This is a genomic window from Acetobacterium sp., assembly GCF_041752335.1.
Lineage (GTDB): Bacteria > Bacillota > Clostridia > Eubacteriales > Eubacteriaceae > Acetobacterium.
Genome location: NZ_JBGSHG010000115.1, coordinates 1 through 49,622, shown reverse-complemented (window position 1 = coordinate 49,622; position 49,622 = coordinate 1). Strand labels below are relative to the sequence as shown.

Annotated in this window: 47 protein-coding genes and 2 pseudogenes; 36 read left to right on the top strand and 13 right to left on the bottom strand. The window is 43.3% G+C overall.

What is annotated here, in order from left to right; genetic code table 11:
- A pseudogene (locus ACEW8F_RS13985) lies at nt 1-196 on the bottom strand (resolvase); the annotation flags it as partial.
- 273 nt (nt 197-469) lie between these two features.
- On the opposite strand from ACEW8F_RS13985, the gene ACEW8F_RS13980 reads away from it, so the two are divergent.
- The 6 genes and pseudogenes from ACEW8F_RS13980 to ACEW8F_RS13955 all read left to right on the top strand — a co-directional run bounded on the left by ACEW8F_RS13980 (nt 470) and on the right by ACEW8F_RS13955 (nt 6,361).
- Nucleotides 470-664: a hypothetical protein gene (locus ACEW8F_RS13980; protein WP_373484081.1), complete on the top strand. Its 195-nt coding sequence runs from the start codon at nt 470-472 to the stop codon at nt 662-664.
- A 52-nt stretch (nt 665-716) separates the two neighbouring features.
- Nucleotides 717-971 carry a DUF2922 domain-containing protein gene (locus tag ACEW8F_RS13975; protein WP_373484080.1) on the top strand — a complete coding sequence of 85 codons (255 nt, stop codon included), beginning with the start codon at nt 717-719 and terminating at the stop codon, nt 969-971.
- Nucleotides 972-1,000: 29 nt separating this feature from the next.
- A pseudogene (locus tag ACEW8F_RS13970) lies at nt 1,001-1,465 on the top strand (holin family protein).
- Complete coding sequence (locus tag ACEW8F_RS13965; RefSeq protein WP_373484079.1) at nt 1,462-2,034, top strand: peptidoglycan-binding protein; 573 nt, start codon at nt 1,462-1,464, stop codon at nt 2,032-2,034. The pseudogene ACEW8F_RS13970 and the gene ACEW8F_RS13965 overlap by 4 nt, the downstream one beginning before the upstream one ends.
- Before the next feature lie 167 nt (nt 2,035-2,201).
- Nucleotides 2,202-4,808 carry a DUF4268 domain-containing protein gene (locus ACEW8F_RS13960; RefSeq protein ID WP_373484078.1) on the top strand — a complete coding sequence of 869 codons (2,607 nt, stop codon included), beginning with the start codon at nt 2,202-2,204 and terminating at the stop codon, nt 4,806-4,808.
- Entirely contained in the window at nt 4,796-6,361 is a 1,566-nt protein-coding gene (locus ACEW8F_RS13955) for a hypothetical protein (protein ID WP_373484077.1), read from the top strand. The genes ACEW8F_RS13960 and ACEW8F_RS13955 overlap by 13 nt, the downstream gene beginning before the upstream one ends.
- An 87-nt stretch (nt 6,362-6,448) precedes the next feature.
- On the opposite strand, the gene ACEW8F_RS13950 is transcribed toward ACEW8F_RS13955, so the two are convergent.
- Nucleotides 6,449-6,832, bottom strand: coding sequence for a hypothetical protein (locus tag ACEW8F_RS13950; protein ID WP_373484076.1), 384 nt, complete (start codon nt 6,830-6,832; stop codon nt 6,449-6,451).
- Between the two features lie 335 nt (nt 6,833-7,167).
- On the opposite strand from ACEW8F_RS13950, the gene ACEW8F_RS13945 reads away from it, so the two are divergent.
- The 11 genes from ACEW8F_RS13945 (at nt 7,168) to ACEW8F_RS13895 (ending at nt 21,160) form a co-directional block, all read left to right on the top strand.
- Nucleotides 7,168-7,440 (top strand): type II toxin-antitoxin system prevent-host-death family antitoxin, encoded by a 273-nt coding sequence (locus ACEW8F_RS13945; protein ID WP_373484075.1) that lies wholly within the window; start codon nt 7,168-7,170, stop codon nt 7,438-7,440.
- Nucleotides 7,427-7,741, top strand: a complete 315-nt coding sequence (locus ACEW8F_RS13940; protein ID WP_373484074.1) for a type II toxin-antitoxin system RelE/ParE family toxin — start codon at nt 7,427-7,429, stop codon at nt 7,739-7,741. The genes ACEW8F_RS13945 and ACEW8F_RS13940 overlap by 14 nt, the downstream gene beginning before the upstream one ends.
- A 544-nt stretch (nt 7,742-8,285) precedes the next feature.
- A complete protein-coding gene (locus tag ACEW8F_RS13935) occupies nt 8,286-10,937 on the top strand; it encodes a PAS domain S-box protein (protein ID WP_373484073.1) in 2,652 nt (883 codons plus the stop codon).
- Nucleotides 10,938-11,238: 301 nt separating this feature from the next.
- The gene (locus tag ACEW8F_RS13930) at nt 11,239-11,661 is read left to right on the top strand and encodes a flavodoxin domain-containing protein (protein WP_373484072.1); all 423 of its coding nucleotides are present in this window, start codon (nt 11,239-11,241) and stop codon (nt 11,659-11,661) included.
- 67 nt (nt 11,662-11,728) lie between these two features.
- Nucleotides 11,729-11,977, top strand: a complete 249-nt coding sequence (locus tag ACEW8F_RS13925; protein WP_373484071.1) for a hypothetical protein — start codon at nt 11,729-11,731, stop codon at nt 11,975-11,977.
- Between the two features lie 36 nt (nt 11,978-12,013).
- Entirely contained in the window at nt 12,014-12,631 is a 618-nt protein-coding gene (locus tag ACEW8F_RS13920) for a class I SAM-dependent methyltransferase (RefSeq protein WP_373484070.1), read from the top strand.
- A 494-nt stretch (nt 12,632-13,125) separates the two neighbouring features.
- Nucleotides 13,126-15,258: a chemotaxis protein CheW gene (locus ACEW8F_RS13915; RefSeq protein WP_373484069.1), complete on the top strand. Its 2,133-nt coding sequence runs from the start codon at nt 13,126-13,128 to the stop codon at nt 15,256-15,258.
- 41 nt (nt 15,259-15,299) lie between these two features.
- Nucleotides 15,300-15,800: a chemotaxis protein CheW gene (locus ACEW8F_RS13910; RefSeq protein WP_373484068.1), complete on the top strand. Its 501-nt coding sequence runs from the start codon at nt 15,300-15,302 to the stop codon at nt 15,798-15,800.
- A gap of 4 nt (nt 15,801-15,804) precedes the next feature.
- The gene (locus tag ACEW8F_RS13905) at nt 15,805-17,532 is read left to right on the top strand and encodes a methyl-accepting chemotaxis protein (RefSeq protein ID WP_373484067.1); all 1,728 of its coding nucleotides are present in this window, start codon (nt 15,805-15,807) and stop codon (nt 17,530-17,532) included.
- Nucleotides 17,533-17,583: 51 nt separating this feature from the next.
- Nucleotides 17,584-20,751, top strand: a complete 3,168-nt coding sequence (locus ACEW8F_RS13900; protein ID WP_373484066.1) for an ATP-binding protein — start codon at nt 17,584-17,586, stop codon at nt 20,749-20,751.
- A gap of 1 nt (nt 20,752) precedes the next feature.
- Nucleotides 20,753-21,160, top strand: coding sequence for a response regulator (locus ACEW8F_RS13895; RefSeq protein WP_373484065.1), 408 nt, complete (start codon nt 20,753-20,755; stop codon nt 21,158-21,160).
- Between the two features lie 74 nt (nt 21,161-21,234).
- On the opposite strand, the gene ACEW8F_RS13890 is transcribed toward ACEW8F_RS13895, so the two are convergent.
- Nucleotides 21,235-21,636, bottom strand: coding sequence for a bacteriohemerythrin (locus ACEW8F_RS13890; RefSeq protein ID WP_373484064.1), 402 nt, complete (start codon nt 21,634-21,636; stop codon nt 21,235-21,237).
- A gap of 219 nt (nt 21,637-21,855) precedes the next feature.
- On the opposite strand from ACEW8F_RS13890, the gene ACEW8F_RS13885 reads away from it, so the two are divergent.
- The 19 genes from ACEW8F_RS13885 (at nt 21,856) to ACEW8F_RS13795 (ending at nt 40,873) form a co-directional block, all read left to right on the top strand.
- Entirely contained in the window at nt 21,856-22,683 is an 828-nt protein-coding gene (locus tag ACEW8F_RS13885; protein WP_373484063.1) for a protein-glutamate O-methyltransferase CheR, read from the top strand.
- Between the two features lie 64 nt (nt 22,684-22,747).
- Nucleotides 22,748-24,646 (top strand): leucine-rich repeat protein, encoded by a 1,899-nt coding sequence (locus tag ACEW8F_RS13880; protein WP_373484062.1) that lies wholly within the window; start codon nt 22,748-22,750, stop codon nt 24,644-24,646.
- Nucleotides 24,647-24,868: 222 nt separating this feature from the next.
- Nucleotides 24,869-25,861: a diguanylate cyclase gene (locus ACEW8F_RS13875; protein WP_373484061.1), complete on the top strand. Its 993-nt coding sequence runs from the start codon at nt 24,869-24,871 to the stop codon at nt 25,859-25,861.
- Nucleotides 25,862-26,221: 360 nt separating this feature from the next.
- Entirely contained in the window at nt 26,222-27,508 is a 1,287-nt protein-coding gene (locus ACEW8F_RS13870) for a helix-turn-helix transcriptional regulator (RefSeq protein ID WP_373484060.1), read from the top strand.
- Between the two features lie 57 nt (nt 27,509-27,565).
- Nucleotides 27,566-28,111, top strand: coding sequence for a PadR family transcriptional regulator (locus ACEW8F_RS13865; protein WP_373484059.1), 546 nt, complete (start codon nt 27,566-27,568; stop codon nt 28,109-28,111).
- A 94-nt stretch (nt 28,112-28,205) separates the two neighbouring features.
- A complete protein-coding gene (locus ACEW8F_RS13860; RefSeq protein WP_373484058.1) occupies nt 28,206-28,904 on the top strand; it encodes an ABC transporter ATP-binding protein in 699 nt (232 codons plus the stop codon).
- An 11-nt stretch (nt 28,905-28,915) separates the two neighbouring features.
- A complete protein-coding gene (locus ACEW8F_RS13855; RefSeq protein ID WP_373484057.1) occupies nt 28,916-29,632 on the top strand; it encodes an ABC transporter permease in 717 nt (238 codons plus the stop codon).
- A gap of 92 nt (nt 29,633-29,724) precedes the next feature.
- Nucleotides 29,725-30,204 carry a glutathione peroxidase gene (locus ACEW8F_RS13850; protein ID WP_373484056.1) on the top strand — a complete coding sequence of 160 codons (480 nt, stop codon included), beginning with the start codon at nt 29,725-29,727 and terminating at the stop codon, nt 30,202-30,204.
- Nucleotides 30,205-30,282: 78 nt separating this feature from the next.
- Nucleotides 30,283-30,708 carry a MarR family winged helix-turn-helix transcriptional regulator gene (locus tag ACEW8F_RS13845; RefSeq protein ID WP_373484055.1) on the top strand — a complete coding sequence of 142 codons (426 nt, stop codon included), beginning with the start codon at nt 30,283-30,285 and terminating at the stop codon, nt 30,706-30,708.
- Between the two features lie 298 nt (nt 30,709-31,006).
- Entirely contained in the window at nt 31,007-31,525 is a 519-nt protein-coding gene (locus ACEW8F_RS13840; protein WP_373484054.1) for a hypothetical protein, read from the top strand.
- Between the two features lie 158 nt (nt 31,526-31,683).
- Entirely contained in the window at nt 31,684-31,974 is a 291-nt protein-coding gene (locus ACEW8F_RS13835) for an ArsR/SmtB family transcription factor (RefSeq protein WP_373484053.1), read from the top strand.
- Nucleotides 31,971-34,472: a CoA-disulfide reductase gene (locus tag ACEW8F_RS13830; protein WP_373484052.1), complete on the top strand. Its 2,502-nt coding sequence runs from the start codon at nt 31,971-31,973 to the stop codon at nt 34,470-34,472. The genes ACEW8F_RS13835 and ACEW8F_RS13830 overlap by 4 nt, the downstream gene beginning before the upstream one ends.
- Nucleotides 34,473-34,735: 263 nt before the next feature.
- On the top strand, nt 34,736-35,158 hold the full coding sequence (locus ACEW8F_RS13825) for a hypothetical protein (RefSeq protein ID WP_373484051.1): 423 nt from the start codon (nt 34,736-34,738) through the stop codon (nt 35,156-35,158).
- 232 nt (nt 35,159-35,390) lie between these two features.
- Nucleotides 35,391-35,804, top strand: a complete 414-nt coding sequence (locus ACEW8F_RS13820) for a Fur family transcriptional regulator (RefSeq protein WP_373484050.1) — start codon at nt 35,391-35,393, stop codon at nt 35,802-35,804.
- Nucleotides 35,805-36,052: 248 nt separating this feature from the next.
- On the top strand, nt 36,053-37,936 hold the full coding sequence (cooS, locus tag ACEW8F_RS13815; RefSeq protein WP_373484049.1) for an anaerobic carbon-monoxide dehydrogenase catalytic subunit: 1,884 nt from the start codon (nt 36,053-36,055) through the stop codon (nt 37,934-37,936).
- Nucleotides 37,937-37,948: 12 nt separating this feature from the next.
- A complete protein-coding gene (locus ACEW8F_RS13810) occupies nt 37,949-38,398 on the top strand; it encodes a 4Fe-4S dicluster domain-containing protein (RefSeq protein WP_373484048.1) in 450 nt (149 codons plus the stop codon).
- Nucleotides 38,395-39,627, top strand: coding sequence for an NAD(P)/FAD-dependent oxidoreductase (locus ACEW8F_RS13805; protein ID WP_373484047.1), 1,233 nt, complete (start codon nt 38,395-38,397; stop codon nt 39,625-39,627). Before ACEW8F_RS13810 ends, ACEW8F_RS13805 begins: the two co-directional genes overlap by 4 nt.
- A gap of 109 nt (nt 39,628-39,736) precedes the next feature.
- The gene (locus ACEW8F_RS13800; protein ID WP_373484046.1) at nt 39,737-40,231 is read left to right on the top strand and encodes a peptidylprolyl isomerase; all 495 of its coding nucleotides are present in this window, start codon (nt 39,737-39,739) and stop codon (nt 40,229-40,231) included.
- A gap of 60 nt (nt 40,232-40,291) precedes the next feature.
- Nucleotides 40,292-40,873, top strand: coding sequence for a zinc ribbon domain-containing protein (locus ACEW8F_RS13795; RefSeq protein WP_373484045.1), 582 nt, complete (start codon nt 40,292-40,294; stop codon nt 40,871-40,873).
- A gap of 70 nt (nt 40,874-40,943) precedes the next feature.
- Here the strand turns inward: ACEW8F_RS13795 and eutL are convergent, their stop codons facing one another.
- From eutL to ACEW8F_RS13745, 10 genes are all read right to left on the bottom strand, one after another.
- Nucleotides 40,944-41,588 (bottom strand): ethanolamine utilization microcompartment protein EutL, encoded by a 645-nt coding sequence (gene eutL / locus ACEW8F_RS13790; protein ID WP_373484044.1) that lies wholly within the window; start codon nt 41,586-41,588, stop codon nt 40,944-40,946.
- A gap of 144 nt (nt 41,589-41,732) precedes the next feature.
- Nucleotides 41,733-42,524, bottom strand: a complete 792-nt coding sequence (locus ACEW8F_RS13785; protein ID WP_373484043.1) for an acetyl-CoA carboxylase carboxyltransferase subunit alpha — start codon at nt 42,522-42,524, stop codon at nt 41,733-41,735.
- Nucleotides 42,511-43,398: an acetyl-CoA carboxylase, carboxyltransferase subunit beta gene (gene accD, locus ACEW8F_RS13780; protein WP_373484042.1), complete on the bottom strand. Its 888-nt coding sequence runs from the start codon at nt 43,396-43,398 to the stop codon at nt 42,511-42,513. The genes ACEW8F_RS13785 and accD overlap by 14 nt, the downstream gene beginning before the upstream one ends.
- A gap of 15 nt (nt 43,399-43,413) precedes the next feature.
- Complete coding sequence (accC, locus tag ACEW8F_RS13775) at nt 43,414-44,766, bottom strand: acetyl-CoA carboxylase biotin carboxylase subunit (protein ID WP_373484041.1); 1,353 nt, start codon at nt 44,764-44,766, stop codon at nt 43,414-43,416.
- An 11-nt stretch (nt 44,767-44,777) separates the two neighbouring features.
- Entirely contained in the window at nt 44,778-45,194 is a 417-nt protein-coding gene (fabZ, locus tag ACEW8F_RS13770; RefSeq protein ID WP_373484040.1) for a 3-hydroxyacyl-ACP dehydratase FabZ, read from the bottom strand.
- A gap of 114 nt (nt 45,195-45,308) precedes the next feature.
- Complete coding sequence (gene accB, locus ACEW8F_RS13765) at nt 45,309-45,782, bottom strand: acetyl-CoA carboxylase biotin carboxyl carrier protein (protein WP_373484039.1); 474 nt, start codon at nt 45,780-45,782, stop codon at nt 45,309-45,311.
- Between the two features lie 13 nt (nt 45,783-45,795).
- Nucleotides 45,796-47,034 carry a beta-ketoacyl-ACP synthase II gene (gene fabF, locus ACEW8F_RS13760; RefSeq protein ID WP_373484038.1) on the bottom strand — a complete coding sequence of 413 codons (1,239 nt, stop codon included), beginning with the start codon at nt 47,032-47,034 and terminating at the stop codon, nt 45,796-45,798.
- A gap of 9 nt (nt 47,035-47,043) precedes the next feature.
- Nucleotides 47,044-47,784, bottom strand: a complete 741-nt coding sequence (gene fabG, locus ACEW8F_RS13755; RefSeq protein ID WP_373484037.1) for a 3-oxoacyl-[acyl-carrier-protein] reductase — start codon at nt 47,782-47,784, stop codon at nt 47,044-47,046.
- Complete coding sequence (locus ACEW8F_RS13750; protein ID WP_373484036.1) at nt 47,778-48,719, bottom strand: ACP S-malonyltransferase; 942 nt, start codon at nt 48,717-48,719, stop codon at nt 47,778-47,780. Before ACEW8F_RS13750 ends, fabG begins: the two co-directional genes overlap by 7 nt.
- Nucleotides 48,707-49,621 (bottom strand): nitronate monooxygenase, encoded by a 915-nt coding sequence (locus ACEW8F_RS13745; RefSeq protein WP_373484035.1) that lies wholly within the window; start codon nt 49,619-49,621, stop codon nt 48,707-48,709. Before ACEW8F_RS13745 ends, ACEW8F_RS13750 begins: the two co-directional genes overlap by 13 nt.
- Between the last annotated feature and the right edge of the window lies 1 nt (nt 49,622).

The window sequence follows — 49,622 nt, the reverse complement described above, 5'->3', positions numbered from 1 at the left end:
CGTCGTCCGCATAAATACCAGCCAGTGTCCAGTCCGGATGGCCATTAATGTAGGATGTGTAGTGTTCAATTTGCGCTTCATAGCTGGTGGCTTGCTCATCACTGTCAGTGGAAACCCGGCAATAGGCTGCTACCCGTAACTCTGTGCTTATACCTGGGAGGAAATTGCCATCAAGATGGGCTTTAGCCTCCCGCACACCTACCGCATGCGGGACCGGGCTTTAAAGAAAATCGTGGTCAGGGCAAGTGGAGAGTAAAGGAGAGTTGATGTTAGTGGCCAATGTGCTATAATGGTAGTGTGAAAAAAGTAGGCGCAGGCCACCACGGGAGAAATCTCATGGTGGCTTTTTTGATGCCAAAATGAGGTCAACATCATGCCAGGTATCAGCCGGGAAAAAATTTAAAGCCTGGCGATGGAAAATCTCAGCACAAATAAAAAAAACAAATAAAAATCCATTTGGGAGGTCATTATGGAAAAACCCATTAAACCCTGTGAAATCTGTCAGGGCGACTGTCAATTGATAACGGTCTATGAACCTGGTAAAAAATACAAGGTGGTCTGCAAGGGCTGCGGTAATGAATCCGCAGTGAAAAGCACCCGGTCCGCCGCCATCAACGCCCACAACAAGTCCCGTTACCGGGTCCACAAAGTATTTTCTGTTTGAGCAACCGTCAGTTTTCTGACTTTGCTATAAAAAATTTTGAAAGGAGCAAGATATGGCAGAATTTAAATTAGCAATGGTTTTTAAAAATGCCGTGGATAAAAATGTATCCATGACGATCCCTGATGTTAAACCCACCGTCACCCAGGCGGAAGCCGTGGCCTTAATGGACACCATTCTAACAACGGGTATTTTACCCCTGATAATATCGCACTGGTGTCTAAGGTCGATTGTAAAATGGTGGAAACCACCACTTCTGACTTCTACAACGTCCCGTAAGGGTACGGTAGTTGTGTACCACAAAAGATAGCCCGTTACGGGCTTCTTTTTAATCCGTTTATGACTGAGTTTAAATTAACGGCGCTGACAGCGCTGGGTTTACTGGGAGGCTGCATCGCCGAATTGCTCGGCGGCTGGGATGCTGGCCTCCAGTCGTTGTTTTTGTTTATGTCCATCGATTATATCACCGGGTTAATCGTAGCCGGGGTCTTTAAGAAAAGCCGCAAATCACAGCAAGGGGCGCTGGAAAGCCTGGCGGCCTAGAAGGGCCTGTTCCGCAAGGGGGTAACCCTGGGGGTGGTGCTGATTGCCTGCCGGCTGGATCTGCTGCTGGGCGCCACCTTTATCCGGGATGCCACCATCATTGCCTATTGCGGCAATGAGCTTTTATCGATCACCGAGAATATCGGTCTGATGGGGGTGCCGCTGCCGGCCATCATTACCCAGGCACTGGAAGCCCTGCGGGAAAAAGAAGAAATAAAAGAAGAAGTAAAAGATGAAGTAAAAAAGGAGGAAGAAAAGTGAGTGACTATGTGAAGTGGATCCAGGAACATTTACAAGCCCTGGGCTATGATCCGGGCCCGGTCGATGGGGTGGTTGGCGACCGCACCGATGCTGCCATCCGGCTGTTTCAGAAAGAAAATGATTTGGTGGCCGATGGGCAAGTTGGTGAACTAACCCACAGTGCCCTGATCCAGGCCCGTAGTATGTTTGACTTGAAAGTGGATCAGGATGGTAAGCTGCTGCTGAAAGATTTTACCAATGATGAATTTACCTGCGAATGCGGCTGCGGTCTTGATATCTGCGACAAGCTCAAGGCTTTTGCCCAAAGGCTCCGGGATCAATTCGGCTGGCCCCTGGTGATTTCTTCCGGAGCCCGCTGTCCAACCGTCAATGAGGCGGTTGGCGGTGTGCCGGATTCCTGCCACCTCATCGGTCATGCCTTTGACGGTTATTTCCCCGGACATATGAATGAAGCGGTGATAAACCAGATGGCCGACTATGCCATCAGCCAGGAAATCGGCGTGATCCGCTATCCCAATCAATTGTTTTGTCATTTTCAAATTCCACCACGAAACCAGATTATTTATTGAAAGTTTCGTGTGAAAGTTCTTTCTTTGTTACCCCGGCCGTTGTGGCCGGGGGTTTTTTTATTTATTTACAAAATGAGTATTTATTGATAAAGTTAATCTACAAGAATATACTGAATGTATTTTGATTGAATAATCATAAGGAAAAGTGTCAAAGAGAGGTGTATGGATTGGCTAGTGAATTGCAACCATTGTCATTATTATTTCAGAATAAATTGTTTAGAATACCAGATTACCAGCGGGGATATGCATGGCAGCAATCACAACTTGTTGACTTCTGGGATGATTTAGCGAATTTACAGGATAACCGCTATCACTATACGGGTTTGCTATCATTAAAAAATCTTAAAAGTAGTGAAACAAAAACCTGGGGAAGTGATTTATGGATGGTGGATAAGGGATTTAAAGCGTGCCATATTGTTGATGGGCAACAACGGCTTACAACATTCATCATTCTAATAAACGAGATAGTCGAGTTTTCACGTTCTTTAGAAGAAAATACTGACAAATTAGATGAAGAAATAGTTCTCGGCTATGATACTCTTAAAGATATTCAGACAAAATATATCAGTCAGCACAGACCACCAAACAATCAGATTACTACATATCTGTTTGGCTATGAAGTCGATAACCCAAGTGCGGACTATCTTAGATACAGAGTGTTCAATGAACAGTATTCTGGTACGGTTAACGAAACTTATTATACAAAAAATTTGAAATATGCAAAATCTTTTTTTAGAGAAAATTTGTCAGCTCTTTATGCATCTGAAAAATTTGAAGGTATTAGTAATTTGTATCTAAAACTGACATTGAAGTTGATGTTTAATATTCATGAGATTGATGATGATTATGATGTTTTTGTGGCCTTTGAAACGATGAATAATCGCGGAAAAAAATTGACGAATTTGGAACTTCTAAAAAACAGATTAATATACCTGACTACACTTTATCCTGATGAAAAATTTGATGCAATAGATAAGGCAAACCTTAGAAAGCAAATAAATGATACATGGAAAGAGGTGTATTATCAACTTGGCAGAAATGAAAAGACACCTCTTTCGGATGATGAATTTTTAAGAGCCCATTGGATTAGTTATTTTGCTTATTCCCGTAAAAAAGGTGATGATTACATCCATTTTCTTTTAAACAAATTCTCTGCAAAGAACATTTTTGAAAAGAAAACCGTTGTTGTTGGAGAATCAATTCCAGTGATTTCAGATGATATTGAAGATGATGCTGAAATTGAAACTGAAGACAATTTTGAACCGGAAGTTGTGGAGATTTGCACATTAGAGCCAAGTGATATTTCTGACTATGTTAACAGCTTAAAAGAGATGGCAAAATACTGGTATGATACTTTCTTTCCCATGAACAGTGATAATTTGACTGAAAAAGAAAAAATATGGGTTGATCGTTTAAATCGTATTGGTATTGGTTATTTTAGACCTCTTGTTATGGTAATTATCAGCCGCAGGGACTTGAATGCAGATAAACGAATTGAAGCTTTTTCATCAATCGAAAGGTTCTTGTTCATTTGTTTTAGAATAGGGTATTTAAATGCAACATTTAGAAGTAGTGAATATAACCGTGCTGCGCGTGGTATCTATTTAAAAAAAATGGATATTGATGAATTAATTGACGATATTAACGAGACTACCAAGTCAAATATTGAATATGCAATACCTAACTTTGTTACAAAAATTGAAAAGCATTTCGCTGACATGGGTGGTTTCTATTTTTGGAATTCAGTAAAGTACTTTTTATATGAATATGAATTCCAATTAGCGAAGAAAAATAATATCGATAAGATAAGCTGGGAGATGTTCACAAAAACTGAAAAAGATAAAGTCTCTATCGAACACATTCTTCCACAGACCCCAACAAAATATTATTGGAAAAATCAATTTAGACAGTTTGATGTTGAGGAAATTCAGTTGTTGTCATGCGCTTTGGGAAATCTGCTGCCGCTGTCACAAAGCATTAATTCTGCTTTGCAGAATGACAGTTTCGAAGATAAAAAAACTTCTAAAACTAATGGTAGAAGAGGATACCAGAATGGATCCCATTCAGAAATTGAGGTAGCAAAAGAAACAGACTGGTCAGCTGAAGCTATTTATAATCGCAGTAAACAGCTCCTGCAATTTATGGAGAATCGATGGAAATTCAGCTTTACAGGGGAGCAGATAGATAAGTTGATTTATGTGTCGTTTGCAATGGATGGCAGAGAAATTCCAGAAGTATTGCCAAAAGAACAGAAAGACACTAAAGAAGACCCAAAAACAGAAAACTTGTTTGATACTGAGCAAAGAAAAGAAACAATACTTGAATCACATCAGATGAAGTTTTGGACAAGTTTTGTTAATTATTGCAAACAGAATGGTCGTGGAGAGGATATTGCAACGCGGAAACCTTATACTCAGAGTTGGTATCATATTCCAGTTTCAGATGCAGATTTTCACCTTGAATTCTCACTGACGAGAGGAAAATATCTCGCACTGATTATTTATGTTTATAGTGGCGAGACATTTTCACGATTGGAAAGTAAAAAAGCAGATATTGAAACAGTATTTGGGGATAAGTTGGACTGGTACTCCAGTAGAGAAAACAGTACAGCAAAGCGAATCATTTATAAGCGTGAATGTGAAATCTTCAATCCTCAAAAACAGGAAGATCTATTTGCATGGATGATCGAAAAATTTGATGAAATGTACATAGCATTGGTTAAGGTTGGAGAAATTGAGGATAAAAACGGTGGTAGATCACAGTGGCAGACATGAAACAAGTTTATGATTTCGCAGTAAAGTGGTGCGATAAATTTCGTGATGAAAAAGTCAATTACATAGAACTAGTAGACCACTATTTGGCAGATGATTGTGATGCACTTGGTTTTGAGATGGACTGTGGTAATTCTTTTGCAGAAGTTTATGGAGATGCCGAACATAATTATGAGGAGCTTAATAGGATAATCGATACTGTCACTGATATAAAATTGCTGGGTTCCGCTATATATTCACGGTGGCGATACTTTAATCATTGGGCATATAACGGTGAAGAAATTTTAGAATTTAAAAACCGCTCATGGTTTATTTTGGCACTTAGTAGACTGTCGCTACTTTCGGGTGAAAACCCTTTTATCTTTAAAGGAGTGCCCCAAAAGATACGAATTGTTTCCAACAGTATCGGTTTTGGACCTTGTCCGGAACCAAAGGATATAGTTGAACAACGGATAACAATCAATTCCAGTGGACGGGTATGGTTTTCTGCATACGCATTTGGAGATGGCTTTGGTAAGTATGAGAAGGCTCAAACTAGAAATTACAAAATTGAAAAAGCTGTAGCTGAAGATATCTTACAAGAGATCGCAACCTATTTTAGTGATGAATATGATGAAATATTTGCAACAGATATTGGTAATTGGGAAATGCAAATAACCAATACCGAAGGCAAGGTATATAAATTTAATGGATCATTGTGTGCCATTTTTGAGGTGGATGGGTTTTACCTCTCAGATCTCATTCGGGATGCATTAGAAATAGATGATTTATATGTTTTTGATGGCAGTTTTAAACCAGATAAGGTAAATCGAATTACTGTTGATTACCACAGAGTTACAAAAATCAAACCCAAGCTGCCTATTCGTGAAGAAGCCAGCTATCTAACTTGGGATTACACGGAGCAGCTGATAATTGATAGAAGATCAGAAAGCATTGAGCATATCCAAAATATTGGAACTGACTGTATCATTTCTCATAAATATCAGGTTCCAGATGGTGTGGTGGGGTTACTTGATGATTTAGATGCTGAGTATTTGTTTGAATATATCGAAGGCAATCCATCAGATGTAATTGATACACCAGACGAAACAAAAGAATATACCATAACCATTGATTTTAACAAAAATCCTCAGCGTGTTATAAAAGGTACTTATGATAAAAAAGGTTTGCCGGAGGACTTTGAAGAATTTGCTGAAACAGTATTTAGATTTATGAGCTTTTATGGTTTTGGGGAAATATTAGACCCATCAACCTATGGAAAAGTAAGACGTCAAAAAAATGATTATATCTTTTGCAGTATAACCTTTGATAAGGGGCAGAAAAGTTATTATTACATAACTGATGATGATAGCATTGAGGTCGGTGATTTTGTTTTAGTTCCTGCCGGAGGGGATAACCATATTGCTATGGTCGCAGTTGTAAATATTGAATACTTTTCTCAAGAGAATGTTCCAATGCCTGTAGATAAGACAAAACGAATTATTCGCAAATGCACTGAAGAGGATTTAGATTTGCCAGAAGAACAACATCATATTAAGAATAAGATATATTCATAATGGGGGTTAAAGACCATCAAAGTACCGGTGCCAGGCTCGACTTAACTTTGAAAAAAGCACCTCGGGTGAGATGCCTTGATCTAATAATTAGTGTGTACCTGTTTTTTTATTGGTATTACGGATATAGGCGGTGTTCTTACCAGCTCCAATTTTAATAATATAGCCTTCTTTTAATAAAGATGCCAACGCAACCTCAACGGTTGATGTGCTAATATCAGGACATTTTTCTAAAATCACTCGCTTTGACAGCTTTTGGAGGGTGTTGTCAAATAGTTTTCTGATCCGTTCTGGCTTGGTAAGGCTTCGATCCTGAAACAATTCAATACGGGTTGAAAACTCTTTATAAGCCCTCAAAATGACTTCAAGATAGTACTTAACAAAAGCAAAATAGTGGTTGTTTTCTTCCTGCCATCCCATCGAGCTGTCATATAACACCTCATAATAGGTTTCTTTTGTGTTTTCAATAATCATTTCGATACTCAAGTATTTCCCGACAATATATCCGGAGCGATATAAGATCAGTAAGGTCAACAATCGGCTTAATCTCGCGCATTTTCGATTCCTTTCTGCATAAACGAGTCTCTTTCTGCACAATACTATCAACTAATTGTGCAGAAGTCAATGATTCTAGGCAGAATAATCGAAACCACCTTGCAGGCATCCGGGGATAGCCGGGAATGGCAGTCCCTCCGGCAAATCCTGTCTACGCATCAGCGATTTGACTACCTCAACCGGCTATTTTTATTGTTAATCTAAAGATGATACTCTGCTATAATATCTTTAGATTAACAAAGGGGGACATTCAAATGCCTAATATCAAATCCAGTACGGATCTAAGAAATAATTACAACGAAATCTCTAAATTCTGTCACGAACACGAAGAACCCATCTTCATCACTAAGAATGGTCAGGGGGACCTGGCTGTCATGAGCATCGAAGCTTACGAAATGTTAAACGGGAAGCTTGAACTTTATCGCGCCCTTGATGAAGGTCGTGCCGCCATTAAGGCGGGGAAAAAACGTCCGCTGACTGATGTCATGAAGGACCTGCGACAAGAGATAACCGATGGCAACGGATAGTATTGAGATCTCAGAGCCAGCCCAAAATGACCTTCGTGATATGATCCGGTACATATCGTCACAGTTGTCCGCACCAATGACGGCCATGAATATGATGGATACGATTGAAGAAGCACTGCTGGGGTTATCCGAAATGCCCCAGAAATGTCCGGCTGTTCGTGATGACCGGCTGGCTTCAATGGGGTACCGAAAACTTTTGATTAAGAACGATGTCGCTTTCTTTACCATCGATGAACAATCCCACGTCGTCAACGTTGAACGAATCCTTTATGCCCGTCGTGATTGGCTTCGTATTTTGTAGTCTTTTAGGTACCGGTGCCAGGCTCAACTTATTGACTTAACTTATCAGTCTCAAAAACATGGTTATTAATTAGTGAAAAGCCCATTCGTGCGGCTTGTGGAGGCAAGGACCAAAGTATAATGTATGTTGTTTTTTTTGTTCATTTACAGAATGTGTGAATGTGAAATCTTTAATCCTCAAAAACAGGAAGATCTATTTGCATGGATGATCGAAAAATTTGATGAAATGTACATAGCATTGGTTAAGATTGGAGAAATTGGGGATAAAAAGGGTAAAGTGAAAAGCGAAAAGTTAAGATCATTCAAAGACGATTAGAATTATTTCGATAAAATCGAAGCTGTGTAAAACCTAAAGGCAACAATCAAATAAATGAGCGAAGAACGGCGGTGTATCACGGTGTGTCAATCCGGCCAGTCAGGGACATCACCCTACGCAAGCAGGCCGAAGAGGCTCTGCATGAATCGGAACACTTCATCAGATCCACGCTGGACGGACTGCCGTCCCACATCGTGGTAATCAACGAGGGTGTTATATTTAGGATAAAATGGTAGAGAATGAAATGAGGCGAGTAAACATGGACTTGCATAAATCAATCATAGAGAGATTTCCTGTTGGATATGCCTACCACAAAATAATACGGGATGAAAATAATAGACCTTGTGATTATGAGTTTATTGAAGTGAATAGTGCCTTCGAAAACTTAACTGGTCTGAAGCGTTCAGATATTTTAGGTAAAAATGTCTCTGAAGTTTTACCGGATATAAAAAAGAGTGCATTTAACTGGATAGAATTTTATGGGAACATTGCGATTAACGCTGGCGTTGAAGAATTTGAGCAGTTTTCTGAACCTTTAAGACGATGGTATCAAGTGAAAGTTTATTCTCCAGAAAAAGGGTATTTCATAACGATATTCTCTGATATATCAAATGAGCGCCGACAGATTAATGAACTTGAACTTCAAATCACCCAAAGGAAGCTGGCGGAGGACAAGCTGCGGGCTAACGAGGAGCTGCTAAATGCCAGTCAGCGCCTTAGCAAGGTTGGCGGCTGGGAGTGGAACGTTGAAACACAAGCCATGTATTGGACGGAAGAAACCTATCGGATCCATGATTTTTCCCCGGGTGAGATGGATCCGGGATCCGCAAAACATATCAAGCGGAGCGCGGAATGCTATGAACCAAAGGATCGCCCGGTAATCCTGGCTGTCTTTCAACGTTGCGTGGAGGAAGGGCAACCCTATGATTTGGAGCGCCCCTTCACGACTGCCAAAGGGCGCCGGCTTTGGATTCGCACGACCGCCATCCCGGTGGTTGAGAGTGGAAAAGTCATCAGGGTCATCGGCAACATCATGGACATCACCGATCGCAAGCAAGTAGAGCAAGCTTTGCGGGAGAGCGAAACGCGCTACAGAAAAGCGCAAGAACTGGGGAAGGTGGGCAATTGGGAATACAACCTGAAAACCACAGAATTCTGGGGTTCTGATGAAGCTAAAAAAATGTATGGATTTGACCCGACGAAAGACAATTTCAGCGTCGAAGAGGTGGAAAGCTGCATTATTGAGCGGGAAAGGGTCCACCAGTCGCTGGTGGATTTGATTGAGAATAGTAAGCCATACAATCTGGAATTTGATATCATCACAAAAGACACAGGCAAAATAAAAACATTTATTTCAATTGCCGAACTGGAAAAAGATAAAGCCGGAAAACCGCTGAAAGTTTCTGGTGTGGTCCAGGACATCACCGACCGGAAGAAAATGGAACAACTGCTTTTTAGAGAAAAAGATCAGTTCAAAACAACCTTGCTTTCTGTTGGCGACGGGATCATCTCAACAGATGTAAAAGGCAAGGTGTTGATTTTAAATCCAATTGCGGAACAATTAACTGGATGGCGTCAAGCAGAAGCAGTGGGCAGATCAAGTGATGAAGTGTTCCATATCATCGACGAATTCACCCGGGAAAGATGCGACAATCCAGCGCAAAAGGTGATTGAGACAGGTGAGATTATTGAACTCGCCAATCATACCCATCTGATATCAAAAGATGGGTTTGAAAGACCCATTGAAGATAGTGCTGCTCCCATCAAAGATGAGCAAGGAAACATTACCGGTGTGGTTTTGGTATTTAGAGATTTTACAGAAAAGAAAAAAATCCGGGACGAAATCACTTATCTCAGTTTTCACGATCATTTGACAGGTTTATATAACCGTGGGTTTTTTGAAGCAGAGATGGAACGTCTCGACACTGAAAGAAACCTACCGATCACCATTGTCATGGGAGATGTGAACGGGCTTAAATTGATCAATGATTCCTTCGGTCATGCTGCCGGAGATGAGTTATTGATAAGGATAGCGAAAATACTGAAAAAGAGTTTTAGAGCTGCTGATATTATCGCAAGAGTGGGTGGCGATGAATATGCTATTTTACTACCAAAAACGGATGGTTCCGAGGCTCAAAAACTAATTAATCGGACGCTGGAATTATTGCTGAAAGAGAAAGTAAGAGATTTAAATTTGTCTATTTCCTTTGGTTGGGCGACAAAAACTGATCTGTCGCAGACTACAGATCTGGTCACAAAAAAGGCCGAAGATGACATGTACAACAATAAGCTATTCGAAGGTCCAAGTGTTCGGGGAAGAGTGATTGACAGTATCGTTGCTACCATCAATGCGAAAAGCCCAAGGGAGCAAGCACATTCAGAAAGAGTTTCAGATTTGTGTATCGCCATTGGTGAAGCGTTGAAATTTGAAGAAGGCGAGATTAAGACCTTAAAAGTCTTTGGTTTACTTCATGATATTGGAAAAATTGCGATAGCCGACGACATACTCAATAAAGCAGACGGATTAACGGATAAAGAGTATAATGAAATAAAGCGACATTCTGAAATAGGCTTCCGAATTTTAAGCACTGCAAATGATATGTCTGAAATTGCCGATTATGTATTGTCTCATCATGAAAGATGGGATGGAAAAGGCTATCCCAAAGGTTTGGCAGGAGAATCCATTCCCTTACCTTCTCGCATCTGTGCCATAGCCGATGCTTACGACGCCATGACCAGCGACAGAAGTTATCGACCGGCACTGACACATGAATTTGCAGTGGCAGAATTGCTGAAAAACTCGGGGAAACAGTTCGATTCTGAACTAGTAGATATATTTGTAGAGAAGGTATTACCTACTTTGAGAAATCGATTTTGCTAAGCTAAAGGAAATTTGGGGAGATGTGAAGGTAAATACCGATCGAGATGTTCCCCATAACCGTAGGGGTTGAGAACACCGTTTAGATAGCTATCAATGCAACTCAAGCCTCGTTGAGACAGTCGTATTGATGTCAAGGGTGGAGAAATAAAACTAAAATAAATGTATAAAACTAGGGGTTCTACGCGTTTTGCTGATTTCCAAAACGTGCAGAACCCTTTATAAAATAGCACTTAGAAGAAACAACTCAAATGGTTTGAGCGAATCCAATAATAAGTCATTTTAATCTCAGGAGGTATTGAAAATGGAGAGAATTGCGGTCCTATATGCAACCAAAACAAAACACTCAAAAAAGCTTGCGGAAGTAATCGGCTCGGCTTTAAAGGTTAAAGCCAAAAACATAACGGAAAATCCGACCTTACATGATATCGACTTACTTTTCATCGTTGGTGGCATTTATGGCGGAGCCAGTATGCCGGAACTATTGACATTTATTAAGGAGATGGAAGCGCCCGCACTCACACACACAGTGCTGGTAACCAGCTGTGCCTCAGGAAAACAGCGGCAGGACGCAGTGCGAAGAATCCTCGAAGAAAAGGGGATTAGCGTACTGGACGAGTTTGTTTGTAAGGGAGCCATCTTATTTGTATCGTTAACTCACCCAAACGCTAAGGATTTACAAGCAGCAACCGACTTTGCTCTGGAAATTGTGAGACCGAACTCGTAATTTAACCAAAACTCGAGCAAGACTGATGGGGATCCAAATTAAAACATCAAAATAGCGGGGTGATCACATGGCTACAATCATCACAATTTATTCTCTACTGGTAGTAGGCTTGATTGCTTCGTTGATGAAAAACAAAGAAAAAACTAAAAAAGCATTCAAAATTGCTGGTAAAGCATTTCTCAAGTCCGCTCCCAGTTTGTTGACTGTGCTTGGCATCGTGGGCTTGACGCTAGGAATTTTGACACCCGAAACAATCACAAAAATTGTCGGTTCAGAAGCCGGATTTACAGCAACAATTTTTGCGTCCGTTATATGATTAAGATTAATAAGATTGGAAATGGGGTTATTATCCATGAGCAAAAATAGCAGTTTACTGTTTAATTTAATCGCACCCATCTATGGTTTGTTTTATGACATGCAAAAAAGCCGCTATGGTACAGTCATTGATAATGTTTCAGATGTGCTGGATCTGACTTTATATGATACTGTTCTCGATGTTGGTTGCGGAACAGGTGCCCTGTGTTCTGTCCTTAAAGAGAAAGGCTTAGCGGTTACAGGGATTGATCCAGCCGATAAAATGTTAAGGATTGCCAAAAGACAACCGGAAAACAAAGCAATCACATTCATTCAAGCGAATGTACTTGAGTCGCTGCCGTTTGAAAACAAAACATTTGATATATCGATCGCCTCCTATGTAGCCCATGGATTGCAAAATAATGAAAGAAAAAAGATGTATGCTGAAATGAGTCGGGTAAGCAAAAGCAAAGTAATAATCTATGACTACAATCAAAAACGAGGATTGCTGACTTCTATAATCGAATGGCTCGAACGTGGTGATTACTTCCACTTTATCAAGGTGGCTAAAGAAGAGATGGAGCAGTGCGTTTTTGAAATGAACGAGTGTTTTTCAGAGGTTAAGGTTGTTGACGTTGATGCCAAAGCTGCCTGGTATATATGCACTCCGATTTAAATTTTCGCTTTTAACACCTTCGATTTAGTTTCTTAATAAGCTTAATTTACTACATACAGCCCCTTTCTTTATATGATGGATATGTTTCCGGTGAGAAAGTAGCATGGGTTTAATTTATTAGAAGGGCGTTTTCCGGCTAATCCGTTTAAGTGGATTAACCGGAAAAACGCCCCTTTTTTGAGATTTGAATTAAAACTGATATTAGCGTACTAGCCAACGATGATTCAATATCATGATTTATGATTATATGAAACAAAAATACTGAATTGTACGAAATATTAACGACTAAATCATTTTTTTGTTTAAAATGAATAAATAAGTGTATAAAAAACAGGGAAAAGGCCCTTACTACGTTGACATGCAGGCTAGCGTTATCAGGTGAAGCTTCCGGTCTTTAAAATACTGAGCATATTTAATCAGAAAGGGCGTAAGAATTTATTTTACGGTAAACATAAAAATAGATTCAAAAATCCGATGGGCGTGAGGTGACGAATGTGACTAAAAATTTCGAAAACGAACCGATGATTGAAGTTTACATTTATGAAACAAATCAAAATCTGGAACAGCTGGAGCAGGTTATTATTTGCAGCGAAAAAAGCGGTGGCTTTAGCCCTGATGATATTAGTGAGATTTTCCGGTTTATGCATACGATCAAAGGGTCTTCGGCAATGATGCTGTTTGACAACATCGAAAAGGTGGCCCATGCGGTGGAGGATATTTTTTATTTTATCCGGGAGCAAAAACCCGAAGGTCTGGATTTTTCGGCGGTATCGGATCTGGTCTTGGAATGTGTGGATTTTATTAAAGCCGAAATCAATAAAATCACCAATGGAAATGATGCCGACGGTGACCCGGCTTTTCTGATGGACTCCTTAAAATATTTTCTCGATGAGTTGCGGCAGATCTTTGGCGATGAAGATAAGCAAAACCGCGTCCAGCAAAAAAAGCAGCAGTATTATATTCCCCAGGAAAAAAGACAAGACCTGTCAGCTGTTGATGCTCAGGACTGTCAAGAGCGCCGGTCTGAAGTGGCTGGTTCCTGCTATCAGGCGATTATTCGATATGAAGACGATTGCACGATGGAGAACATCCGGGCTTACACCCTGGTGTTTGGGTTGGCGGAGCTGGCGGAAGAGGTCTACTATCTGCCGGCGGATATTGCTGAAAATCCTGAAACCGCCGCTTATATCCGGGAAAACGGCTTTGAAATTTATTTTAGAACCGAGTTGGGCTATGAAGAAATCAAAGCTCATTTTGAAAACATTATCTATATCGAACAGCTGTTATTTCAGGAGGTTGAAGATGAACGACTGAATCCATTCCGCCGCGAACAGAATGTGGTTCAGCCAATCGAGACTTTCGCCCTGCCGGACCAGGAGCGCTGCACGCCAGTCACCCCCACCGCAGCCATAACTTTTTCTGATGAAACCCCCAAAAACAGCCCCACTGCGGCACAAAAAATGATCAGTGTCAACGTCGACAAGCTGGATAATCTGATGAACCTGGTGGGGGAACTGATGATTACCGAATCAATGGTCACCCAGTGCCCGGAAGTGGAAGCCATCCAGTCGGAAAACTTTCACAAGGCGTCCATCGAGCTCCATAAGATTACCGCCGAGCTCCAGGATATGGTGATGACCATCCGGATGGTCCCGCTATCTACCACCTTTGTCAAAATGAACCGGATTGTCCGGGATATGTGTAAAAAGCTGCACCGGGAAGTGGTGCTGGATCTTTATGGTGAAGAAACCGAAGTGGATAAGAATATCATTGAACATATCTCCGATCCGCTGATGCACATTATCCGCAATGCCATTGATCATGGTATTGAAAGTGAGGATGAACGGCTGGTCAAGGGTAAGGAAAAAGCCGGCCATATCGTTTTGGAGGCCAAAAATGTCGGCAGTGATGTGCTGATTGTCATCAAGGATGACGGCCGGGGACTCAACAAAGCCCGGATCCTCGAAAAAGCCCGAAAAAATGATCTGTTGACCAAACCAGAGGAAGAAATAAGCGATCGGGAAATTTTTAAATTGATCCTGCTGCCGGGGTTTTCCACCAAGGAAAGTATTACCGAATTTTCCGGCCGGGGGGTGGGTATGGATGTGGTTACCAAAAATCTGGAAGAAGTGGGTGGCACGGTGCTGGTTGACAGTGAAATAGACCGGGGTACCACCATTACTCTAAAAATACCGCTGACCCTGGCAATCGTGGAAGGGATGAATATCCGAGTGGGAAAATCCCGGTATACGATTCCGATCACCACCATTTCTGAATCTTTCCGACCAGCTCAAAAAGACTGCCTGATGGACCCGGACAATAACGAAATGGTAATGATCCGGGGACAATGTTTCCCGATCCTGAGACTCCACCAACACTACCACATCAAAAACGCCGAAACTGATCTGACCAAGGGCATTCTGATTATGGTGGAACAGGATGAAAAGGTGATTTGCGTTTTTGCCGACGAACTGCTGGGGCAACAGCAGGTGGTGGTCAAAGCCCTGCCCAATTATGTCAATGCGATGAAAAAAATCCTCGGACTGGCCGGCTGCACCCTCCTTCCCGATGGCAGCATCAGCCTGATCATGGATATCAGCGGCCTCACCGGCTTGCGGGTGCAGTAGCAGCATTATAACTAATTAATTGCATCGAAAGGAGTTGTACGATGATCAAAGAAGTGACCGAAGAAATTGATCAGGACGATGATCAGCAAGGGATGTATCTAACCTTTGAGCTGGCCAATGATTATTATGGCTTGTGGATCGGTTATGTCACCGAGATCATTGGCATCCTGCCCTTTACCGAAGTGCCCGAACTGCCGGCCTATGTCCGGGGAATCTTCAACCTTCGCGGTCGAATTATTCCGTTAATGGATATGCGGCTGCGGTTTCAAAAAAAATTTGTGGAGTATGATGAAAGGTCCTGTGTGATTGTCATCGATGTGGCCGAAAACACCGTGGGACTGATTGTGGACAGTGTTTCTGAGGTGATTACCTTTTCCGAAGCGGATATTATTGAACAGCCGATGCTCAGCTCCGGGGTCTCCAACCAGTTTATCAAAAGTATCGGTAAAGTGAATAATGAAATCAAACTGCTGCTCGACTGCGACAAGTTATTATCCAATCAGGAAATTCAGCTATTAATGAATGAGAAAGAAGAGAGGTAAAGGGATGAAATGGTTTTATAATTTAAAAATTGGAACAAAATTGATTCTCGGTTTTGTTGTAGTCGCCTTGATTGCCGGTGGAATTGGAGTGATGGGCGTCATCAATATCCAGGCGGTGGACCGGCAGGATACCTATCTCTATGAAAAAATGACCGTGCCCCTGGGCGAACTGATTTTTATCACCGACGCCTATAAGGAGATTACCAATGATCTGGATGCCATTATTTTATCCGGCAACGCCGATGAAATTTCTCGGCTGGAAGCCAATATTCAGGAACAGAATACAATCTTTGATACCAATATGCAAAGCTTTCAGACAACCCTGATCTCTGAAGAAGGGGTCACACTGGTGGCCAGCGCCATTGCCCAAAAAGACAAGATGAATCTGGCCGCAGCCGCGATTATTGCTCTGGTCAAACAGGGCAAACAGGTGGAGGCCATTGCCCTGATGAAAAACGGTGACTATTCCAGCGCCACCACCCAGATGGAAGGTGATATTGCCCGGATGATCGAAATCAAATTCCAGGTAGCCGAAGAAACCGCCGCCGGGAATACCGCCATTGCCAGTTCATCGACCTTTATGACGATTGTCTTAATTGTGATTGGGATGATCCTGTCGATTCTTTTAGGTGTCTTTATTGCGGCAACCATAAAAAAACCGGTGTACAAAATGGTGGACGCCTCCAAACGGATGGCTGACGGCGATCTTGATGTGGCTATCGATATCAGTACCCGGGATGAGATGGGCGAACTGGCCGGGGCCTTCAATCGCATGGCTGCCAATATCAACCAGGTGATGGTCAATATTAACGAAGCTACCGAACAGGTTGCCTCGGGTTCCCGACAGGTATCTGATTCCAGCATTTCCCTGTCCCAGGGCGCCACTGAACAAGCCAGTTCCATCGAAGAACTGACGGCCTCCATCGAAGAAATCGCCTCCCAGACCCGGCTTAATGCCGATAATGCCGATCAGGCCAATCAGCTGGCGGAAGATACCAAAGAGAATGCCAACCAGGGTAACAGCCGGATGCAGCAGATGCTGGGTTCGATGGAAGATATCAGCGAATCTTCTCATAACATCTCCAAGATCATCAAGGTGATTGATGAAATTGCCTTCCAAACCAATATCCTGGCTCTGAATGCCGCAGTTGAAGCGGCTAAAGCCGGTCAGAATGGCAAAGGTTTTGCCGTAGTTGCCGTGGAAGTCCGAAACCTGGCGGCCCGTTCCGCCAGCGCCGCCAAAGAAACCACTGCCTTGATCGAAGGCTCCATTAAAAAGGTCGAAGGCGGTACCAAAATTGCCAACGAAACTGCCGCAGCACTCGTCCGCATTGTCGATTCCATCGAAAAAGTTTATGGCCTGGTTACAAATATTTCAGTGGCCTCCAATGAACAGGCCATCGGGGTGGAACAGATCAACCAGGGCATTACTCAGATTGCCAATGTGGTCCAGGCCACCTCGGCCACCTCCGAGGAAACCGCCGCGGCCAGCGAACAACTGGCCAGCCAGGCAGAAATGCTGAAAGAACAGGTCTCCCGGTTTAAACTAAAACGGGGCGGCTTTATGGGCACCGAAAACTATGAAAATATGACCCCGGAAATGATGCGGATGTTTGAGAACATGAAGGAACAAAACCGTCAGGCCGTGAAGAAGCGAAGTGGTCAAAGCAGTCATGTGCCGGCCGCCAAAACCATCTTTCTCAGTGATGTGAGTATGGCAAGTATTAATTAGCTGATCAGTAATTTTTGAAATTACCTAAATTTATTTACCTGGAGAATTCTGATGGATGAAATGAGACAGCATATTGAAAATAAGGATAAAGCCTGGCTGGTGTCAACCCTGAATAGCGCCGGTGATGCGATCATGACCTGTGAGATCGATGATCGACTGGACTTTGCCAACGCCGAAGCCCTGAAGATTCTGGGTTTGAAATTATCTGACATTCTGGGTAAACCCTTTAGGGATGTCTTTAAACTATACCGGGACGGCCAGGAAGATCGGATCCAACTCTGGACCGATGGGAAAAAGGACGAACTTAAAAAAGGCGTGGGTTTGCCCCAACGATCCTACTACTTAAAACCAGATGGCAGTAAATGCTATCTTTCTGCCCATTTATCCCCGCTTTTATCAGAAAGCGGGGAATATATGGGCAAGGTGGTGGTTTTTAGGGATATTTCCAGAATCATTGAAGCAGAAAAAAACATCAAAAAAGAACGAAATAACTTAAAATTGATGTTTGATCTGCTGCCAACCAGTATGCTGGTTATTGATGACAGGCTGATCATCAATCGGGTTAACCGGGCTTTTCTCAAAACATTTAACCTCAAAGAAACCGGCGTTATCAGCAAGGTTTTTGGTGATGCCCTGGGATGTGTTTTTTGTGATAATGGGGGTTGCGGTTATTCTTTGGATTGTTCATTCTGCCAGTTTCGAAGAATTGTCACCGGCGTTCTGGAAAGCAAAAAAATGGTCCGGGACAGGTCCATCAAGGTATGTTTTAAAAATGGCCTCAGCGACGAAACCCGCTTTTTAAATCTCAGCGTTTTGCCGATCATCACCGCCAAACATTCCGAGTACATCATTACCATGGAAGATATCACTGAGCAGGTCTATTATGAAAAAGGCTTAAAAGAAGCCCGGGAATCCAGTCTTTTGATTTTAGACAGCTTACCGGTAATGATCTATCGCATCGACCGCGAACAGCAGTGTGATTTTATCAATCAGACTTTCAAAGCTTTTATGAATATCTCCCGGGAATCTTTTCTGGAAGACTTGCGCAGTCATATGAAAAAAGCAGATCACGATCGTTTTATTGAACTCCTGAACAGTTCCCTCAGTGAAAAATTCAACTTTAACATGGAATTGGAATTGTTGGCCCCGAACAATACCTACCGGATCTTCCGGGGGATGGGACGGCCTTACTATGGTAAAAATCAGGAATACGCCGGAATGATCGGTCTGTTTCTGGATATTCATGATGAGCGCTTTGCCGAAGAACTTTTTATCAAAAGCCAAAAAAAATATTTTTCCCTGTTCAAATATATGGACAGCAGTATTTCCTATTTCAAAGCTCTGTATGATGATAATTATAACCTGATTGATGCCGAATTGGTGGAAATGAATCGGGCCACCGAAAAATTATATGGGATTCAGCGGGATGAGGTGATTGGCCATAAATTATCAGAAATGGGCTTTCTCGAAACTGAAGAAAGCCAGGGGCTTTTCAATCGCTTCCAGGAAGTTCTCGCCCGGGGTGAAAACATTCATCTGGAGGAATATTATATGATCCGCTTGAAAAAATGGGTGGAAAGCTCCATTTACAGTCCGGAAACTGGTTATATTGCGGTACTGTCATCGGATATGGATATGAAGAAAAAAACCGAAATAAAGCTAAAAGAAGCCATTACCCGATCGGAAGAAGCCAATCGAGCTAAAAGTGAATTTCTGGCCAACATGAGCCATGAAATCCGCACCCCGCTAAACGGAATTGTCGGGATGATCGATCTGACTGCTCTGGAACCACTGTCTGAAGAACAGCAGGATAATCTGAGAACGGCCAAAGGCTGTGTCGCCTCGCTGATCGGGATCATCAATGATATTTTGGATTTTGCCAAAATTGAAGCCGGTAAACTGATGATTAATCCCATGAGTTTTAACCTTCTTGATCTTATCGAATCCACGATCAAAACCCATAAAAAACATGCTCTGGAAAAATACCTCGAGATGTCGGTTATTTATGAACCGCTGATTTCCAATTATGTCATTGGTGACAGCATGCGGCTTAAACAGATTATCAACAATCTGGTCAGTAATGCGATTAAATTTACCAATCAAGGCTCGGTTAAAATCACGATCAGTCAGGAATTACTGCCCGACAAAACCGATGAGGTGATCCAGAAGATTTCCATCACCGATACCGGGATTGGCATCGATGTAAAAAATCACTCGATGCTATTTAAAAGTTTTTCCCAGATTGATGGTTCTTATACCCGGGAATATGGAGGGACGGGCTTAGGTTTAGTGATTACCAAACAGCTTTTGGAAATGATGGGGGGCAGTGTGACCTTCACCAGTCAATTGGGGGTCGGGAGTACCTTTTCTATTTTTCTGCCCATGACGATCACGAAAAAACCCGGGGAAACGGCAGCAGATTCGAACGGAGAAGTCAATTTTTCCGGAAGTCAGGTGCTGCTGGTTGAAGATGACCGGGTCAATCAGATCGTCATCAGCAAAATGCTTGAAAGTTTTGGCGTCACGGTTGATATGGCCGGAAATGGCTTAGAAGGCGTTCAGGCAGCTTCAAAAAAAGTCTATGATATCATTCTCATGGATGTGCAGATGCCGGTGATGGATGGGATTAAAGCCACGCAGATGATCAAAGGAGTCGAGAGTCAAGAAGAGCCCGCTTTTAATCCTAAAGAACCGGAAATTTCGTTGAATCAGCTAACCCCGATAATCGCGTTGACAGCTTTTGCCCTCAAAGGCGATGAAGCCATTTTTAAGGCCAGCGGGATGGATGGTTATTTATCCAAGCCTCTGGATCGCCACCAGATGCAGATGTTTTTAAAAAAACATCTTGACCAGCGGGAAAAAAAAGAATCACAACTGTACCAGGAAATGATTCACATATTTTATGATCCTGATCAGAAAGCGAGCAAATCCGGATCGAGAGAAAATGCTGCGCTGGATGAAAAAGATAAATGCGAAGTCAATCAGAAAATTGACAGCCTGTACCGGCTTTTGGATCAGGAAAATCTCATTATGATGGAATTCATTGCCCATCAGCTGAAAGGGGTATTTGAAAAAATGAATGCCGAAGAATTAAAGAATCTGGTTTTCAAAATGGAACTGGAAATCAGAAAAGACCGGATCGAAAAGGTGCCTGAGTATTTAAAGCGCATCAAAGAAGTCTGGCTGCTGATGACTGCTGGTAATGATGGGGAGAATTGAGATGAAACGAATTTTAATTGTGGAAGACGATATGGTCAGCCGAAAATTTCTATCTAAATTCTTGAGCCGATACGGGGATTGCGATCTGGTGGTGGATGGTTTGGAAGCCATCGATGCCTATCTTCTGACACTCAAAGATGGGCTGCCCTATGATTTAATCTGTCTGGATGTAATGATGCCAAAAATCGACGGCATCCGGGTTTTAAAAACCGTCCGGGATCTGGAAAGGCAAAATGGTATCGCCGAAAATGAAGCATGTAAGATTATCATCACCACCGTTCTGGGAGAAACCCAGATTGTTCAGACGGCCTTTGACTATGGCTGTAATGCCTATGCATCAAAACCCATTGATATGACAAAACTGACGGCTGTGCTGGAAAAATTTGGTTTTATTGAAGCGATGGTTTAATCATAATGCGATAATTTTTAGAAAAAGAGCCGCGGAAAAAACCGCAATCTCAGTGGAGACTGCGGTTTAATTTTTTAGAGGGTTTTAGCATAGGTACCAATTTTTTTATCCATCGTTGAAATATGCTTGGTCAGCCAATCAACGATCATCTGATTGGCATTGATAATCAGGGTAATATTTCCGCCGGATTGTTGGTAGTCTGCTTTAAGTTTTGCCAGTTCTTCAATAAAATTTTTGTGTAATCGCTTTTGCTCGGCGATTTCGGGATAGTTAATTTTTGTCATATAAGCTTCTTCGTCTCTGAAATGTTGTTTGGTATAGTCGTCAAGAAAATCAAACATCTGAGCAATGACTTCCTTGGACTTTCCGCTTTTGCCGGCCTCAAAAAGTTGATCCGCTTTTTCAAACCAGATTTTATGTTGTGAATCAATGTTTTCAACACCGACTGATAAAGCTGGGGTCCATACAATTGCCATATTCATTCTCCATTCTAAATTAGATTTATTCTATTATAGACTTTTTTCAAGCCGCTGACAAGCAAATTATTGACTTAGCCCATAAAACCGGGCAATCCCCAGTAAAATTGAGTATTTACTTTAACCGCTGGCTGGGTTAAACTAATCTAAGAATTCACTTTTTTCTGCCATTTCAGGCGACGGGTGAAGTGTTGATAACTGGATTGAGGAAGTGGAAAAATGATTCAAATCACCGAAAAAGAATTTGCCATGTTGACGGAATATATCCACAGCGAATTTGGCATTGAATTAAAAAAAGAAAAGCAACTCCTGCTCATGGGCCGGCTGCATAAGCTGCTCGTGGAGCTGGGCTTTGATAGCTTTACCGACTATTATAAGTATCTGATTTCAGATAAAACCGGGGAAGCCAGTTCGGTGCTGATTGATAAGGTTTCAACTAACCATACATTTTTCATGCGCGAGCCGGAGCATTTTGAATTTTTCAAAAATACCGTCCTGCCCTATCTCAAGAAAAAAAAGGAAGCTGAGAACAATCGGGATATTCGACTATGGTGCGCGGCCAGCTCCACCGGAGAAGAACCTTATACCTTGGCAATGATTATGACGGAGTTTTTCGGATCGGACTCTCATCATTGGGACAAAAAGCTGTTGGCGACGGATATCTCGAATAAGGTTCTGGATACCGCCAAAAAAGGAATTTATGACAAGGACCGGATCCAGTCCCTGCCTCCCAACTGGAAACTGAGATATTTTCAGAATTACGACAGCAGCCAGGTGATGGTTGTGGATGAGATCAAAAAAGAAGTGATCTATCGGCGTTTTAATCTGATGACACCGACCTTTGTTTTCAAGAAAAAGTTTGATGTCATTTTCTGCCGAAATGTGATGATCTATTTTGATCAGGCGACTAAGGACCGGCTGGTGGAGAAGATGTATAATCATATGGTACCTGGCGGTTATCTGTTCATCGGTCATGCAGAATCCCTTAATTTAAAGCAGACCAAGTATAAATTTATTATGCCGGCTGTCTATCAAAAGCCATTTTAAGTTGCATACTCGTATGCATCGACACACATGCTGAAAGCGATACCAAGATAAGGAGGAATCGGTTATGGAACACAATAAAACAGCTACAGGGAATCAAACTAAAAAGAAGTATCGGATCGCCGATCGTTTTTTACCAACTTCAGGGGCGCTTGAGTGGCCGCTCTTTTTTACCATTGTCCGACGCGTCTTACCGAAGCCGAAGACCGTCAAAGAACTGACTGAAGAGGGGCTGTTAAGCGTTTATGCACCAGTCGGAGTGCTGGTTGATCAACTGGGAAATATTCGCTATGTTCATGGACATACCGGCTTGTTTCTTGAGCCGGCCCAGGGTTATACCGGGGTCAATAATGTCCTGAAAATGGCCCGCAAAAAATTGCGCCGCGATTTGAATACCACCCTGTATCATGCGGTGACCAGTCGATCCGCAGTGAATTCACCCATCGTCTCCATAAAACGTAACGGGGAAACCATGGGGCTTATGATTCGGGTGATTCCACTACTGAAACAAGCGTCCCTGGGACAGGTTGAAGATTTTTATCTGCTTATTTTTGAACCGCAACCGGGTCAGAAAGAAGCCCCGGCAATGGATGTCAACCGCAGTAAAACCCCTGAGCCGTTACCGGTCAGTCCTGAGCTGATAGCGCTCAATCAAGAAATTAATTCAAAAACTGCGGAACTCTCGAGTATCAATACCGAGCTGGAAAATACCCGAATGGAACTGGAGATTTCCAGAAATAAACTCCACGCGGTCAAAGCCACAATAAACGGATCCGAAACAGAATTACAAGTCCTGGTGGAAAAAATACAGGATTCAAAAGATGAACTGGAAATTATCGGCGAAGAATTGCTGGTCGCCAAAAATGAACTTGAAGCTAACCTGGCTGGATCGGAAACCATCACTCTGGATCGGCTGCCGATCCGTGAGGAACTGGACAACATTAAGAATGATTTGCTGATCGCTAATCAGGCCCTGGAAGAAAAAAGAGAAATGCTGGAAGAATTGGACTCGATTGATAAAACTCCTTCTTCGGAACGATCCATTTTTGATCAGAATGAAGTTTTAGAACTGGATACGGCAAAACCAATCGATGAAGAGACTACCTTTGAGATCAATGAAGCGGTAGCAGAGGAGCCAGAAAGCTGGGATTATCAACAAGAACAGGACCCCTTTAGTGCCGACCTTCCTGCTTCTGTAGTCAATGAAAACGAGATAGGGTATTTCTCAAAAACTGAACCAAAACCGTATGCCCCCCAAAGTCGGGTTCTCAGTTTTGGGAATGAACCCGATCCCGTTGATTTGATAGTGGATAAAACAGAATTGCTTTTTAAAGACGCCGCCGCATTTCAGGCCGCGGCAAGCCATGGATACCGTCATGACAATGAGATCAAAGCTGTTTATATCCCTGAGGGCGTCGAGGTCATCAAACGGAGTATGTTTTACAAATGCACCCAATTGGAGACCGCGACCTTTCCCAGCACCCTGAAAGCAATTGAAGATTTTGCCTTCTATGGCTGTGAAGCCTTGAAGACAATCGACCTGGATAAGTGCAAGGTGTTGGAAATCATTGGTACCTCCGCCTTTGAAGGCTGCAAATCAATGACTGGACTCGTTATTCCCGAAGCCGTGATCAACATCGAAGAAGCGGCATTTCTTGGCTGTCAGGAGCTCGAAGCGGTGGAATTTTATGGCAACAGTCAACTGGAAGTTTTAGGCAGCCATGTTTTTAAGGACTGCGTTCAGATAAAAAAAATCATTCTGCCGGATCAGCTAAAGCATATCGGGATCAGCTGTTTTTATGGCTGTCAAAACCTGATCGAGATTCACCTGCCCAAAGAATTAGAGACCGTGGGCGAATATGCCTTCTTTGGCTGTAATGCCCTGGAAGAAATCGGATTTTCTAATAAAAAAATACTCAAACAACCCGGTTTTTCAGTGGGGTTTCCTGAAGGCGTTAAACTCTAGTCTGCAAAAATCGATTTAAACGACGATCTTTTTTGACAAAGGTAAAAGATAACCGTAAATTATTAGACATTTTAATCGATAAGATATGATGTTTCAAAATTTACAGGTGAAAAAAGTAGAATCTTAACGATGGAAATGTTACAATGTATAAAGTGTTCCCAGAATATTTGGGAAAATTTTGATTGAATCTAAGATTAAAATAATTTTGGAGGTTGAGGCTTAGTGAGTAAAAATATGAGCGTCGTTAATATTGATACAATTAATGCAGATAATAGAAAAAAGCTTGAAGAACAGTCATTTGAAGAAGCCGTACTAGCTTTAACTGAAAAGCTGGAGTTGGCCAATAGTCTGCTGACGACCATTCTTGAGACAACCCATGAATTTCTGGTTTTTGGACTGGATCGGGAATACCGATACCTGAGCTTTAATAATCGCCATCAAGCCATGGCAAAAGAACATTGGGGCGCTAATATCGCCATCGGAACCCGAATCCTGGATATCATCGACAGCAATGAAGAACGTGAAAATTTAAAGGGTTTTTTTGACCGCGTCCTGGCCGGTGAGCAGTTTTCTTCCATCGAAGAGTATGAAAGTGAAAACGGAAATGTAGTGGTCGGAAAAAATCATTGGGCACCGATTCGGAAAAACGATGGTGAAATCATCGGCATCGTTTGTTTCATCCAGGATGTCACCGAAAATAAGAATTTTATCAAAGATATGCTTAAAGAAAAAAACAGCCTGGATCAGAACATGGAATCCTTATCTTTTTATGATCAACTGACCGGGGTATTTAATCGCCGATTCTATGAAAAAGAATTAGTCCGAATGGATGAAGAGCAGTATTATCCATTATCGATCATTTTCATGAATATTAATGGCATGTCCAAGATCAATAACGAGTATGGTCATGCGGTGGGTGATATTTTAATGCGAAAAGCCGTTCAGGTTATCAAATACGGGGTTCGGGGCGATGATGTGGTGGCCCGGTACGAAGGCGATGAATTTGTCGTTCTGATGCCAAGAACCGAAGGAGCCAAGGTTGAACGGGCCCTGGAACGATTTAAAAAGTGCATGGACGAGGTCAAGGTACAATCGATAAAACTATCGGTCTCTTTCGGTTTTTATACCAAGTATGACGAAACCGACAAAACAGAGGCTGTTATCAAAACAGCGCAAAGACAACTGGAGCGAAAAAAAGAAATAGATGATATTTAGACCGTTAAGCAATAGTCAGACGAAAATTTAACATCCCATTTAAAAAAGTAAACTCTTATACAACCGATTACTGTTCGTATTAATGCGTGCGTGGCCCTGGGCTATCGCACGCTTTTTTATTTCATAAGAACCGTGACTGTCAATTGATAAATACCAAAGTGAATTTCTAAGAATATTCTATGCAAAATAATATGCATTATAGTTGCTAGATATTGATTATTTTGCATCTTACTGTTAAAATAATAGCAACCAATTGAAAACGGCATGACAACCGGTCAGGATAACCATACAGGCTTGATAAAAAAATAGAGTCTGATCTCAGCAACAATGCGTAGCCGTAATATAAAGACGGAGGAAAAAATGAGCCAGGATATCGGTAATGTATTAAAAGACATGATCAAAGAAAAGAATATGACAAATTTTTCGCTCGCTAAAGAAGTTGGGGTGGACCGCTCAACTTTCCAGCATTTTTTGTCTGGCAAACGCCGGCTGAATCTGGAAGATCTGCAGAAAATTATGGTCGCTCTAAACCTGAGTAAAGATAAAAAAAAGCAGTTATACACCCTTTATGAAAATGAATATGATGACCGGGAAGTATTAAATAACAGTCAGGATATCTTTTCGCTTTATGGGGAAATCTGCAATCTTACAAGTCCAAAAAAAAATTGGGTCGAACCCGAAGAATATCTGGTAAAAAACCAACTAGTTTCGGAAAAAGCCCGGATTATCAAGGGTCAGGTAAAAATTGAGGGGATTATCCGCAGCTGTTTTATGGAAGAAATGGGCAGAAGTGAAAATGCTCACGTGATTATGTCGATCAATTTCAAGCATTATTTTCTCTATGAATTGATCATGCGGATCAATGACCAAAATCAGGGTGGAAAAATCCAAAATATCATTCCCTTAGTCAATAAGAAAAAACTGGGAAACAATCTGGATATTTTAAAAACAGTTCTAATTTTAAAAAGCTTGAATAATATTGATTACGAACCCTATTATTTTTATTCAGGTACCAAAATATATGACGATATCAGTATCATCGTTCCCAATTATTTCATCACTTCCAAACAGGTAATCACCATTGACAGGGATTTTGAGAGCGCTATTATTTATGAAGATCCGGAAATACTGGATTACTATCGCAACAAATCTCAATCCATTCTCAATAAATGCGCTCCATTTGTGGAAAAAGAACCGATGAAATGGGCAGATTACCCACTGCCGTCATTTGAAAAAATTAAAAAAAATAATATTGCTGAGAAATATATAGCCTTTGATCAGCTTGAAACTCTCCTCGACAGGACGACCGTTTCCGGTGAAAAAATTGGCACGTTAAGTGAGCTCCAGCTGCTGGAAAAAGGTAATGTTCGTATCGCCGATGTTTTTGTACTGAGAGATGGACTGATTATCGGAGCTAAAAATTTAAGTATCCGATATCTGGTCAATCAGGAACAAGTTGAATTTATCCTGGTTAATGAGATGAACCAGAGCATGCAGAAACTCACCATTAATGAAATAGGCATTGTGATCGTGTTCAGGGAGTTTTTTAATTACCTGCCGCGCAGTGTCCATGTTTGTTCACCTGAAGAAATAAAGAATAGCATGCGCAATATCCGCAGTGTTACCGACGGAATGGAAAATAATTAATTAGCGCTTGACAAAACAATATATTCAATATAAAATACTCAACGTAGAGTATTGGAGGTGTATGAATTGACACGAGTACTAGTTCTGGGACTACTTGATGTCCAACCCATGTCCGGCTATGATATCCAGCAGATGCTGCGAATATCTGATGCGGAACGATGGGGTGGAGTACTCATCGGTTCCATTTATCATGCATTAAAAAAAATGGAAAAAGAAGGTCTGGTCGTTATTGAAAGCATCGAACAAACCGGACACCGGCAAAAAGCGATTTATAAAATAACTGCGACGGGGAGAGAACATTTAACCCAATTAGTGGGGGATTCTCTGGAGAACTCATCGGTCAATTATCCCTCGACCCTGTACTCCGGCTTGTCTTTTATTGAAAAAGTATCCCCGGAAAAAGCTCTGGCGGCACTGAACAATCAACTCGTGGCACTGGATCAAGAATACGAAGCCCTCGAAAGCGGGTTTCGTCTTAAAGATATCGCCATGCATCAGAACATTCCGCCAATGACGAAGCTGATCTTTGACAATATGTACGCAATTGTCAATCAGCAAAGATCTTTTGTTGAAAATGCCATAAAATTGCTGGAAGCTCAGTAGTCAAACAATTATTTTTTTCTCCCTCATCCGTGAGGGAGAAAAAAATAATTGTATACTCAACAATGAATATACAAAGATAAACAAGGAGGCTAAAATGAATCTTATTGAAGGAAAAAAACTGGTCAAAAGTTTTAACAACAAAAAGGTGATTCAGGAGATTGATTTCGAAATTAAACAGGGTGAGATCCTGGCTCTTATTGGTCCCAATGGGGTGGGGAAATCCACCACTATCGCGATGCTACTTGGTATATTAGCGCCTGATGCCGGCTCCATTTCTTATTGGCGGGACGATTATAAAGCGCATATCGGCGCTCAGCTCCAGAGCACCCCTTTTTTTGAGGGGTATTCAGCCAAAGAAAACCTCAGATTATTCGGTGCCTTGTATCTCACCAATCTCAGCGATCAGGAAATTGATCAAAAGCTGGCCGATTGTCATTTGGAGTGCGCCGGAAAAACCCCGGCTTTTAAGCTGTCCATCGGTCAGCAAAAACGTCTGGCCATCGGAGTTACCACTGTTCATCACCCCGAATTGGTTGTTCTGGATGAACCAACCGCCGGATTGGATCCCCGTTCCCGACATGAAATCAAAGAAATGATTGGTAGCCTGGCTAAAAACAATCAGACCGTGCTGTTTTCTTCCCATGATATGGAGGAAGTGGAAAAACTGGCAGATCGGCTGATTTTCATGAACCATGGAAAAATAATGGATCAGGGACAACCGGGAGCACTGATAAAAAAATATCAGGTCGAAAATTTGGAAATGCTCTATTTAAAACTCACCGAAAAGAATTAAGGAGAAAAACAATGAATACAATCTTCAGCCTTTCACTCAAAGCTGCTGCCCGGGAACCGTTTTTGCTGTTCTGGTCCATTCTCATGCCGATGGGCGGAACTCTGATATTGGGGTCTCTGATTGGCAACCCTGATTATTCCATTAAAATTACAACCGGAATGATGGCCATGGGGATATTATTTTATGCCTTTACCACCACCGTTTTTTCGCTGCTGAGCCAAAGAAGGCGGGGTGTTTATCAATTATTAAAAGTAACACCGCTGTCGTTATCGCGTTATATCATCAGTGTATCTGGCGCCTGGACTCTGGTTTCGCTGATCTGTGCGATGTTGGTTCTGTCAGTTGGCTCGATCTTTTTCCATCTCGACCTGACCATTGCCAGCGTTGCGCGGATCGGAATTATCTGTGTTCTCGGTGCCATGGGATATGTTTTTTTAAGTTTCTTTATTTCCGGATTATGCAAAACTGAAGCGCAAACCAGTATTGCCACCAATCTGATTACCATGCCCTTATTGCTCGGCAGTGAGGCCTTCTATTCGCTGGATGCAGCGCCTTCGTGGGTTAAAACGATTGTTTTTGTAAATCCCTTTCAGTGGCTGCTTAATGGTCTGCGCAGTGGGATCAGCGGTAATATTCACAATTGGTCGATCAGTTTGGTGGCATTAGTCGTTTTTCTGGGCGCAACCTTAGTTCTGGCCATAGGCTCATTTAAATCAACTGATCAATAAAAATCTGCAAAAATCCAAAATAGTTCTTGACGTTATTAAATTGCGGTATATAATAATTGTATACAATCTAATAACGCAAAGGATATTATAAAATGAGTTTATATGATATTAACGTAAAAGATGCCAGCGGCCTGGATGTTTCCATGAAAGATTACCAAGACAAGGTGCTGCTGATTGTAAATACCGCCACCGGCTGCGGTCTAACCCCCCAATATGAAGGACTCCAGGATCTTTATGATAAATACCAGGATCAGGGGTTTGAAATCCTTGATTTCCCCAGTAATCAATTTGCCAACCAGGCCCCGGGAACCGATGGTGAAATAAAAAGCTTCTGCGAAACCCGTTTTGGCGTAACCTTTAAAATTTTTCATAAAATCGATGTCAATGGTGATAATGCTGATCCACTGTTTACCTACCTCAAGAAAGAAAAGGGTGGGATGCTGGGTTCCAACATCAAATGGAATTTCACTAAATTTTTAATTAACAATAAGGGGGATGTAATCAAACGATTTGCACCGACGGATGTTCCTGAAAAAATCGAAAATGCTATAAAAAAATTATTAAGCGAATAATCTTCCCAGTGAAAAAATTGCCTGCAATAAAATTGTGAGGTATAATGATTTATAAATTTTTTCAAAGGAGTGATTGACTTGAACAATGAACAACTAAAACTGGAAAACCAATTGTGTTTTCCCCTTTATGCCAGTGCCAAAGAGGTAGTTAAACGCTATAAACCCTATTTGGATGAAATCGGATTGACCTATACCCAATATATCGCCATGATGGTTTTGTGGGAACACAAAACCATCAACGTAAAAACATTGGGAGAATATCTGTATCTCGATTCTGGAACGCTGACCCCCTTATTGAAACGTCTGGAATCGGCTGGATTTATTGAACGAAATCGGGATTTAAATGATGAGCGCAATGTGATTATCAGACTGACTTCAGCAGGTGAGGCACTACAAGGTCCAGCTAGTCTGATACCTGACAAAATAAAGCAATGCCTGTCGATCACCCAAGAAGAAGCAATCACCCTGTATCGATTATTATATAAGATATTGGGTAAAAAGTAAGAGACACAGTGTTTAACTCCTGCTAATTTCATTCTTTGTGTCTGGTTTTATCCAATCATGTGGTTAAAGAAAGAGGTGGAAAAACGGAGTCCTTTTTACGGTATGATGCAATGGTAAGACAAATATTATGAATTGAGATGTCCAGTTAATCTAATTGGACATTTTTCTGTATTCACCTTTTGTACAAAATATGTTTGGCAAAACTAAAATAACGAAACTATTTCCTTGATTAATGAATTAGAATGTGGTAATGTGTACTTAACTAGCAATTAGAAACTAAATAGAGGAGGAAAATGCCTTGGCTCTTCAAGAGGTTAAGCGGTTTATGCAATATTTGAGTGAAAATCGCAAAGCGTTGGCTGACTATAATAAAAAACTGCAGGAAAGCAGTTGTTTTATATTCACAGAACCAACATTTGTATCAACGGGATACTATGTATCACCAATGATTCCGGAATCGATTGAGGATGAATTACTTCTTGAAATTATAGAATTAGACGAAAGATCCGCAAGAAAATTGGAACGGCTCCGTTCCGAGAAGGGAGAAGAATATAATCTCAAAGATTGTCTTGTTAGAAAGTTCAATACAATGACAACTGGTAAAAAAACTCAAAAAGAGCGGATCCTGACACATGAAGAAAACAAACGCCATCGGCTATTCCAGAAACTTGCTGCGTGGGCCCAGGAGGATGGGTTCGATATTTCACCGGATGATCTTCTTTATTTTATCGGGAAGGCGGTCTTAGCAGTGATCGCTGAACATCCGGATTATGATGAAAATCAAATCTTTGAGTCAATTGTCAATGACTTTTTTTAAGTTGTTTGAATTCAAGCAAGTCGGTGTCAGAATTATTAAGTGTATAAAAAACATCATATAAACAAAAGTTAAGTAAAAAATTACGCTTGACATATTAGAAAAGTCTAATATAATGATATGAGGCTGTTAATTTTATGTCAACACAAGGAGAATTTTTCATGGAAATGGATTTAAAAGATCATGAGGTTACGGCAGAAATTCTAAAAGCTCTTGGACATCCGGTTCGGCTTTGTATTACCAAAGGGCTGATCGCAAAAGGGCGATGTAATGTTTCCTATATGGAAGAGTGTCTTGAAGTTTCCCAGTCAGGCGTCTCTCAGCATTTATCCAAGCTAAAAAATGCGGGGATAGTTAAAGGCTTTCGGACAGGTAATGAAATTTATTATGAAGTGATCAGTAAACCGGCCAAAAATATTATTCAGGCATTGTACGGAGAGGATAATTTATGAAAAAGATATTAATTGTTGGCGGCGTCGCCGGTGGTGCGACAGCTGCGGCACGTTTGCGTCGTTTAAGTGAAGATGATGAGATCATCCTGTTTGAACGGGATGAGTACATTTCATTTGCCAATTGCGGATTGCCTTATTACATCGGTGATGTCATTAAGGATCGGCAAAAATTATTAGTACAGACAGTTGAGGGGATGTCCAAACGTTATAATCTGGATATTCGAAATTTCAGTGAAGTGATTGCCATTTATCCCGGTTCAAAAACGGTGGATGTCAAAAATCATCGAACTGGCGAAATCTATACCGAAACCTATGACAAGCTGATCTTATCACCCGGTGCAAAACCGATTACACCATCGATTCCCGGGTTATCAGAAGCAGATAATGTTCTGACATTACGAAATATTCCCGATACCGATAAAATCAAAGCGATTGTTGATAAGGGCAATGTCGGACGGGCAGTTGTTATTGGCGGTGGTTTTATTGGGATCGAAATGGCTGAGAATTTCCAGGAACTGGGAATTAATGTCACCCTGGTTGAAAAAATGAATCAGGTTTTAAAACCACTTGATTTCGAAATGGCGCAATTGGTTCATCAGGAAATTAATGCCAATTGTGTTAACCTGATTTTAGAAGATGGCGTTGATCATTTCCAGAAACAGGGCCGAGAAGTCGTTTTAGAAAGTGGCCTTGTTTTAGAAGCTGACCTGGTGATTCTTGCCATTGGCGTTGTACCAGAAAATGGTTTGGCGAAGAATGCCAAACTGAAATGTGGACCCCGGGGCCATATTATCACCACCGAGAATTATGAAGTCGTTTGCGCAGAAGAAGATGCAATCTGTCCCGATATCTTTGCCATTGGGGACGTGATTGAAGTCAAAGATTTTGTAACTGAAACCCCAACAGCAATTCCACTGGCATGGCCTGCCAATCGCCAAGGGGTGATTGTTGCTGATTATATCAATGGCGTCACAACCAAAAATTCTGGGATTCAGGGAACCGCAGTCGCTAAAGTTTTTAATAAAGTCATTGCTTCAACGGGCAATAATGCAGCGCAATTGGATATGAAAAAAATTGACTATCAAATTGTCGTTGCCCATCGTGCCAATCATGCGGGATATTATCCGAATTCAACCAATATCGCTTTAAAACTTCTTTATGATCCCAAAACGCTTAAAATTTTAGGCGCTCAGGCGGTTGGACAAGAAGGAACCGAAAAAAGAATTGATGTGATTTCCGCGGCAATGAAGATGGAAGCCACCGTTTTGGATCTGCGGGACTTTGAATTATGTTATGCGCCACCGTTTTCATCTGCCAAAGATCCGGTTAATATTTTAGGCTATATCGCCAATAACATTCAACAAGGGATTTATAGAACCGTTGAATGGTTTGAAATCGATGAAATTGTCGAAAAAGGCGGATTTTTACTGGATGTCCGAACACCCATGGAGTTCAGTGCCGGAGCCATTAAAGGTGCCGTTAATATTGAACTGGACACATTAAGAGATCATATTGATGATATTTCAATATCGAAGGATATGCCCATTTACGTAACCTGTCAAGTAGGACAGCGGGCTTACCTGGCCATCCGTATTTTGAAAGGTCACGGCTTTACAAATATTCACAATTTGTCTGGCGGTTACAGTACTTATAAATCATCCCAGTATCAGGTTTCTCAACCAGACTTTACAGTTGGTGTCTGCATTCCAGAAGTAAATGACACGAACTTTGATAACATTGACCAGGGTGGAGATTTAATTAATGCGATCCAAAAAGTAGTTGATGTGACGGGACTGCAATGTCCAGGCCCATTAATGGCAACATACAATGCGATCCAAGAGGCTAGTCCTGGAGATCTAGTCAAAATAATCGCTACTGACTTTGGTTTTGTCAGCGATATTAAAAACTGGTGTAAAACCAATGGCCATGTTTTAGTCTCTCAGGATAAAGAGGGTAATAGCTATATCAGCGTTATTCGAAAAGGAAAAACAGGCGAAACCTGCAGTCTGATGCCAGCTGTCTCGACTCAGAAAAATGCCACGCTGGTGGTCTTCAGCGGTGAACTGGACAAGGTATTGGCATCCATGATTATTGCCCAGGGCGCAGCTGCCCAGGGTAAAAACGTCACCCTGTTCTTCACTTTCTGGGGACTGAATGCGCTCAGAAAAAGGGACGGAAAAGGTCGCAACAAGACCTTTGTTGAAAAAATGTTTGGTGCGATGATGCCAAAAGGCGCTGAAAAACTGCCGCTATCGATGATGAATATGTTTGGCGCAGGCCCAGCAATGATTAAAGGCATTATGAAAAAGAAAAATGTCGATGATCTGGATACGATGATCAAAAAAGCACAAAAAGCCGGCGTTCATTTTATCGCCTGTACTATGAGTATGGAACTGATGGGAATTAAGGAAGAAGAACTGATCGACGGGGTCGAATTTGCCGGTGTAGGAAGCTATATTGCCAGCAATGAAAATGCCGGGACAACCCTATTTGTATAAAAAGGAATTGTATTAATCCAACCATTTTATAACTAAAAATAAGCAGGCTGTTGCAGAATTGTAGTTTCTGTCACAGCCTGTTTACATAGCTTAATCAAACCTTTATTTCATGACAATCATGACTGAGAAGCTTTGCTTTCATTTGTAAAAATCATGAATTTATGATAAAATACAGGTGGAAGGAAGTGAGTAAAATGCCAAGGTATTGTCCTAGATGTACTTACATTTTGAGTATTGACGATACAGAATGCAGATTTTGCGGCATGGTAATTGCAAAAGTAATCGATGTTGATAAGAAGACCGTCGATGATTTTCTTAAAGAAGAAGCCATGGAAAGCGGAAGCTTTTCGAGAGAATTCCTGGATGGCGGCAAAGAAATGATTCCTACCAAAGAAATAACAAGGTTTCAAAAAGATGATATATCTTTAACGGATGAACTAATCGCTGACGAAATTATTGGTGATAAATTATTCAGCCATGAAACTGAAAAAGGTTTTGAAATTGAAAGTTTATCAAAAGGTTTATTGGATCATGGTCGTGATATGACCCCTTCAACGGAAACCCGCATCTTAACCGATGATGATGAGTTTTTTGCAGAAGAAATGGTTGGCGATGAAATCATCGCAGATGGATTTTTGGCTCTCAAAAACAGACCCTACAATCTGCCCAAATCAATGCGGCTGTGATAAGTAAGAGATGACTAAATGATGAATAATCAAGAAAAACGTGATAAAAATGAGTCGAGTGTCCGATAGTGCACTTATCTGATTACAGGAGTTTTTTTAAGCAACTATGTAATTTTAAGATAATGGTATATCGGGCACTTTTTTTATTAGAAAAATCAAAAGAAGTTTGACAATATTGGATAATCGTACTATAATTGAAATACAAATTATTAGTTAGGAGTTATTCTTAATCATGAAAAGTAAAAAGATCCAACTTTATACCGACATGATCCGCGGTGCCGGATTAAAAGCTACGCCCCAACGGATCAGTGTTTTAAAAGTGTTGTCAGAAATGACATCTCATCCCAGCGCCGATATGCTGATGGAAGCCCTTGAAAATCAGGGATATGTGATGTCAGTGGGGACGATTTATAATATTCTGGAAACATTCTCTGAAAAAGGCCTGATTCTAAAACTGAAGGATAATCAGGAAGTGATGCGTTTTGACGCAAACACTCAGTTTCATGTGCATATTTACAACAAGGATAATAACGGCATCTGTGATTACTACGATCCTGAGCTGGAGGTTTTACTCTCCGATTATTTCAAGGATAAACTGCCTGAAGATGTTTCTTTGAATCGTATGGAAGTGTCTCTTTTTGCCTGATCGAAATTAAGAAAGCGGCTCTTGTATAACAGAATATTAATCTCTAAAAAGTCTGATGCTTTGGTATCAGGCTTTTATTATTTTGGGGATTGGTTAAAATGACAAATATTTACCAAGAATCATTCTTGACAAATATTTATTCCAGCTCTATAATTGAAACATGATTTTAATAGGAATGATTCTTTAAAAGAAACTAATAAATTTAAAATCAGTCGCGATTATTAAAGAATAAATTACTGGAGGGTTACATGAATTCAAATTTTAGTTGTAAAACCTGTGCAAGTGCGGATCAGAAACTGGAAACCTTTATTTCCAATCTCAGCGTCGATACATCCCATCACCGGATGGAAGGACAAAGTGTCAAATGTGGTTTCGGATTGCAGGGAATCTGCTGCCGGCTCTGTTCCAATGGGCCATGTCGGATCACCCCTGACGGACCCAAAGGGGTTTGCGGGGCCACTGCTGATACCATGGTGGCCAGGAACTTCCTGCGAGCCGTTTCAGCGGGGTCTGGATGTTATATCCATATTGTTGAAAACACTGCGCTGATGCTTAAGAAAACAGCAGCCAGCAAAGGAGTCTTAAAAGGCAAGGTAGCGCTGGCAAAACTGGCCGAAATCTTTGAAGTCAATGAAGCTGATGAACATGTCTGTGCTGAAAAAATTGCTGATATGGTTTTAGCTGATTTATATAAGCCCGACTATATTAAAATGGAACTGGTTGAAAAAATGGCCTATAAACCGCGTTTTGATCGTTGGAAAGAATTGGGGATTCTGCCAGGGGGAGCAAAATCTGAAGTTTTCGCAGGGGTTGTTAAAACATCCACCAATCTCAATTCTGATCCCGTTGATATGTATCTGAATTGTTTAAAACTGGGGATTTCCACCGGTCTTTATGGTTTAACACTAACCAATCTGTTAAACGACGTGATGTTGGGCGAACCATCGATCCGTCTGGCACCAGTGGGTTTACGGGTTATCGATACGGATTATATCAATATAATGATTACCGGCCATCAACATGCCATCTTTTCCTACTTACAGGATCGCCTGATTCAAGACGATGTTATCGAGAAAGCCAAAGCGGTCGGTGCCAAAGGATTTAAACTGGTCGGCTGTACCTGTGTCGGTCAGGACCTGCAGCTGCGCGGCGAACATTATAAAGAGGTATTCAACGGTCATGCCGGTAACAATTTTACCAGCGAAGCGATTCTGGCCACTGGCGCTATTGATGCAGTATTATCAGAGTTCAACTGTACCTTACCAGGGATCGAACCGATCTGTGATGAATTAAAAATCAAACAGATCTGTCTGGATGATGTTTCCAAAAAAGCCAATGCCGAAATGAAACCATTTGTATTTGAAGAAAGAGAAAGCCAGAGCGATGAAATTATCGAAGCGGTAATCGCAGCCTATCAGGCCCGACGGGGCGTTGTTGCGCTGAACATGGATGCTGATCACGGCAACGACGATACCTTAACCGGTGTCAGCGAGGGTTCGCTGAAATCATTTCTGGGAGGAACCTGGAAACCACTGATCGATCTCATTGTCAAAGGCGAAATCAAAGGGATTGCCGGCGTGGTCGGATGTTCCAGCTTAACAGCCGGCGGCCATGATGTGTTGACGGTTAATCTGGTCAAAGAATTGATTGCCAAAGATATTCTGGTTTTATCAGCCGGTTGTTCATCAGGCGGCCTCGAAAATGTCGGCCTGATGTCACCTTCAGCGGCAGCCCTGGCTGGACCAAAACTGCGGGCGGTTTGTGAAAGTCTGGGGATTCCACCGGTCTTAAACTTTGGCCCCTGTCTGGCGATTGGCCGGCTGGAGCTGGTAGCTACCGAACTGGCTGAAGCCCTCGGCGTCGATTTACCGCAGTTACCGCTGGTTTTATCGGCACCACAATGGCTGGAAGAACAAGCCCTGGCTGATGGGGCCTTTGGTTTAGCGCTGGGACTGCCGCTTCATTTAGGATTACCACCGTTTGTTACCGGAAGCCCCGTGGCTGTTCAGGTATTCACCCAGGATATGTTAAATCTAACCGGTGGACAACTGATCATTGATGACAATGCTAAATCAGCAGCCGCAACTTTGGATGCGATCATTGAAAAGAAACGCCAGGAATTAAACATCTAAGGAGGTGTAATCATGAAACGAATCATCATTGATCGTGAAAAATGCGATGGCTGTCTGAATTGCAACATCGCCTGTATCAGTGCCCATGAAGCCGGTAGTAATTTTTACACCGTCAATCTGCAGAGTCCTGCTGCGGAAACCCGCAACTTTATTAAATTTGATGCTCAAAAGGGCTATCTGCCGATTTTCTGCCGTCACTGTGACGAACCGGAATGCGTGCTGTCCTGTATGAGCGGCGCCCTGGAAAAAGACCCGTTAACCGGGCATGTGCAGTATGATGAAAGCAAATGTGCCGCCTGCTATATGTGCGTGATGAACTGCCCTTATGGGGTTTTAAAACCAGATAAACAAACCCGGACCAAGGTCATTAAATGTGATTTCTGCGATGATAAGCCGGATGGACCCAGCTGTGTCAAAGCCTGTCCCAAGAAAGCCATCGAAGTGAAAGAGGTAAGCTTATGAAAATCGTTATTATCGGCGCCAGCGCGGCCGGAATCAGTGCGGCCAAAACAATCAAAGCCTCAGAACCGGATACCGAAGTGGTGATTATTTCCAAAGAAAACAGCGTTCACTCCCGTTGTATGCTCCATAAGTTTTTGGGTCATCAGCGGGATGCCAAGGGGATTAGTTTTATTGCTGAGGACTTCTTTGAAACGAGTGGGATCACCTGGCTTAGTAACACCACCGTGATTAGCCTGGATGCTCAGAAAAAGACGGTAAAAACCCATGACAATCAGGATATCAGCTATGACAAGCTGTTGATTGCCAGCGGCGCTGCCTATTTCATCCCACCAATCCCGGGACTCCGGGAGTCAAAAAATGTTTACGGGTTCCGCGACTTAAAAGATGCCCAGTTGCTGGATAGTGAATGTAACACCGCTAAAAATGCTGTCGTTATCGGTGCTGGCCTAGTTGGTATGGACGCCGCGGTGGCGATGCTAGAGCGGGGATTAAAGGTAACCGTGATTGAAATGACCCCGGCGGTGATGAGTTTACAGCTGGATCAAAAATCAGCCCAAGCCTACCAGCAACGCTTTGAAGAGCATGGCGCGGAGTTTATTTTAAATGATAAGGTCGTTTCTGTTGACGTCGATGAAGTCGGGCGGGGAAAAACCATCCATCTGGCCAGTGGCAAAGCGATTCCGACTGATGTGATTGTCATAGCGGCCGGAGTTCGACCTGCCTTTAACTTTACTGAGGGATCCGGGATTGATACCAACCATGCTATTCTGGTCGGGGATGATCTTAAAACAAATGTTGACGATATCTATGCCGCTGGCGATGCTACCGGAATCGCCGGAATCTGGCCCAATGCCATGAAACAGGGACGGATTGCCGCGATTAACATGCTGGGCGAAAAACTCTTGTATGATGATCGTTATGCCCTTAAAAATACCGTTAATTTCTTTGGACTCACCACTTTGTCGCTGGGGAACATTAACCCGGAACCTGAAGAAAATTGCGATATCTTTATTCGCGAAGACCGCCAGAATTACCAGAAAGTTGTCCTGAAAAAGGGCGTCGTCCAGGGCGTCATATTCCAGGGCAATATCGGCGGCACCGGATTCTGGCAATACCTGATCAAGAATAAAATTGATGTTTCCGAAAAAAACAAGGATGTCTTCAATCTGAGCTATGCCGATTTTTATGATTTAAATCAGGACACTGGAGAATATAACTACGCTGTTTAAACGATAAAGTCTCAAAAATCTTAAGACTCTGGCGAACCTCTTTTCATTTCATTTCATTTGGTGTATACTACATTGAAGTAAAAATTATCAGAAAAATTTGGAGGAAATAATGTCAGAAACAACAAATCCAATTGTAAAAATTGAAATGGAAAATGGCCAGACAATAGAAGTGGAGTTATATCCGGAAGTTGCCCCGATCACCGTAGAAAACTTTTTAACCCTGGTTAATGATGGCTTCTATAACGGCTTAATCTTTCATCGGGTCATTCCCGGTTTTATGATTCAAGGCGGATGCCCCCAAGGTAGCGGAATGGGCGGCCCGGGACACACCATTAAAGGCGAATTCTCAGGCAACGGTGTGGTTAATGATCTGAAGCACGTTAAGGGTGTCATTTCCATGGCTCGTTCCGGGATGCCGGATTCTGCCGGTTCCCAGTTTTTTATCATGGTCGATGATGCGCCATTTTTAGATGGCCAATATGCGGCTTTTGGCAAGGTGATTTCAGGAATCGAAACAGCGGATGCAATTGTTGCCGTGGCTCGGGATCGATCAGACAAACCTCGCGAAGATCAGGTTATAAAAAAAATTGAAGCTGTATCCTGAATTATATTTTGAAATCATCATGTTTTTATGATAAAATAAAATAAAAAGGATGTGAGCGCAATGGCAAAGTATTGTCCCAAATGTTACGCCGGTATCGGTCCAGATGATGCGGTTTGTGGTAATTGTGGAAATGTGTTGAAGGAAAATGCCGGTGGGGTAGAAGATTTTACGGCAGGCGTTTTCGACAACGAAAATATCTCTCATGATGTTTCCGGTAAAGAGATTCCTGGTGAAATTCCAAATGAAGAAATTTTATCTCACGAAATTGTCGAGGATGAAATCATTGCAGATGGTATTGTTGAGGAGGAAATCCTTGTCTCCGAAGCCATCACAATAACCCCAGATCCTTATCAGACCTCTTCTCAATATCAGGCCCCAACCCAACGTCAGACTGCTGCAGAAAATGCCGAAGTCCCCATGACCCTGGGTGACTGGATGCTGACCCTGTTGCTGTTGTACTTACCGATAGTTAATATTGTGATGTTGATTATCTGGAGTGTTGATTCTAAAACCAGCACCACCAAAAAGCACTTTGCCTGGGCAACATTGATCTTTATGGGAATCGGCATTGTTCTTTCCATCATCTTCTCCAGCATTGTGATGGCCATTGTCGCATCAATGATGCAATCTATGTATTATTAAAAACTTCAGTTATAAATAAAAGAACCGTCTAACGACGGTTCTTTTTGTAAGTGTTAAGATAAATCAAAGATCAATAATCTAGCGGATCTTCCACGCAGCTGATAATGGCATTTTTAAAAGCTTCGCAGGCGGTTCGGCAATTGGATTGGGTACCGGTAAGGATGGCGCCGCTCAGATTTGAGTTGGTCGGGGGACCGAAGAATTTAACCACTTCCACATCGGCAACCGTTAAGGCTTCGTCGATCCCAACCACCCCTTCAAGAGCTGGGGCAAACAGGAAAGCGATCGATGAACCAATCGGCAGGCCATAGGTTTTTGAAAAATACTTGCCGATTTTAGGAACCAGCTGGGCATAAATCAGGTTGCTGTCATCATCATTGACACTGTAGATGCTCGATTTGTTTTCAGCATAGTCCCGGATATAACGGAGTCCGCTTTCAACGTCAGATACAGTCGGCCCAGTAATGACACCAAAAACCTGACCGTCGTTGAGCCCGGCACCGGCTCCATACAGGGTTTTAATGTAGACAACCTCGACATTTGAAGCTTTGGTGGCTTCATCGGCAGCACAATAACCCACACCATCGTATTGGGTGGTGAAAATGCCAATATCAATACAGCCCTCCGGCAAATCAAACTCTTCCAACATGATGTCTTCAACAGCGGTTAGCATTTTACTATAAACAAGTTCGCATTTAATTCTATCTCCAGTCATGGCATCATCTCCTTTTCTGAATTTTATCCAAATTTCTACTTATGTTTCATAATATCATTATTTCGGTCCCGGGACAATAAAAAAAAAGCAGCACTACGGGTAGTTATCTGCTTTTTTTCTGGTTTAGTCCGGCTAACATGAAAGTTATTCGGAAATGGTTTCGATCGCCCCGTATTTACGAAAGCGTTGGTAACGGTGTTCCGTCAATTGTTCATGATCCAGGGCCTGGTTTTTTTGAAAGCTTTTATAGAGACCGATTTTCAGTTCCCGATAGACGTTCTTAAAATCACGATGGTTTTCGGAAATAATCTTATCGACGACCTGGAGTTCCAATAAATCCTGGGCCGTCAGCTTGAGACAATTGGCGGCTTCTTTGGTTTTGGAGGCATCCTTCCAGAGAATACTGGCGCAGCCTTCGGGCGAGATCACCGAGTAAATGGCATTTTCCAGCATCCACACCTCATCGGCTACCCCCAGAGCCAGCGCGCCGCCGCTGCCGCCTTCGCCAATGACAATGGCCAGGATCGGCACCTTAAGGCTCATCATTTCCATCAGATTGTTGGCAATGGCATGACCCTGGCCCCGTTCTTCGGCCCCGATACCGCAAAATGCCCCGGAGGTATCAATCAGACAGACAATCGGACGATTGAATTTTTCGGCCAGTTTCATCTGCCGCAGGGCTTTTCGATAGCCTTCGGGATGGGCAGAGCCGAAGTTACGTTTGACCCGGGTCTTCGTATTTTTACCCCGTTCCTGGGCAATCACCGTTACTGGCATGTCCATTAACATGGCCAATCCGGTAATCATCGCCGGATCGTCACCAAAGCAACGGTCGCCATGGAGTTCGATAAAATCGGTAAACAGATTATCAATAAAATCCTGTCCCGTCGGGCGGGTCTTTTTACGAGCCAGGGCGACCCGTTTATATGCTTCCATCTTGATCACCGCCTTTGGGAATCTGGTGCAGGGTTAATAGCCGCTTGACCGTTTCTTTTTGGATACTGCGGGGCACAATCGCATCCACAAATCCTTTTTCCAGTAAAAATTCAGCCCGTTGAAAGCCCTTCGGCAATCGCTGCCGAATGGTTTGTTCAATCACCCGGGGACCGGCAAAGGCAATTAAAGCTTCGGGTTCGGCCAGAATAATATCGCCTTCCATGGCAAAACTGGCAGTGACACCGCCGGTAGTGGGGTCGGTCAGAATCGTCAGATAGAGCAAACCGGCATCACTGTGACGTTTGACGGCGCCACTGGTTTTGGCCATCTGCATCAGGGCCAGCATCCCTTCCTGCATCCGGGCGCCGCCGGAGACGGTGTAGCCGATCACCGGCAGCCGATGCTTAAGGGCATATTCAAAGATCAGGGTGATTTTTTCACCCACCACCTGACCCATACTGCCCATCATAAAGGTAGCCTCCATGACGAATAGCGCCACCTTGTGACTGTCAATTTTTCCAGTGCCAATGATGACCCCTTCGTTTTCGTGGCTGAACAGGGTGGCCTGCTCCAGCTTTTCATCGTAGCCGGGAAAGTCCAGGCGATTGGTTGAAGACAGCTCGTGATACTGCTCCACAAAGGTATCCTGATCAATAATCATATTCAGGCGTTGTCGGGCGTTAATGCGAAAATGGTGACCACATTTGGGACAGACATGGAAGTTATTTTCTAAATCTGAAGTGAAGCTCAATTGTTTGCAGGATGGACAGCTCCGGCACAGTTCCGAGGGAATGGCCGGATCCGTTTTACGTTTAATCCGATGCTGGGCTTCCAGTTCATTTTTTGGTTTTTTAAATAGACCTTTATTTAGCATTTAAAACCTCCATTTCTATTCAGACAAGGGTTTGCCGAATTCATTTTCCATAAAATCGGTATAATAATCTCCCGCAATAAATAAGGGATGACTGAGAATATCCAATTGCACCTGACTGGTGTGGTCGATGCCTTCAATTACCAGCTCGCACAAAGCCGCTTTCATTTTGCGGATCGTCAGCTCCCGGGTTTTAGAATGGACAATCAGCTTGCCGACCATCGAGTCGTAATAGGGGGGGATCGAATAACCCTGATAGAGCAGGGTATCAAAACGCACCCAGGGACCACCGGGAACATGCAAAAAACTGATGGTGCCGCAGTTGGGCCGAAAATCCAGCAGCGGGTTTTCGGCATTGATCCGGCATTCGATGGCGTGACCTTGAATATGGACATCTTCCTGACCAAAGGTCAGGGGCAGACCGGCGGCAATCCGGATCTGCCATTTGACAATATCCACCCCGGTGACCATTTCGGTAATCGGATGCTCAACCTGCAGCCGGGTGTTCATTTCCATAAAATAAAAATGACCCTGGGCATCCATTAAAAACTCTATCGTACCGGCATTTTCATAGCCAATGGTTAGCGCTGCCTGACGGGATACTGCCATCATGGCCTGACGGATTTCCGGGGTCAGGGATGGGGAAGGGCTTTCTTCCAGCAGCTTCTGATTTTTACGTTGAACTGAACACTCCCGTTCACCCAGCGCCACCACATGCTGATGCGAATCGCACAGCAGTTGAATTTCGATATGTTTGACCCGGGTTAAAAACTTTTCCAGATAAACGCCATCGTCATTGAAGGCATTTTGCGCTTCCTGACGGGCCAGGGCATATTCGTTGAGAAAATCCTCGGATCGTTCGACCAGCCGGATGCCCTTGCCACCACCGCCGGAGCGGGCTTTGACTAACAGCGGATAGCCGATTTCATCGGCTCTTTGATGAGCCATGGCCGGATCGTTTAAAATATCGGTGCCGGGAACAATCGGGACGCCGGCCGCCGCCATGGTGGCCCGGGCCTGGTCCTTATCGCCCATTTTCTGGATGATTTCCCAGCTCGGTCCAATAAAGGCGATGCCGCATTGGGCGCACAGCCGGGCGAACTTGGGGTTTTCCGAAAGCAGTCCGTAGCCGGGATGGATGGCTTCGGCTCCGGTTAATACCGCCGCCGATAAGATCGCCGAAATGTTCAGATAAGAGTCAGAGACAGCTGCCGGTCCAATACAAATACTTTCATCAGCCAGGCTGACATGGAGGCTGTTTTCGTCGGCGGTGGAGAAGACGGCAACGGTGGCCACGCCCATTTCTTTACAGGCACGGATAATCCGCAGGGCAATTTCGCCCCGGTTGGCGATTAGTATTTTAGAAAACACGGCCTTCCTCCTTACTCAATCAGGGCAAAAGAGAATTCTCCCACCACGGCAACCTTGCCATTGACCGAACCGGAGCCGCTGGCAAAATAAAAAGGCGCCTTGGACCGGGTAATGCTGCAGGTGATTTCAATGGTATCACCGGGGAAAACCTTTTCTTTAAATTTAACCTTATTTAGGCCGGTAAAATAGGGCGTCTTGTTGGCACCATCCAGATCGGCCATTAAGACGCAGCTGGTCTGAGCCATAATTTCACAAAGAATCACACCGGGCACGACCGGGTTACCGGGAAAATGTCCCTGTAAAAAAAACTCGTCGCCGGTTACGGTGTAGCGTCCGGTGGCGGTGGTATCATCTATTTTTTCAGCCTCGTCAATCAGGAGCATCGGCTCCCGGTGAGGCAGGATCTTCTTTAATTCATCACGTTTCATTCTGATTTCCTTCTGAATTTTATATAAAATTCCGTTTAGTAATTTTTCAGACCGTTAACAAGCTTTAGCCGTACCGATCAGGATCGGTACGGGGCTAGTAACGCTGTCTAAAATTTAGTCTTCAACGATGCGATAAAGCACCTGACCGAATTCGACGACCTGGCCGTTGCCGACGCAGACTTCCATAATGGTTCCGGGAGTCTCGGCGGTAATTTCGTTCATCAGCTTCATCGCCTCGATGATACACAGGGTGTCGCCTTCGGAAAAGTGCTGCCCCTTGGTGACATAGGCGGGATTGCCGGGCTGACTGCTTTGATAGAAAACACCCACCATCGGCGATTTTATTTCTTTCCAGTGGGCAGTTTCAGTGATCTCAATGGCTTCCGCTGCCACCGGCTGGGTATGATGGGGAAGGGGTGCAGTTGCCGCCATCGGGGGTTCCTGATAAGTAATTCCGCCGGGATGCGTCGATCCGCTTTCCCGTTTCATTTCGATCTTCAGATTACCCTGATCAAGGGCCAGACTGGTGAGTTTTTCTTCAGACATGATCTTGGCCAGGGCCTGGATGGTTTCGGTATTTAATTCCATAGTATCTTCTCCTCTATCTAACAAATGCCAGACAAGCGTTGTGACCACCAAATCCAAGCGAAATGGACAGGGCAACGTCACTTTGGACGGCCCGTTTCTGATTGGGGACATAATCCAGATCACAGTCCGGATCAGCTTCCTGATAACCAATGGTGGGGGGGACAATGCCGTCTTTTAAGGCCAACACTGAGGCGATTGCTTCGATGGCGCCGGCGGCTCCCAACATATGACCTGTCATTGATTTGGTGGAGCTGACCAGGGTGCGGCTGATATGTTCACCCAGGGCATTTTTAATGGCAATGGTTTCTGATTTATCGTTAAGGGGGGTGCTGGTGCCGTGGGCGTTGACATAAATCTGAGCTTCCTCAAATTTGACCCCCGCACTGACGGCTTCGGCCATGGCCAGGCTGATGGCCCGGGTTCCGCCGATGGCATCAGGATGGGGGGCGGTGATATGGTAGGCATCACAGGTATTGCCGTAGCCGACAACTTCGCCATAGATTTTAGCGCCGCGGTTCAGGGCCGATTCCCGTTCTTCCAGGACCAGAGCGCCGGCGCCTTCACCCATCACAAAACCGCTGCGGTTTTTGTCAAAGGGGATGGAGGCCCGGGCCGGATCATTCACGGTGGTCAGGGCCGTTAGATTAGTAAAGCCGGCCACCGACAGCGGTGAAATACTGGCCTCGGTGCCGCCGGCAATAATGGCATCGGCATAACCGTGCTTAATACTCCGGAAGGCTTCCCCAATTGAATGGGTACCAGTGGCGCAAGCCGTGACAATCGGCAGACAGGGACCCTGGGCATTATAACGAATGGCAATGGTGCCGGCGGCGATATTTGAAATCATCATCGGGATGAAAAAAGGCGAAATCCGGCCGGGGCCTTTGGTATCCATTTTATGGCATTCATCAATAAAGGTATGAATGCCGCCAATGCCGGAACCCATAAAAACACCCAGTCGGGTGGGGTCCACATGGGCTTGCACACCGCTGTCTTCCATCGCCTGGACAGCTGCGCCGATCCCGTATTGGGTAAACATATCAGTTTTTCGGATTTCATTTTTTTTAATATAGTCAAGGGGTTCAAAATCATGAACCTCACCTGCAATTTTCACTTTTAAGTCGGTGGTATCAAATTTCTTAATAAAGTCGATGCCGCATTTTCCATTTTTGAGATTTTCCCAAAAACGTTCTACCGTGCTACCCACTGGAGAAACGGTGCCACATCCTGTTATAACAACTCGTCGATTCATTGATTACTCCTAAATATAGAGACCGCCATCAATTTTAATGACTTCTCCTGTAATATAGCCTGATAAATCGCTACTTAAATAAACGCAGAGATTGGCGATGTCGTCGGCCTGTCCTAAACGTTTTAAGGGAATTTGTTTGAGAATTTCAGCTTTAATTTCGGGTTTTAGTTCTTTGGTCATATCGGTATCAATAAAACCTGGGGCAATGGCATTACAGGTGACTCCCCGCAGGGCCATTTCTTTGGCCGCTGACTTGGTCAGACCGATCAGTCCTGCTTTAGCAGCAGCATAGTTACATTGGCCGATGTTGCCCATCAGGCCGGAAACCGAGGAAATATTGATAATTCGGCCTTTACGCTGCTTAAGCAGGTAGGCACCGACGTGTTTGGTCATGTTGAAGGCGCCCTTTAAATTGGTGTTAATGACGCTGTCAAAATCTTCTTCCTTCATGGCGATTAACAATTTGTCATTGGTAATCCCGGCATTATTCACCAGGATATCCAAGCCGTCAAAATCTTTGATAACCTGGGCCACCAGTTCTTTGGTGGCGTTAAAGTCAGCGACATCACATTGATAACTTTTGGCCTGGACACCCAGCGCCAGCAGTTCTTCGATGGTTTGTTCAGCATTTTTCTGGCTGCCGCGGTAGATAATGGCCACATTTCCATGGGCCTGGGCAATTTTAAGAGCGATCGCCCGGCCAATTCCTTTGGCGCCGCCGGTGATCAGTGCGGTTTTTCCTGTTAACATACAAAAGACCATTCCTTTCCTGCATTTTTTGCTTCAAGATAATCAGTTAACACGGTTTCAACATGATAACAGGTGACTGATTTATCGATTTTTTTAATAAAGCCGCTCAGGGTTTTACCGGGGCCGCATTCAATAAAGGTGGTAAATCCGTCGGCAATCATATTGCGGATGGTTTGTTCCCATAGCACCGGATGATTGATCTGATGCAGAATGTAATCACGGATATCCACCGGAGCTTCGGGGTAGGGTTTTGCATAAGCATTGGAATAGAGGGGGATGGATCCCGCCGCAAATGTCAGTTCATAAATTTTCTGCTCCAGCAGCTTGGTTGCATAAGTCATAAACGGTGAATGGAAGCCGCCGGACAATGTCAGGGGAATACCCCGTCCGCCCTGCTCTTTGACCCGCGTCAAAAATGCTTCCTGATCGTCCTTCAGCAACGCCACAACCAGCTGCCCGGGACAATTATAATTGACCGGATAGCATTGATTGAATTCTTTGCAGAGTGCTTCCACCGTGGCGTTGTCCAGTTTTAAAACCGCCACCATGGCTGCCGGCGTCATCTGCGACGCTTCTTCCATGGCGCGACCACGTTTTTTAACAAATTTTAGGCCGTCGTCCATCGAAAGGATGCCGGATGCCACCAGACCGGTTACCTCTCCCAGCGAGAAGCCGGCGATCCCCTGAGCTTCGACGCCAACGCATTTTAAGGCTGCCAGCGCCGCCAGCTCCACGGCAAAAATGCAGGGTTGGGTATTCTGGGTTTGGTTGAGTGCTTCAGCCGGCCCCTCAAAACAGAGGGTTGAGGTGCCGGGATGAACGGCATCAACCTGGTCGAAAATTTCCCGGGAGCATTGACTAAGTTCGTAAAGGGGTTTGCCCATCCCCACATACTGTGAGCCCTGACCGGGGAAAAGCAGTGCTATTTTACCCATTGTGTTCCTCCTTTTAAAACTGTTTCGGTTTCTTCAGCCAGTGTTAAAATGATTTCCTTCACGCTTTGTTTTTCTTTAATCATGCCGGCAATCTGACCAGCCATGAAGCAACCTTTTTGAGAATCACCTTCCTGAGCGGCAATGCGAAGCGCACCCCGACCGTATTCTTCCAGGACTTCTGGCGGTGTAGTAGGGTCATTTTCTGCTTTAATAAAGTCTTTGGAAAAGGTTGTTTTTAAGGAACGAACCGGATGACCCAGTGACCGGCCGCTGAGGGTGGTATCAATATCTTTGGCTTTGATAATTTTATCTTTATAATTTTCATGGATGTTGGTTTCGTGGGCAACTAAAAAGCGGGTGCCCAGTTGAACGCCCACCGCGCCCAGCATTAGAGCGGCGGCAATGCCCCGGCCATCGCCAATTCCGCCGGCAGCAATGACCGGAATCGAAACCGCGTCACAGACCTGGGGAATTAACGGCAGGGTGGATATTTCACCAACGTGTCCGCCGGATTCGCCGCCTTCGGCAATCACTGCTGTGGCGCCGGCCCGTTCCGAAAACCGCGCCAATCCGGTCGAAGGGACCACGGGAATAACCTTGATACCGGCTTCAATCCACAGCTTCATGAATTTACCAGGATTACCGGCACCGGTTGTGACAACCGGGACCTTTTCATCAATCAGCACCTGAGCAATTTTATCCACATGGGGATTCATCAGCATCACGTTGACTCCAAAGGGTTTGTCGGTCAGGCTCTTGGCTTTATGAATTTCATTGCGCAGCCAATTTTCATCGGCGTTCATTGACGAAATAATCCCTAAACCACCTGCATTTGACACGGCAGCTGCAAGCTGAGCATCGGATATCCACGCCATTCCTCCTTGAAGAATGGGAAATTCAATG

Bases quoted from the DNA above. Each gene is read 5' to 3' on its own strand.
- ACEW8F_RS13980 (WP_373484081.1), top strand. From the start codon at position 470: ATGGAAAAACCCATTAAACCCTGTGAAATCTGTCAGGGCGACTGTCAA.
- ACEW8F_RS13975 (WP_373484080.1), top strand. From the start codon at position 717: ATGGCAGAATTTAAATTAGCAATGGTTTTTAAAAATGCCGTGGATAAA.
- ACEW8F_RS13950 (WP_373484076.1), bottom strand. From the start codon at position 6,832: ATGATTATTGAAAACACAAAAGAAACCTATTATGAGGTGTTATATGAC.
- ACEW8F_RS13945 (WP_373484075.1), top strand. From the start codon at position 7,168: ATGCCTAATATCAAATCCAGTACGGATCTAAGAAATAATTACAACGAA.
- ACEW8F_RS13940 (WP_373484074.1), top strand. From the start codon at position 7,427: ATGGCAACGGATAGTATTGAGATCTCAGAGCCAGCCCAAAATGACCTT.
- ACEW8F_RS13935 (WP_373484073.1), top strand. From the start codon at position 8,286: ATGGTAGAGAATGAAATGAGGCGAGTAAACATGGACTTGCATAAATCA.
- ACEW8F_RS13930 (WP_373484072.1), top strand. From the start codon at position 11,239: ATGGAGAGAATTGCGGTCCTATATGCAACCAAAACAAAACACTCAAAA.
- ACEW8F_RS13925 (WP_373484071.1), top strand. From the start codon at position 11,729: ATGGCTACAATCATCACAATTTATTCTCTACTGGTAGTAGGCTTGATT.
- ACEW8F_RS13920 (WP_373484070.1), top strand. From the start codon at position 12,014: ATGAGCAAAAATAGCAGTTTACTGTTTAATTTAATCGCACCCATCTAT.
- ACEW8F_RS13910 (WP_373484068.1), top strand. From the start codon at position 15,300: ATGATCAAAGAAGTGACCGAAGAAATTGATCAGGACGATGATCAGCAA.
- ACEW8F_RS13905 (WP_373484067.1), top strand. From the start codon at position 15,805: ATGAAATGGTTTTATAATTTAAAAATTGGAACAAAATTGATTCTCGGT.
- ACEW8F_RS13900 (WP_373484066.1), top strand. From the start codon at position 17,584: ATGGATGAAATGAGACAGCATATTGAAAATAAGGATAAAGCCTGGCTG.
- ACEW8F_RS13895 (WP_373484065.1), top strand. From the start codon at position 20,753: ATGAAACGAATTTTAATTGTGGAAGACGATATGGTCAGCCGAAAATTT.
- ACEW8F_RS13890 (WP_373484064.1), bottom strand. From the start codon at position 21,636: ATGGCAATTGTATGGACCCCAGCTTTATCAGTCGGTGTTGAAAACATT.
- ACEW8F_RS13885 (WP_373484063.1), top strand. From the start codon at position 21,856: ATGATTCAAATCACCGAAAAAGAATTTGCCATGTTGACGGAATATATC.
- ACEW8F_RS13880 (WP_373484062.1), top strand. From the start codon at position 22,748: ATGGAACACAATAAAACAGCTACAGGGAATCAAACTAAAAAGAAGTAT.
- ACEW8F_RS13870 (WP_373484060.1), top strand. From the start codon at position 26,222: ATGAGCCAGGATATCGGTAATGTATTAAAAGACATGATCAAAGAAAAG.
- ACEW8F_RS13860 (WP_373484058.1), top strand. From the start codon at position 28,206: ATGAATCTTATTGAAGGAAAAAAACTGGTCAAAAGTTTTAACAACAAA.
- ACEW8F_RS13855 (WP_373484057.1), top strand. From the start codon at position 28,916: ATGAATACAATCTTCAGCCTTTCACTCAAAGCTGCTGCCCGGGAACCG.
- ACEW8F_RS13850 (WP_373484056.1), top strand. From the start codon at position 29,725: ATGAGTTTATATGATATTAACGTAAAAGATGCCAGCGGCCTGGATGTT.
- ACEW8F_RS13835 (WP_373484053.1), top strand. From the start codon at position 31,684: ATGGAAATGGATTTAAAAGATCATGAGGTTACGGCAGAAATTCTAAAA.
- ACEW8F_RS13830 (WP_373484052.1), top strand. From the start codon at position 31,971: ATGAAAAAGATATTAATTGTTGGCGGCGTCGCCGGTGGTGCGACAGCT.
- ACEW8F_RS13825 (WP_373484051.1), top strand. From the start codon at position 34,736: ATGGTAATTGCAAAAGTAATCGATGTTGATAAGAAGACCGTCGATGAT.
- ACEW8F_RS13820 (WP_373484050.1), top strand. From the start codon at position 35,391: ATGAAAAGTAAAAAGATCCAACTTTATACCGACATGATCCGCGGTGCC.
- cooS (WP_373484049.1), top strand. From the start codon at position 36,053: ATGAATTCAAATTTTAGTTGTAAAACCTGTGCAAGTGCGGATCAGAAA.
- ACEW8F_RS13810 (WP_373484048.1), top strand. From the start codon at position 37,949: ATGAAACGAATCATCATTGATCGTGAAAAATGCGATGGCTGTCTGAAT.
- ACEW8F_RS13805 (WP_373484047.1), top strand. From the start codon at position 38,395: ATGAAAATCGTTATTATCGGCGCCAGCGCGGCCGGAATCAGTGCGGCC.
- ACEW8F_RS13800 (WP_373484046.1), top strand. From the start codon at position 39,737: ATGTCAGAAACAACAAATCCAATTGTAAAAATTGAAATGGAAAATGGC.
- ACEW8F_RS13795 (WP_373484045.1), top strand. From the start codon at position 40,292: ATGGCAAAGTATTGTCCCAAATGTTACGCCGGTATCGGTCCAGATGAT.
- eutL (WP_373484044.1), bottom strand. From the start codon at position 41,588: ATGACTGGAGATAGAATTAAATGCGAACTTGTTTATAGTAAAATGCTA.
- ACEW8F_RS13785 (WP_373484043.1), bottom strand. From the start codon at position 42,524: ATGGAAGCATATAAACGGGTCGCCCTGGCTCGTAAAAAGACCCGCCCG.
- accD (WP_373484042.1), bottom strand. From the start codon at position 43,398: ATGCTAAATAAAGGTCTATTTAAAAAACCAAAAAATGAACTGGAAGCC.
- fabZ (WP_373484040.1), bottom strand. From the start codon at position 45,194: ATGAAACGTGATGAATTAAAGAAGATCCTGCCTCACCGGGAGCCGATG.
- accB (WP_373484039.1), bottom strand. From the start codon at position 45,782: ATGGAATTAAATACCGAAACCATCCAGGCCCTGGCCAAGATCATGTCT.
- fabF (WP_373484038.1), bottom strand. From the start codon at position 47,034: ATGAATCGACGAGTTGTTATAACAGGATGTGGCACCGTTTCTCCAGTG.
- fabG (WP_373484037.1), bottom strand. From the start codon at position 47,784: ATGTTAACAGGAAAAACCGCACTGATCACCGGCGGCGCCAAAGGAATT.
- ACEW8F_RS13750 (WP_373484036.1), bottom strand. From the start codon at position 48,719: ATGGGTAAAATAGCACTGCTTTTCCCCGGTCAGGGCTCACAGTATGTG.